Source organism: Novosphingobium clariflavum (assembly GCF_026420865.1).
Lineage (GTDB): Bacteria > Pseudomonadota > Alphaproteobacteria > Sphingomonadales > Sphingomonadaceae > Novosphingobium > Novosphingobium clariflavum.
The window spans coordinates 57,672-98,271 of sequence record NZ_JAPCWC010000014.1; the positions used below are offsets into that span (position 1 = coordinate 57,672).

Below are 40,600 nucleotides of genomic sequence, written 5' to 3' on the forward strand. Positions count from 1 at the left end.
GAGACGCTCGATCGCTTCTACCAAGAGGTCGGGCGCGGCGGGCGCGACGGCAAGGCTGCGCTTTCGCTGATTGTGCCGACAGACAACGACATGGGGATCGCCGAGCGCATTAACGCCCAGCAAGTCATCAGCATTGATCGCGGCTACCATCGCTGGTCTGCGATGTTCGCGCGAAAGGCCAGCCTTGGGAACGGACGCTTCGCCGTGCGGATCGACGGCCGACCCGGCACCGATGAACGCGACATCGACATGTTCGGCGATGCCAATACCGACTGGAACTTGCGCACGGTCGCCCTGATGGCGCGTGCCGGCATTCTGCGACTGCTCGGCACACCCTATCCGCGGATCGAACAGGAGGGCGACTGGCTCGAGATCGAGATCATCGACGATCATCATCTCGACCTAGCGCTATGGCAGTCGCGCGTCGAACCCGTGCGCCGGGTCGGCTGGCTTGCCGCCAAGCGCAATCTCGACCTTATGCGCGAATATCTGCGCAACGATCGCTGTCCGGCCGCGATCCTTGAAGATTTGTACGGTGCGAACCGGGTCGGACGGACGTGCAGCCGCTGCAGCCGGTGCCGATCTGACGAGGCTTGCCGCCTCAACAGCGTAGCAGTTGGCGAACCGCGCGGCCCATGGACCGAGCCGCTCGATCCGCTGGTCGCCAATCTTTTCGACCGCGATCTCCGGCTTTTGGTCAGCTATGATCCCGGTGACCTCGCACGCAACGCGTCGCGCCGGCTTGGTGACACGCTGCAGCGCCTAGCGCAGGCCCGTCTCGCCAAGTTGATCACACTCGGCCCGCAGCCGTTCGACATGGGCCGGGTTCTCAAGTTTGCGGAAAAGTTGGCATTCTTCGTCAGCGACCTGTCCTCGCTTGCCTTATCGCGCCTTCCGCGTGGCCCCGAACTTGTCATGGTCGGCGACCGGCAAACACTCGAGCCGCAGAACCTCGCGCCGCGGCCTGATAATCCTCGGATCTTCCTGGCCCCAATTGATCAGCCCGCCCCAGATGGACGCAGATTGAAAGATGTATTTGGCGGTCGGACGCTGACGCTCGACGAGTTTAATGCAAGAGTAGCCCAATGAGTATAGTTACAACTGCCCAAGCTGTTCCGAGTCGATTGTTCGCGATCTATGCCGCCTTGTTCGACAGCGAAAATGGTGAAGTCAAAGACCGGATCGAGGCCTGGGCCACTCCGCCGTCACTCAGTGGACGCGGCGGCGATGATGATGGCGAGTCGACCACGACGTTGTTCAGCAACACGCTTGCCGAAGCACGGCGCATCGGTCTGGTCGAAGAGGTTGAAGACAAGTTGCGTCTGACCGCCGACGCACGCGGCGGCGGCAAAAAAGGCAAGGGCAGCGAGACGTTCTTCTTGGCTTTCCTGCGGCGCACCTTGTTCGATCCGACGCGCGCAGCCGAAACACAGCAGGCCGGCTTCATGGTCGCCCTGTCCTGGTTTCTGAGTTCTAGCCCGCTGCGGCCGATGAATTTCTCCGAGGCGCCGCAAAACAATCTAAAAGCGCAGATCGGGGATCACGCGTCGAAGACCGAATTGACCTCGCTCAATCGCTATCAGAACTTCCTGTATTGGGCGCGTTATCTCGGCTTCGCCACCATCGTCGGCGGTGGCAGCGATGCCGAGGACGTCACCTCGCGCCGGGTGATCCCCGATCCGGTTAAGGCAATCGAAAGCGCGCTCCCCGCCATCTTCTCCGAGGGCAACGACCTACCGATCGAGCAATTCATGATGCGGTTGGCAGCGATCTTTCCGGTCTTTGAGACCGGCAGTGTTCGCCAGGACTATGAAGCCATGCGGCTCACCCCGCTGGCGGACGGCGACAAGCGTCTCTCGATCACCACCAGTCTTGCGCTGCAGCGGCTTGCCGACCGCCAGCGTCTGACTATGGCGACCGTCGCCGACGCACCCGGCCGTATTCTCGATTTCGGCTCGCGCGAAGGTCGCGTGAGCCGTATCGCGCTGCGAGAGGCGGCATGATGCGCAATTTTCTCTGCTGGGATCCCGGTGCCGTCCGCCAGGTGATCAATCCATTCGCCGAGCATATCAGCGATAGCCTTTTCCGCGCGGTGCACAGCGACTGGGACCTCAAGGTCAGCCCGCAGGTCGGCAAGTCGTTCCAAGAGATCGGCGAGGCCTCGTGGGCGGACATGACGCCGCCGGCCTTTCTCGCGGATTTTCTGCGTGAGGACCGACCGCATGCACTGGCGGCCATCCTCGGCGAAACGGGCTCGGGTAAGTCGCATCTCGTTCACTGGATGCGGCTCAACATCAAGCCGACCAGGGAGAGGGTCGTCCTGGTGGTGCGCAAGTCGGGCACGTCGCTGCGCAACATCGTCAAGATGATCATCGCCGAATTGCCCGCCGAGCAGCAGGCGAGTTTCCTCGAAACGCTGCAATCGGCGGGCGATGGAACGCAAAGCCGGGCAGACCAGAAGCAGCAATTGCTCAACGATCTCGCGCAGGTGATCCGCGAGGAGGTCCTGCCGACGGACGCCGACGAGATCGAGGAGGGGCTTGCGAGCAGCCTGCCCGATCTGTTCCAAGATCCGCATATGCGCAAAGCGCATTTCCTCGGCGACAACACCGTCATCGCCGAAATCGTCGACCACATCTTTGCGCCGTCCAACGCGAAGGATCGTCCCGATCAACGCCGCGTCTTCGTCGAGAGTGACTTGCCGCTTGGCGGCATGGACTTCGCACATGCCTCGCGCCTTGCACGAGACGCCATCGACCTCATCGAACTCGACCCCGCAGTACACCTTCCGCTCGCGATCCGGATCATCAACCGCAATCTTGATCGCGCCGTAGCGCGAACCTTGAGTTTCTCTGGAGACCGGGTCGAGGAACTGATGACCCGTTTGCGCACCTACCTCAAGTCGCAGGGCCAGGAACTCGTCCTTCTCGTGGAGGAATTCGCGCGCCTTCAAGGCATCGACCGCGCGCTACTGCAGGCAATCACTTCACAGGGCGACGAGCGCCAGTGCAAGATGCGAACAGCGATCGCGGTCACCACGGGCTTTTTCCAGAGCGTGGCCGAGACTGCCTATATGCGTACGACCCATATAGTCGATATGGATCGGTCCGCTGGCCGGGCCGAGGGTCGGTCGGTCACTAAGGCTTCGCTCAGCCAGTTCACCGCGCGCTATCTCAACGCCGTACGGCTTGGCCGGGACGGCATCACCCAGTGGAGCGACGCCGCGGCACCTGGCGAAAGCCCGCGCTCCAAGTGCGACATGTGCATCCATCAGACCGAATGCCACGCCGTATTCGGTGAGGTCGACGGCTATGGCCTCTATCCATTTACCCCCGACGCCTTGTGGAACGCCGCGTCGCGTGCCGATGCTTCGATGCCGGAACGGCTCAACCCTCGCGTCCTTCAGAACGACCTGCTCGTCGAGGTGCTCGACAATTTCGGCCCCGAAATCGCGACCGGCACATTTCCGCCGTTCAAGCTTCTCGAGAAGCTCGGCGGCATCACGGCCCTCCCTGCCGTCGCTCAAGCCGAACTGCGCAATCGCAATCCGCAGAATTACCAGCGCTGGGCATCCTTTCTCGAACTCTATGATGGCACCGGCACGATCGCCAATCTCGACGAGCGCCTTCGCGCAGCGTTCGAGGTTCCCGAGATTCCGGGCGCCGACGCGGCGAAGCCGAACCAGCCAACGGCCGATACGCCGACGCTTGAAGCGCCGCAGCGTAACGTTGCCAGCAAGGAAGACCTGCTTATCGAGCAATGGATCGGCGGGCAGGGGCTGGACCAATCCATTGCAAACAATCTCAGATTGCTGGTCTATTCGGCCGTCTCCAATGCCATAGATTGGGACATGGTCGGGCTGGCCAAGGCGAGTTTCGTCGGTCGAACCGGTAAGGCGTTCCAAACAGCGAGCATCAGCTTCGATCGCCAAACGACGCAGGTGCGCACCGACCTGCAGGTCAAGCTCGTTATCCCGGGTACTCTTGTGCAGCCCGAAACGGCGGCAGCGGCCCTCCAGGGGGTGTTGCGCGCCAGCAAGGATCAGTTCCGATGGGAGTTCCCCAACGGCGAAAAGATGCTCGGCGCCTTCCTCGATTGCGTGGAGATCTGGGCGAAGGATGTCGAGGCGCAATTGCGCGACATCTGCCAGCCTACGCCGCAGTGGAACCAGGCGGCGGCGGCGGTCGAACTCCTCTGCATCGGCGCGGCGATCGGCGGCAAGATCAAGCCCGACGCGAAGATCGCCGACATGATCGACGCAGCGTTCAGCGCACAATGGGCAAGCGAGTGCGCGAGCACGGCACCCGAGATGAAGGCGCTGTACGACAAGCTGACAAGACAACGCGAAAAGCTGGTGGGAATCGCGCAATCCCAAATGTCGAGCATGAAGGGCGGCCGAGCCGGTGCAATGCTCAATCCAGGCCGTATCCTCGGGCCCATCCGTGAATTTCGTCAGGCCAAATGGCAGTTGCGTCTTCAGCCCCCCGATGGTGAGACACAAGAGCCCGCCAAACTCTATCGTGAGACGAGGGACGCGCTCCCCACGGCAGCGAACTCCGAGATGGCGGTCCGCAAATCCTGGCTCAATGCGATGCAAGACGCGTTCGGCGCGACTGCTACGCGCGCATCTATCGTAACGGCGCTCGATGCAGCGCAGCAGGCCGTGGCTGAGGCCGGTATCGGCACCAGCACCACGGGACGCGTTTTGACCGACGCGCTCGACCGCTTCAGGACCGTATATTTCGATGACTCGATGGCAGCCGCACGGGCACTTGGCAGCGAAGGCGATGCGGTTGCCGCGCTTCCTCATTTTGGTCGAGGCCGGCGCGGCGCGGTCGATGCGGGGACCGCTCTAGTCGCCGCGGCGCAGGCCTTTCTCGATACCGTTGACGACAATATCGGAGCGACCAGCCAGAGTCTCGACGCCAAGCACGGCGCAGTGGCGGCCAGTCTCAATCAGATCGATACAGCGCTTACCGCGATCGAAGCCGATTTGATCGCGATGGCGACGATTGACGGGGAGCAAGCCGATGCTGCTTGACCGCGCCGCCACGCTCGCAACCAAGATCAACACCTACCAGAAGCTCAAGAATAGCGCCGCCGAAGCCGAACAGTTCGGTACGCGCGCGAAGCAGTTCGAGACCGCTTCGCTGCTTATGGCGAGGCTTCGCGAGACGCTGACCGCCCTTGCGGATGCCGGTGTTCGGGTCGATTTTCAGCCAAGCGACGGCCTCGGCTATGCCGCCAAGGCACGCACGTTGCGCGAAGCGATCAAGGAGGATCCAGCAAAGGTCAACGACCCGCCGTTCGACATCAAGCACGCCTTTACTGACCGTCTCAACAGTATCGCCAGCGCGGGGCATAAGGCGGCGAGTGCTGCGTGGAAAACCTATGTCGATAAGCGTGCCGCCTTTGGCGCCGATGACGTCTTGAGTGCGCTCGGCCAGGTGCCGCAATTTCGGGTGAGCGTCGCCAAGATACGGCAGATCCGAAGCGAGGTAGCGACCTTTGGTGCCAGCCTGCCTGCTGACCCCAAGGCGGCGATCGCCAGTCTCGACACGCTCGTCAGCCAGCACGAGGCGGCATGGAACACTCTTGCGGCGTCCGATATCCCATCAGGCGTCGTCGCCTTCATTCGCGCCGCAGCCAATAGCGAGGCCCTTTTAAGCGCTTATACGTCCGAAGTGCAGACGTGGCTCGAAAGCCGCAACTTGCTCGGCGCGTTCCGCATCAAGCTGAGGTAGGCGCAATCATGCCTGTGTCTAACCATGCCCTCGCGGTGCTCGACCGCATTGAAGCCATTGAGATGCGCTCCCTCGAATGGGGGTTCACCGATGGCGCTCTGAGCGAGGATGAAGCCTTCGATCTCGGCGATCTGGTCTGCGCGGCGGCAGGAGTAAGTGGCACTGACGGGCAGGATCTCGTCGAGGAACTGATCGATGCCAAGCTAATCTTTGAGATGGCGAGCGTCGGCGGCGACGTCCGTATCCGGTCGCGCTTTGCCGAGATGATGCGGCTGCTGGCTGCCAACCGGCAACTCTTCCCCAACAAGCCCTGGCAGGGTGCGCCGTCGCTCGTCGCCGACTTTCGGGTGGATTGCCGGCCGCGACGCTTTCCCGAGCGACGGCGTTTGCCCGCCGATATCCTCGCCGAGCATGCATCAGTGCTGGGCGGGTCACAACTGCGTGAGGACCTCTGGCGGACGCTGACCTCGCGCGACGGAATGAAGCTTGCCGGCTTTCAGGAGCGCGCGGCGCTGCGTCTGTCGGCCGCGACGGACGATGGCGGCACAATCGTCACCGCTGGCACCGGCAGTGGCAAGACCATCGCCTTCTACCTGCCCGGAATGATCCGCATTGGTGAAGCGATCGATGCCGATCATTGGGTCAAAGCGATCGCGATCTACCCGCGAATTGAGCTGCTCAAGGACCAGTTTGCCGAAGCGTTTCGCATGGCGCGGACGATTGATCAGACGCTTGCCGCGCACGGGCGCCGGCCGCTGATCATCGGTGCCTTGTTCGGCAAGACACCGACCCGTGCGACCCGGCAGGAACTGATCGATAAGAGTTGGGTTCGGCGCGGCGAGGACTTTGTCTGCCCCTGGATGCGCTGTCCGCGCTGCGACGACGAGCTCGTCTGGCGCGGCGTTGATATCGCCGCGACCACCGAGCGGCTGGCCTGTGTTCAACCCGCCTGCGGCCAAATGATCGGCGACGACCAGATCGTGCTGACCCGGACCCGGTTGCAGCGCATTCCGCCCGACATCCTGTTCACCACGACCGAGATTCTGAACCAGCGCCTGTCCGATCACTGGATGCGCGGTCTGTTCGGCGTCGGTCTCCCGCTCGGGCGCAAGCCATTGCTGGCCCTGCTCGACGAAGTGCACACCTATGAGGGTGGAACCGGCGCGCAGGCCGCGCTGACGCTCCGGCGATGGCGGCATTTGCTGGCGGCACCGATCTCCTGGGTCGGTCTCTCCGCCACGCTAGGCGATGCGGCGCGCTTCTTTTCTGATCTGACCGGCGCGGCCTTGGACGACGTGGTCGAGATCACGCCGACGCTCGAAGAGTTCGAGGAACAGGGCGCCGAATATCAAATCCTGCTACGTGGCGACCCGGCGTCGCGCGCGTCGCTGCTCTCGACGACGATCCAGACCTCGATGCTGCTGCCCCGGCTGCTCGATCCGCCCGGCGCGACCAACGTGTCAGGCACCTTTGGCCGGCGCGCCTTTCTTTTCACCGATGACCTCGACGTCACCAATCGCCTCTACGACGATCTGCGCGACGCCGAGGCATTCACGATTTTCGGTCGACCCGATGCGGCGCGGATGCCCCTTGCGAACATCCGCCGGGCCGGTCCCGATGCCGCGGTTCGCGATGTCGAGGGCCAGCGCTGGCGGATCTGCGAGGACATCGGCCATCCGCTCGATCGCCGCCTGGTCGTCGGGCGGACCACCTCACAGGACGCCGGAGTCAATCAATCGGCCAATATCGTGGTTGCGACTGCTGCGCTTGAGGTCGGGTTCAACGACCCGCTCGTCGGCGCGGTCATCCAGCACAAGGCGCCGCGCAGCATGGCGTCGTTCCTGCAGCGCAAGGGACGCGCCGGCCGCGATCGCGCGATGCGCCCGATCACGCTCACTGTCCTGTCGGACTATGGCCGCGACCGCGCTTTCTACCAAGCGTTCGAGCATCTGTTCGATCCCTCGCTCGAGCCGCAATATCTCCCGATCCGCAATCCGTATGTGATGAAGATTCAGGCTGTCTTCGCGTTGTTCGATTGGCTGGCAGCGACCACCGTGGGCTATGAGAAGGCCTGGCAGTGGAACCTCCTCAGCCGCCCGCTGCCGCAGGCGAGCCCCGCCGAGCGTGCCGTTCTCGATCGCACCCGCGCTAAGCTGACCCAGTTGGTGCAAGGCGACGCCGCCACCATCGACGATCTGCGCAGCTATCTGATGGGAGCGCTCGGGATCGACCGACCGGCGGCCGAAACATTGCTCTGGGAAGCGCCGCGCTCGCTTCTGCTCGAGGCGGTGCCGACGTTGGTCCGGCGGCTGTTCCGTGGCTGGCAACTCGCGATCCCAAATGCCGGCGCGACGCTTGATCTGCAGGTCGATCACCATCCGCTGCCCGATTTCGTCCCGCGCAACCTGTTCAGCGACCTGAGCTTGCCGGAAGTGCGGGTCATCATCCCGCCCGCGACGGTCAATCACGAGGAACGAGTCGAACAGATGCCGATCCTCCAGGCGCTGAATCAATTCGTACCGGGACGCGTGACCCGCCGCTTCGCACATGAGCGCGGCGCACTGTCGCACTGGATTCCGGTCGATCCAGCGTTTCCCGAGCAGGATCGCCGGATCAGCGACTACGCGCCCGAACATGAGTTCGTCGGCAGCTTTACCGGCAGCCTCAATGATCATGTCGGCGGAGCGCCGCTCCTGGTCTTCCGACCATGGACCGTGCGCCTCGAACGTGCCGCCCGCACCGAGGCGCTGCCGAGCAGCAACGCCCAACTCGTCTGGCAATCTGACATCGTCGCCAATGGCGATGCCCTCGGCGTGCCGGTCCCGACGCGGTCGGAATGGCGCCACCATGTCCGCGCCATCGACTTCCATCTGCACCGGTTCCGCTCGAGTGTCAGTGTCCGGCGCTTCGCCGGGACGGCGCGGGCGAATGTCCGAACGTTACAGGACGATTTTCCCGTCACGCTGACCTTCACCAGCAATGACGATCGACCCGCCGCGGTCGGCTTCGAACTTGAGGTCGACGGATTCCGGCTCGATCTCGCCTTGCCGCATGCCGACATGCTGAACGGTGATCGCTTGCCGCCCGATGTCTTCGCCGCAAGCAAACTCGCCTATGTTCGCGACCTGATCCGGCTGGACCCGGAACTGCCCGACGACCTAAACCAGTTTCAGCGCGAATGGTTGGTCCAGTTCCTGTTGTCGGCATTGCTTGCCGATGCTGCGACCAACAATCGGCCGCTTGCCGAGACGATCGCCGACCTTCTTGACGACGACCGGATCGAAAGCGTGTTCGGTGCTGTCATGGACGATGTGTTCGGCACGATGCCGCCGACGCCGCCCGACAGCGACGATACGCGAGATGGCGATGCCGACGATGATGCCGATGGTAATGGCGGGTATCCCGCTGGCGGATCTTCTGGCGCCGGTGCGGCAGGCGGTGGAGGGCGCTTGCAGCAGGCGCTGCTCCAGCAACTCGGCCGTCCGGTCGTCCGGGACCGGTTGCGCGCGCTTGCCGCGCAACTGGTCGCGGTCGATCCCGCGATGTTCAGCGCCTGGCTTCGTCGCCTGATCCTCGAAACGCTCGGCGAGGCGATGCTCCAAGCGTGTATCGCCGCAGCACCGCGACAGGCCACCATTGACACCCTGCTCGTCGATATCCGCGATGACGCGACGTCCGATGTCGCAAGCGTCTGGATCAGCGAGACGACACTTGGCGGCGCTGGTGTCCTCGAAGCCTTTGCCGACCGTTTTGCCTCCGAGCCGCGCCTGTTCTTCTCGGCGCTCAACGCGGCGCTTGCGCCCAGCGACTTGGAGTTGGTCGATGGCAGCTTGCGTGAGATCCTGACCCTCGCCATCGACGATGCCGAGGTCAGCGAACAGGTTATGCGACTGCGTGCGACGAACTCGCACGGTGAGCGCGCGATCCTGTGGCGGACGCTCTCGCACACGCTCGCGCAGCGCGGTGGAATCGATCTGAGCCATGCGCTCTCGGTTTCGCTCAACAACCGCCTGCTGCGCGCCGGCTCGGGTCCCCAACTCGATCGGTTGCTGCTCGACCTGCAAACGCACTGGGATGCGACGCAGGACCGATTCGGCATTGCCATCGGCTTGCGCGAATATGCCTATATTGCGAGCCGCGACGCCACTCTTTCGAGCGCTGTTCGAGCGTTCCTCGCGGCGACACTGCCGGCGGCCGCCATCGCGCATGTAACGGTCCTGTCGGCAATCACGAGCTTGATCTGGCCGCGCGCGAATGAAGTGCGCCAGCGCGTTCTGCAGTCCTACCATCCGTTCCGCCAGACGCGTTCGACCGACCCCGCTGTTGTCCGCAATCTGCTGCTCAGCCGGGCGGTCGCGACGATCGCCGTCAGCGATCCCGATTGGGAGGCCCTGCTAGCAACCGCGTTTGAAGCTCAGGGTACGGCACGGCTCGTTGCCGATGCGGGCGAAGCCCGGCTGTTCCGCGCCGTCCTCGTTCGCCTCTCGGCGACCCCTGTCAGCGTCGGTGTGCTGCAGTTCTACCCCGCCATCGAGCGGGTCGAACGCGCTGATGGCAGAATCCTCGCGACGCTGACCCTGAGGGAGCAGGTCTGATGCGCTATCCGTCACGCGATCTCCATGGCCCGACACAGTCGCGGGCAGTCCGCGACCTTTTTCAAAGCCTGTTCGTCGCCGAACTCATCCATCCCAGCCCGAAGCTGTGGCTGTTCTTCGCCTGGATCAGCGATGTCGAGATCATCGACAATTCTGCGCGCGAGTTCGCAGCGCTCGAGCCGGATTGGCCGGCGGCGCCGATCCGCTTGTCGCAAGTGCTCCGCGCTTTACTCGCCCGCGGCGTCGAACTTCGGCTGGTGATCCGCGCCGACGGCCACAATGACTATTTCATCGCTCGCCTTCAGACGCTCAAGGCGCGCTACGGCGATCAGATCAAATGGACCGTGGAGAAGAGTTTCCACGCCAAGGGCCTGCTCGGTGCCGACTACTTCTTGAGCGGTTCGATGAATCTCACGCACAATGGCATTTCGATTAACGGCGAACATCTCGTACTGCGGACCGACCCGGCGGCGGTCGCCGAGCAATCGATCGAGCTTGAATCGCGCTGGGAAGGCCAGATGGCATGATCGGCCCGAACTTCGATGCGGCGCGGGCCGTGCTGGCAGATCTCGTCGCGCTCCAGCCATGCGCGAGCGCGAGCAATGAAATTGCCGCATTATGCGCGGATGTGACCCAATCGGTGATCTCCGAGACATTTCCCGGTGCGCTCGTTCCTGTAATTGACAGTGCCGGATCGATGCAGATCGATGTTGCCGTGCCGACCATGTCCGACTGGCGGCGGCTCAAGCCCGTCCTGCTGGCGTTCGCCGGACCGACGCTTACCGGGTTCGACGGCGTGCCAGAGCCGTTCGCCGCTATCGATCCGATCGGCGCCCGCCTCCAACTTGCCGCGCCCGCTGTCACCGCGATCATGCGCTTGCCGGCCGACGATCGCGCGCGCGTTGCGGCCTTGCGCGCTGTCCTGCGCGCGCGCGACACGCTTGCGTGCGCGCCCGAATTGCAGCGCTCGGCCCCAGTCCCGACCTCTTGGCTGCTGGCGCGGTTCCAGGATTATCTCAATGTCGGGGGCCGCGATGCGGCCACCGGCATTCTTGACCGCCTCCGCAGCGAACTCCGTCTCGACGCACTCAACGTCAAATTTCTCGAAGTCCAGCTGCTCGCCGTCTTTGAGGACTGGGCGGCAATCGTTGACCTCCCCGAATTCCCGAGCCTCTGCGTCGCCCGCAGGACGCCTGCGATCACCGCGATCCTCCTGGAAGCACTGTATCAAACCCATATTGCGGGACCTTTCGACGCCGTGAATGTGGCCGAAACGCGTGCTGCGTTCGAGAGCTCGGTCCAGTCCTTTGTCCAGTCGATGAGTATCGCCGCTGCACCGGCAGGGTTGCGGATAGGCGGATGGCGCCTCCTCGGTCTGGAAACACTCTCAGATCCCGATCGCCAAGACCTGTTCGCCATCCTTGCCGACCGGGCGCAGGACCTGGGCTGGATCGCAGACCTGTTGCCGGCGCAAGCGCCGCTCGCGCCTCAAGGGGTCGAGGTTGCTGCCCCGATCGATGCCGCGCGTGAAGCGCTGGTACAAGCTGATGCGGTCGACAGCATAGACCTCCTTGCTGACGCAATGGCAGCGATGGCGCGGCTCAGTCCTGATGAACTGGCGTTGCTGCGTGAGACGATGCCGTTCCGACCGATCGTGCAGGCGACCGATGAGCTGGCGAATATCGCGCCGCCGACATCCTGGATCGCCTGGCTTGATCGCGCCGGGGATCCAGCCTTCGCCAACGCACTCGATATTGCGCGGCGGGGCAAGGATGAGTGGGAGATCGGCGCATCGACGGGTGATCCGGTCGCGGTGCGTGCCCTCGTCGCGGCACTCGAAAAGGTCCAAGGCGATGAGCTTGCCGCTGGTCGCACTACCCAGGCCTTGCCCTATCTGGTCGCCTGGCTGCAGAGAGACGACGAATTCCCAAGGGCTGCTCTGTCGCCGGTCTATGGTGGGTTATTGACCCTCTTTGCGCTCGGGAGTGCGCGCGGAGCAACTATCTACGATTCGAGCCAAGTGTTGGTTGAAGGGCTTCTGGCCTCGGGCCTTGGCCAAAAGGCCTATCGCGACCTGATCGCCGATATCGACGAGATCGCCGGTGACGGCTTTGGCGTCGATATGATCTATTGGGTTCTGGGGCTTGTTGAGAGTTTCATGAACGCCGCCACACCCGATGCGAGTGCCCGCGAGACGTTCCTCCATCGCATTCTTGCCCGCATCGTTCCAATCTATGGCCGCCTTACCCGCATCCAGCAGATCGCGGTCAGATTGTTGTCGAGCGAACTCGGCTGGTCGCCGCCGGGAACACCGGTAACCGATGTCGAGCCCGCGGATGATGGCTTGGCAAGCCGCCTGGCTGGCTTGCGCATTGCCATCTATTCGCTGACCGAATCCTCAAGCCGGCAAGCCAAGGCTGTGCTGGAGGAGATCTCGCCATCCGTCACGGTCGATACAAATGCCGATCACGGTGGTAGCCCTCGGCTGCGCGCACTAGCGGAGAATTCCGATCTCTTCGTGATGACATGGTTATCGGCAAAGCACGCAGCCACAGATTTCATCCGTGAGCATCGCGGCAGTCGAACATTGCTCTATTCGCGAGGGAAGGGATTCTCGAGCATAGTCCGAGCTATTGAGGCCCATTTATCGAAAAAGGCATGACAATTTAAGTCCACTTGTCAGGTATAGCGACTGTGGTTTTGGGCAGAATGCCGGCAACACGCGAGCCCCTCGCGGGAACGTGGAGTGGTACCGCCCGAAGAATCACGTAATCTGATCAAACTGTCGGCTTCCCCGGCCTCGCAAGTCGCGACGAAGCTGGAAGCCGAAGAAGCCAAGCCAAAGTGCAATCTCAACATGGTGGCCATCGGTGCGGACACGTAATGAAAGCTGGCGTCTGACGGGCCTTCAACGAAGGTGCGGCGTCCACCTTGCTTCAAGCTCACGGGTTTCATTTTCCTCGTCCTCTGCGTCCTCATCGATGTAGAGGAGAGTGACCTTGAAGCCATTCGACTGGCAGACTGCCTGTTCAAGGACAGTGGGAAACTTTACATCACGCTGAGGCTGAAGCCATATGCCGCCGTGCCGGCTGGCCCACGACGACGGACTACCCGTGTTCCGGTGTCGGCGCGTCAAGGAAGCCAAAGGAAGTTGCGACCCCTTCCCTACATCGAGTGGCGGAAAATCCTTTGATGCCCGGCTGTAGCGAACCACGTCCTCGCGCGAGAAGATGACGGCGCAGGTTTCGGGCGATAGCTCTACATACCTGTTCGCGACTGCCTCCATGCTTACATCGTAGAGGTCGCTGAGTTGCCGGATATGGCTGGCGTCGATGCCGCCCAGGCTATCAATATCTTTCGTGAACAACGGCTTTGGCATGAGCAGGCCTGCTGAAAACCGGTTTGCCTCGGCCTCCTGCCGCTTATATGCATCGGTGCGGCTGCTTTCCTCCAGGTCCTGCTTGCTGCATTGCCTCTGATAGCCGTGCGACGGAATCAGAAAATGCCCAAGCTCATGCCCTATGGTATAGCGCTTCCGTTTTCTCGGCAGTCCATCCTTGGTAAGGATGATGCCTTGGTTCTTTTCGGGATCGGAAGTTAGTCCGCCTATGAACCCGTCCACTTCCAGGGTTTTGAAACCGATGATGCCAACATCGGAGGCGATATCCTCAAGGGGCACCCGCCTCGGCAGATCGGGATAGTAACCGAAGAGGACCTGCAGGAGCCGCTCTGGAGAGCCGCAATCCGCCAAATCCATCCTCAGATCGACATTCACGACTTCTTCGCTTTCAGTGCTTCCGCCACGCTCCGCAAAGCTTCCCAGTCCTTCTCGGAAAGCTGGCCATCGAAATCACGAAAAAACTGTAGCGCATTGGCTTCGTCGGGCTCGATTGAATCATCGTTAAAATACGCGATTGGCACGCGGAAATGATCGGCAAGGCGCTTCACGATTTCCATGCTGGGATTTTTGCTCGTCCCCTTTTCGAGTTCCCAGACGTGAACCTTGGAAATGCCGACCCCGTCAGCGACCTGCTGGAGCGACTGACGGCTCTGCTCGCGCAGCTTCTTCAACTTCGACGCCAACGACATGCGATGCGGACCAACCTCTGCTTATTCCGTTAGGTCCATCTTACGCTCTGGACGACTGGCTTGACAAGCGCGCCGTCGTTAGTTTAATCTAACGATCGTTCGATGATAGCCGGAAAGGAGGTGATTCTATGTCGGGCAAGAACCAGCATGTCGTGCCGCACGAGGGCGGTTGGGCGGTCAAGGGGGCGGGCAACTCGCGCGCAACCTCGGTCCACGAAACGCAGGCTCAAGCGATCGAGGCGGCGCGCAACATCGCTCGCAACCAAGAAAGCGAGCTACTGATCCACAGGCGCAACGGCCAGATTCGCGAACGCGACAGCTTCGGCAACGATCCGTTCCCGCCGGAGGGCTAACAGGGGGCTCCCTAACGGGAGCCTCCTCTCACATTCGATCAAGGAGGAAGTAATGGCGGTTTACGTCGTCACGTGGAATCTCAACAAGGAAGGTGCGGCCTACACCGCCGCTCGCGCAACCTTCCTCAAGCATCTGGCCAAGTATGATAACACGCAGGATTCCGGCCTGGAAACCGTGCGCTGGATTTCAACGAATGAAAGCGCCCAGCAGGTTTCCGACTATCTCCGTCAGAAACTCGATGACAATGACCGGCTGTTCGTCTCGAAAGTCGTTTCCGGCACCCATGCGGGGTGGCTCGAAAAGTCTGTCTGGACGTGGATCAACGCCCGCCTTTAACCGGTTGTTTTATGCTCTGATGCCGGGGCGTCGATCCGTATGGCGTTTGTCACGGCCGCTTAAGTTTAGGCAACGCCGATTGGTCTTAGCGATCTATCTGTCCGACATTGCTGCCATCCTGGACGCGGCCAGGCTGATTACATCAGCATTCGGCTTCAGGTTGCGGAAACGGGACATCGTAGCATCCCGCTCGATTCGCGGCGAATCTATGGTGTGGTGAGCACCGACGGGCTTCGAGCAGGCGCTATGGGCATCGGCGCGAATGATCGGGGGAAGCGAACCGTCAGTATCTGTGTTCACCGGCAAGCTGTGGCCAGGGCGGGTGCCCTCCGGCTGCTGGAGACCGACCCCTCCTTGTCGCCTGCATGCGATCCTCGGCCGCCTAATGCCGTCAACCCCGCGAGGGGGTTCCCCTCCGCTTGCGCTGCGGTGACGTCGGCAACCGGGCTCTCCTTTGGGCGCCATCGGGGATGATCCCCGAGCAACCGAAGGAGTTTTTGTCATGGCCACTATCGCTAACCTCACCGTGAAGAACGACGGCAGCCTCGAAGGCACGCTCGCCACCCTCACTGTTTCGGCACCGATCGCCATCATCCCCAACGCCCGCAAGGCCAAGGAATCCGAGCCCGATTATCGTATCATCAGCCGCAAGAACGGCTTCGAGCTGGGCGCTGGCTGGAACCGCTTCTCGCAGAATACGGGCGCCGAATATGTCTCGGTCTCGCTGTCCGCGCCCGAGTTCGGCACCATCTACGGCAATATCGCCAACGCGCCCGGCGACGACCCGACGAAGAAGGTCATCATCTGGAACCCGCCCGCCTGATCCGGCTCCGGCCCCGCCCGCGGGCGGGGCCAATCCCCTTTCCCCACGATCAGCAATGCCGGGACAGGCCGAGCCTGTCCCGGCATTGCTGTGCCTAGCCGTTGAGCTTGTCCTTCACCGCCTTGGCGGGCGCAAAGGTCAGCTTCTTCGACGCAGCGATCTGGATGGTTTCGCCGGTCGAAGGATTGCGGCCTTCACGCGCCGGACTGTCCTTTACCCGGAACTTGCCAAAGCCGTTCAGCGCGATTTCCTCGCCCTTCGCCGCCGCGTCCGCGATGGCGGTGAAGACACCATCGACATATTTGCGGGCGTCGGACTTAGTAATGCCGTTCGAGGCGGCAAGGGCGTCGGCAAGATCGCTGTTGTTCACGAATATCACTCCACTTTTCAAAACTGTCCGCCGGACACGAATCACATCGTTGCAGGCGGTTCGGCACCCTAAGCAGCAGTCGCTTCGCGGTCATCTTCCATCGCACGTCATGCCGGTCAGTAGCATCGGGCTCGCACTCGTTGCGGCCGCAGGAAGTTCATCTCAGTCGATGTGAGTTTCCAGCCGAACGACGAGGCGGCAGCGGTGAGTCTTGGTCCCGTCCGGCAAACGGAGACCATCCCCGCTCGGGTGAGGCGCTGATCCCTGTGGCCGAAATCCGGCCTCCTTCAATCAACCCGTAAAGGGTCCGCTACGCGTGCGCGTGCGGCCGCTTGGGCAAGCCGGCGCGGTGATTGCGGCCAGACCCCGGCCGCCGGGGCACCTGTCGAGCGGGGATGGTCTCCGCTTACCGGACAGGAGTTCGCGTGATGCCGCTTTCCACCGCCCAGTCGCTCGCCTGGAACCTCGCAAAGACGCTGATGACGGTCGTCGTTCTTATCAGGACCGACCACGGCTACGCGGTGATGCCCTGGAACGAATTCGACGGCAATCCGGCGCAAGTGGTGCATGAATATGACCCATTCCCATCCTGATCGGGGGACCAACTCGGCTCCCGGCCGAAGGCAGTTTTCCGTTTCGGCTGGCGCTTCCTCGCGCTATGCTCGCAGTCGCAACATAGCGCTGTGGAGGTGGTGGCAAGCGCGTCCGACGATTCACGTTTCGAAAGGACGCTCTTCATGACCATCTTTCTCGTTCTCGGCCTATTCGCCGGCCTTTACCTCCTCTGGCTGCTCTTCAGGCTCGCTGTTTATGCGCTGCCGGTCGCCACTGGTATCAGCCTCGCATTCTGGATACGCGATCACGACTATGGCTATCTCGCCGCCATTCTTGGCGGCTTCGCGGCGGGTGTCGCGGTGCTGGTCGTCGGTCAGCTTCTCTTCACGGTCATTCGCTCGCCAATCGTCAGGCTGGCCATTGCGTTGCTGTTCGCCATCCCCGCCGGCATTGCCGGCTATCACGCCGTCCAGGGCGTGATCGGGTTTGCGATTGATCCGGGAATGATGCTCTCGACGCTGAGCTGGATCGGCGGTGTCACCATCGCGGTCACCGCATGGATCCGGCTCGCCAGCTTGGAGATTTCACAGCCGGCGCAGGCCGCCGCAGGCGCTCCCACAACAACTGCGCGGTAACGATCTGGATATCCGCCGCCCGACCAAAGCCGGGTTTGTTCCCTGCATGGCTGTTTCCGTGCGGAGCGGTTCCAGACCAGATCATGCCTCCCGGCTGCTATGGCGCTGATGGGGAGGAAGCCGATCGCCGGTTTGCGCTGACGAGCGGTCAATAGACTGACGTCTTCCTGGCACTTGGAATCGACACGCCGACCCCAGATCGGTGGCGGGCACCCGATGCGATGCCTTGCGCGACAGTACCGGCCCAGGCCCGAGGTGATCCTCCAGCACCCGTTCACCCGAATCCCTGATGTCCGGGTTTTGGACAATGCTGTTTCCTTGGTCCCGCATCGCGCCATGCACGGCCTCGTGTCGATGCGCTCTTTGCCGTCAGGCCGCTGACGCTCGCCCGTCTTGCCGCAACGGCTCTGCCCAGACTTTCTTCCCCCGGCGTGCCGCCGTTCCTCGCGGGACCAAGAAAGTCCGGTCCAAGCCGTCCTCCGCTTCGCTGCGGGCCTCCGGCTGCGGCGCCGTTCGTCTGCCGGCTCGTCCAGCGCATCGAGGCCGCGATTGGCGCGGGTTCGAAGTGAAAGGAACACACATCATGGCAAAGATCGGCAGCTTCAAGAAGGTTTCGGGTGAACTCCGGGGCCAGATCGTCACTCTCTCGGTTCAGGCCAAGTCGGTGCGCATCGTCGCGGACGAACAGGCCAGCGGCAATGCGCCCAGCCACCGGGTCTATGTCGGCGATGCGGAGGTCGGTGCGGCCTGGAGCAAGCGGACCAGCGACGACCGGCCCTATCTCTCTGTCAAGCTCGATGATCCCAGCTTCGTCGCTCCCATCTTCGCGCAGCTCTTCGCAGGCGATGATGGCGAACATGACTTGGTCTGGAACCGGCCCGCCCGCCGCGAGCGCGACTGACGCCCGGTAAGGTCCGCCGGCTCTCACCGAGCCGGCGGACATCCCCATAAATGGGGATTCGACTCCCCAGTTGTTGGAATGGCCCGCAAAAACATCAAACGACAGCCTGCGCTCCTGCTTTCGGGAGAGCGCGCATGTCCTGTAAAAAGCCAAGCGACGGCGATCGACGCCTTCTCGACAAGTCCGGATTTGCACAGGAGTTTCTGCGGCGCAATCCCCGCTATCGGTCCGACTATCAGAAGGTCATGCGCGCGAGGCGGGGCTCCACCGAGGAGCAGGAGGTGATGGCCCGGCGCTGGGGCCTCGCCTTTCCCTTGCGCGCCTGGCTCGTTCGCGGCTGACGAACCCGCGCTCTGGCAGGCGTCGCTCGCGCCGACGACGGTCATCCTCGATACGGCGCCGCCCGGCTTTGCCGAAGCCGCGCCGTTAGATCTCGACGCCTGGCCGATCATCCTGGCCGACCGCACACTCTCGACCGGCCGTCATGTCGTCCTCGGCGACATCGACGGGCCGCACCGCCTTTGGGTCCGCGATCCGCTCAAAGGCAGCGCGCTTGCCTATGTCGTCGTGCGCGACGAGGCGGTGGATCTGCGCCACGCGGCAGCGCAGCGGCTCGATCGGCGCCTGGCAGGCGCCCCGCCCATGCGCGTGCCGCCTGGCTTCGCGCCGACACCGTTCCAGCGGCGGCGTCTTGGCATGCTTCTCGACATTCTCGATGCCGTTCTGGGCCGTGAGCGAACCGGGATCACGACCCACGAGATCGCCCGCCGCCATGTCTATCCCGCCATGACCATCGGCCGCGGCAATGAATGGAAATCCTCCGCCGAGCGCCGCCGCACCCAGCGCCTGATCGACGAGGCGCTCGCGCTCATGAACGGGGGATACCGCGCCTTGCTGCGGGGCTGATCCCGCCGGTGCGACAAAAACGCATGGGCCAAAACAACCGCTCCATCCCGACGCTCATGCTCCGCCACTTTCCTCCAGTCCGGTCGATCGCCGCCGTGCGTGATCCCGGCTTCGATGGAGGAACATCATGGAGCAAGCAGCACCGCGCGCGCCGCAATTTCTCAAGACACCCGATGCCGCAGCGCGGCTCGGTCTTTCCCCGCGTACCCTCGAAAAGCATCGCTGTTATGGGACCGGCCCCAATTTCCACAAGCTGGGCGGACGCGTCGTCTATTCGATCGAGGCGCTCGACGCCTGGGCGGAACTTGGCCGGCGGCGTTCGACCTCCGATCCGGGCACCGGCGTCTGCCTTCCCGCCAAGCGGTTCGAAGCGCAGCCGGAGCGCTGAGGCCGTGCCACGCCGCCCATCATCCTCTACCGTGACACGGCTCGAACGCACGCAGCTCGACCTGTTCCGGTCGGTGCCGGCCAATCCGGCGCCGCGCGACGCGCAGGATCTCATGTCCTGGCCCTTCTTCAGCCTCGCCAAATCGCGGCGCGTCGCACCGATCGATTTCCGCATGGGCGAGACCTGGATCTCGGTAGAAGCCGTGCCCGAACATGGTATGGCGACCATCTGGGACGCCGACATACTGATCTGGGCGGCGAGCCAGCTCGTCGAGGCGCGCGATGCCGGGCGGCCGACCTCGCGGCTCATGGCGACGACCCCGCATGAGATACTGACCTATATTCGGCGCGGCACGGGCCGCGACAATTATGATCGGCTGAAGGCTGCGCTGGACCGGCTCCAGTCAACGACCGTCGCCACGTCGATCCGCCAGCAGCATCAGCGCCGCCGCCATCGTTTCTCGTGGATCAACGAGTGGCAGGAGCGGCTCGACGCGCAAGGGCGGCCGCTCGGGATCGAGCTGATCCTGCCCGACTGGTTTTATGCAGGCGTGCTCGACCGCGCGCTCGTGCTGACGATCGACCGGGCTTATTTCGATCTGACCGGCGGCCTTGAACGCTGGCTCTACCGGATCGTGCGCAAGCATGGCGGCCGCCAGGCGGCGGGCTGGAGCTTCGACTTCGAGCATCTGCACATGAAGTCGGGCGCGCTCTCGCCATTGAAGCGCTTCGCCTTCGAATTGCGCGCGATCGTGCAGCGCCAGCCGCTCCCCGGCTACACGCTCAGGATCGAACATGCCCTGGGCAAGGAGCGTCTCAATTTCGCGCCGGTTCCGGTCGATCCGCTCGATGCAGCGATGCGCCGGCTCAAGCTCCCGGCCTGTGGATAAGGCCCGTGCGAGTCGTCCTATCAGGAACCGCCGGAGTCGTCCCATCGGGAACCCGAGAGTCGTCCTATCGGGAACCGTGGAGGTTCGGAAACCCGCAGAAATCCGCGCAAAATCAGCGCCCCTCTAACCATCCTAATAGAGAAGAATATTTCATATTCTTCCTAACCCGGCGCCGGGCTGTGGATTTCGCGCAGCGCGCGCCGACGCCCGCATTGCCGCCACACTACCGCTCGGTGGCGGGCGGGCTGCACTTCATTCCCATTCCCGGAGAAGCCCCATGAACCACCCGCTTGCCTGCGGGCGCGGCGCCGCGCGTACCGCATCGCCGCTTCGCAAGGACTGCACCGAGATCGAACTGATCTGGCTCGAGAAGCGGCTCGAGCACTGGATCCGTTTCGGCCGGATCGCGTCGGAGCGCATCGTCAGCCGCAAGACGCGCATCGTCGCCTTCCGGCCCGATGCTGTCGTCGCGTTCGTGCGCTGGTCGGCCAACGACTTCGGCACTGTCCATTCGCGCATCGACATCCTGCGCGCGGTGCGTCCGGGCGAGGCCTATACGACCGCGCCCTTCGTGCGGCCGGGCGGCGAGTTGCTGCTCTCGATCCAGGGCTGGCCGAAGGTCCACAAGGTGCTCGAGACCATCGACAGCATCGAGGCCGAAGGGCTCGATCCCTGCGACGTCGCGCCCGAGCACTGGCGGCATGTCCATAACCGGCTGAGCGCAGGCGAACCGGCGCGCGCCTATACCGTGGAACGCCATCAGGCATGGCTCAAACGCAAGGTGCTCGGTCAATGAGCCGCCGTCCGCTCTCCCACTTCGTGCCGCACATCGCTGGCGCCGTAATTGGTGTCACGCTGGTCGCGGCAGTTCTGCCGCTGCCCAAGCTGCTGCTCTGGAACGCCAGCGCCAGTGCGCCCATCGGCCTTTATCGCGTCAATCCGTTTGCCCGGCCGGCGGTCGGCGACATGGTCGCCGTCGCGCCGCCGCCCGCGCTCGCCCGGTTCATGGCCGAGCGCCATTATCTGCCCGTCGGCGTGCCGTTGCTCAAGCATGTCGCCGCGCGTCCGGGCGCGCTGATCTGCCGCCGCGGTGCGACGGTGACGATCGACGCGCGCACCGTCGCGGTCGCGCGCGTGTCCGACAGCCATGGCCGAACGTTGCCGGTCTGGTGCGGCTGCCGCGTCCTCAGGACCGACGAACTGTTCCTGCTCAACGCTGCGCCCGACAGCCTCGACGGGCGCTATTTCGGGCCGATTCCAGCCTCCGGCCTGATCGGCCGCGCCACCCCGATCCTCACCCGCGACACACCGAATGCGCCGCTGCGCTGGCGCTCCGGCTGCGCGCAGGGTGCCCCTCTCACCAGCGAAGAAGGAGACATCTTATGCAGATAGGTTGCTTCACCCAAGACGGCGACGGGTTCGTCGGCCGTCTGCGCACGCTCACGCTCGATGTCGCGCTGCGGCTCGTGCCGACCGGCCTCACCGGGCACGGCCGCGCGCCGGACTGGCGCGCCCATCTCGACGACGACAGCACACCTGAAGGCATTGGTCCCGAGGTCGGATCGGGCTGGAACCATGACGGCAAGGCCGGTGCCTTCGTCGCGGTCCAGCTCGATTGTCCGGGTTTCGCCCGTCCGATCCGCGCCAATCTCCTGCGCTCCAATCGCGGCGATGACGGCCATGTCCTGCTCTGGTCGCCGCGCCTGCGGCGTCCGAAAGCGGAGTGAACCGTGCGCATCCGCTTCGCGTCGCGCTGCCGGTCCTGCGCCGTTCGCCTCGCTGGCGCATCGGCCTTGACCGGCACACTCGTCTCCCTCTTTCCGGCCACGCCAGTGCTGGCCACCGTGCCTGCCGCTGCCGCGACGGAGCATCTCTACGCCGCCCATGTGACCGAAGCCGCACAGCGCTTCGGTATTCCCGAGGCGTGGATCTGGGCGGTGATGCGCGCCGAGAGCAACGGCGATCCGGCGGCGGTTTCGCGCGCCGGCGCCATGGGGCTCATGCAGATCATGCCCGGCACCTGGGGTCAGCTTACCGTGCGCTACGGGCTCGGCGACAATCCGTGGGACGTGCGCGCGAACGTTCACGCTGGCGCGGCATACCTGCGCGAGATGGTCGATCGGTATCGCGATCTGCCCACCGCGCTCGCCGCCTATAATGCGGGTCCGGGCCGCGTTGATGATTGGCGCCGGCGCGGCCGCCCGCTTCCCGCCGAGACGATCGCCTATGTCGCGAAGGTCGCGCCCTACTTCGGCACTTCCGGCGTCGCTTCGCCTACCGTCGTGCCCGCAATTCCGCGCGCACCGGCTCCGCCATCCTGGCGCGACGCGGCGCTCTTCGTGCAGCGCGGCAACGGCACTTCGGACGGCGGCGAAGCCGCCGCCGATCCCCCATACATCGCGCAGCCGGCCGACATCGCGTCCGCGCATCTCCCGTCGCCTTCCGGCCACCCGGCTCTGCCTTCCTCGCCCGGCTCACATGGCCTCTTCGTCCCGCTTTCCGGGCGGAACGAACAATGAGCGGTCATGGCGTCCGCTGGTGTTGGCAGGCGTGGAATCTACTGCGTCGGAAAAGAGAACAACGCATTGGAATCGAAGGGGAAAGTCGATGGCGAGATAAAAGGGCCGCCACCTGTGGGGCGTCATGTGGTTGTAAGTCGGGGAGATTTTCGGGTGGCACCGGATTTGGCCCGGTGGCTCGATTTTTCGATTATCGCGGGAAGTCAGCTTGTTGGCGGGTGGCAGCACGGATTTCGGGGCCGTGATGACCACCGGCGACGATGATTTCCGGGTTCGGCCGGGTAGGAGCCGCGATGCGGGCAAGGGCTCTGGCCGCAAGGTCCAGAGCCTCGCGGCACAGGTTCGCCGGGCAGCGGCCAAGGCAGGGTACAGCCGTCGGGGGCCGTCACGCGGCAAGGGCACGGGGCGCCATGGCCAAGGTCGCATCGCGCGTCTACGCACCCGCGCTCCAGCCAATGCCCGACGCGTCGTCATCAAGGCCCGTGTGGTCAGGCACAAGGGCTCGAAGTTTCGCGCGGCGCCGCTCGCCCGGCATATCGCCTATCTGAAACGCGATGGCGTGACGCGCGATGGTCGCGAAGCCAGCCTGTTCGACGCCCGCTCCGATTCTGCGGATGGCGACACCTTCGCCGAACGCTGCGAGGACGACCGGCATCATTTTCGTTTCATCGTCTCGCCCGAGGACGCAGGTCAGATGGCCGACCTCAAGGCGTTCACCCGTGAACTGATGGACGACTTGGGGGCCGATCTCGGCACCCGGCTCGACTGGGTGGCGGTCGATCATTGGAACACCGACAATCCCCATATCCATGTCCTCGTGCGCGGCGTCGACGAAACCGGTGCCGATCTCGTCATCGACCGCGACTATATCCGCGAAGGCATGCGCGCCCGCGCGGAGGAGCGCGTCACGATGGAACTCGGACCGCGCACTCAGCAGGAGATCCGCGCCGCCCTGGAGCGGGAAGTTGATGCAGATCGATGGACGAGCCTCGATCGCCGTCTGCAGCGCATGGCTGATGAGATGATCGGCATGGTCGATCTGCGCCCGGGTGGCGGCGACGATCCCGAAATGCGCCGCCTGCTGATCGGCCGTGCCGGCAAGCTCGAACGGTTGGGCCTTGCCTACGGGCAAGGACCGGCGGTCTGGTCGCTGAGGCCCGGCGCGGAAAAGACGCTACGCGACCTCTCCATCCGCACCGACATCATCAAGACCATGCACCGGGCGATGAGCGACGGCGGCCGCGTGCCCGATACCGGCAGTTTCGCTCTCCATGGTGAAGCTCCGGCCGATCCCATCATCGGCCGCCTGGTCGAGCGCGGTCTGCACGATGAGTTGGCGGGCACGGCCTATGCGGTGATCGACGGCGCCGACGGGCGAACGCATCATCTGCGCTTCGACGATATGGAGATGACCGGCGATGCCAGACCCGGGGCGATTGTCGAGACGCGGAGCTGGCAGGACGCCAGGGGCAATACGCGCTTGTCGCTGGCGACCCGCTCCGACCTGACGCTGGCCGAACAGGTGAACGCGCCCGGCGCCACCTGGCTCGATCGCCAGCTCATCGCCCGCGAACCGGTAGCGGCCAGCGCCGGGTTCGGACTCGAGATCCGCGAGGCGATGGAAGCGCGCGCCCTCCATCTCGAAGGCGCCGGGCTCGCACAGCGGCGCGGCGCGGGCTTCCTCTTCGCGCGCGACCTGATCGCGACTCTCAAAGACAATGAGCTCAGCCAGGAGATCAACGCCATCGCCCAGCGCACGGGTCTCGCTCACCAACCGTCTGCTGCCGGCGACTATGTGAGCGGTGTCTATCGTGAGCGCGTGACGCTCGCCTCGGGCCGGTTCGCGATGATCGACGATGGGCTTGGCTTTCAGCTCGTGCCCTGGCGGCCGGCACTCGACCAGCATCTAGGCAAGCACATCAGCGGCACGATGACGCCTGGTGGCGGCGTCGACTGGTCGCTCGGCCGCGGCCGGGGGCTTGGCCTGTGATCCTCGACATCTTCATCAGCAGGAGCTTCATCCCATGAACGCGACCCGTATCCTCTGGGGCCAGGTCATCGCCGTCTTCTGCGTGACGCTGACCGGCATCTGGGCGGCAACCCAATGGACCGCGCACGCACTCGCCTATCAACCCGAACTGGGTGAGCCCTGGTTCTCGCTGGGGTCATGGCCGATCTATCCGCCGCCAGCTTTCTTCTGGTGGTGGTTCGCCTTCGATGCCTATGCACCGAAGATCTTCGAGACCGGCGCGTTGATCGCCGTGTCGGGCGCGATGGCCGGCATCGTCATCGCGATCGGCATGTCGGTGTGGCGCGCCCGTGAGGCGAAGACGGCCGAAACCTATGGTTCGGCGCGCTGGGCCAGCGAGCGCGAAGTCAAAAAAGTGAAGATGCTCGGCGACGATGGCGTCGTTCTTGGCCACTTCGCGCAGCGCTATCTGCGCCACGATGGTCCCGAGCATGTCCTGTGCTTCGCGCCGACCCGGTCGGGCAAGGGCGTCGGCCTCGTCATACCCTCGCTCCTCACCTGGCCGGGAAGCTGCATCGTCCACGACATCAAGGGCGAGAACTGGCAGCTCACTTCGGGCTTTCGGTCACGGCACGGCCGCGTGCTGCTGTTCGATCCCACCAATCCGGCCAGCGCCGCCTATAATCCGTTGCTGGAAGTCCGGAAGGGCGAGTGGGAAGTGCGCGATGTCCAGAATGTCGCCGACGTGCTGGTCGATCCCGAAGGCAGCCTCGAGAAGCGCAACCATTGGGAGAAGACATCCCACGCGCTGCTGGTCGGCGCCATCCTCCATGTTCTCTATGCGGAGGAAGACAAGACGCTGGCCGGGGTCGCCGCCTTCCTCTCCGATCCGCGCCGCCCGATCGAGACCACGCTGCGGGCGATGATGACCACCCCGCATCTGGGTGAGGCCGGCGTTCATCCCGTCGTGGCCTCGGCCGCGCGCGAGCTGCTCAACAAATCGGAGAACGAACGCTCGGGCGTGCTCAGCACCGCCATGTCGTTCCTGGGGCTCTATCGCGATCCGATCGTGGCGAGGGTGACGCGGGCCTGCGACTGGCGCATCGCCGATCTCGTCGACGGGGCCGTGCCCACTTCGCTCTATCTGGTGGTGCCGCCCTCCGACATCAGCCGCACCAAGCCGCTCATTCGCCTGATCCTCAACCAGGTCGGCCGGCGCCTGACCGAGGAACTGAACCCCAAAGGCCGTCCGCACCGGCTGCTGCTGATGCTCGACGAGTTTCCGGCGCTCGGGCGGCTCGACTTCTTTGAAAGCGCGCTCGCCTTCATGGCGGGCTATGGGATCAAGGCGTTCCTCATCGCCCAGAGCCTCAACCAGATCGAGAAGGCCTATGGGCAGAACAATGCCATCCTCGACAATTGCCATGTCCGCGTCGCCTTCGCGACCAATGACGAGCGCACCGCCAAGCGGATCTCGGATGCGCTCGGCACCGCCACCGAAATGCGGGCGATGAAAAACTATGCCGGGCACAGGCTCTCGCCCTGGCTCGGACATTTGATGGTCTCGCGAACCGAGACGGCGCGACCCTTGCTCACGCCTGGCGAGATCATACAGCTGTCCCCGGAGGAGGAGATTGTCATGGTGGGGGGCGTACCGCCAATCCGGGCTATGAAGGCACGCTACTTCACCGATCCGCGCTTTACCGTGCGGTTGCTGCCGCCACCGACACCCAAACCACTCGATCCGAAGCGACGGCCCAAGGATGACTGGTCCACTCTCATACCGGTGAATGCGCCGCCAGCCCCATCCTCCAATCTGCCCGCGGCTGACGACGGGGACGGGAAGGCGGAAGCCGACGATGCGGAGCCGCAGGGTAGCGATCAGGCTGACGCCGTCGACGCAGCCAATGCCGGCATCCGCCGCGAGCCCGATCTTGGCGAGCATGAGGAAATCGTTCCTCCCGCGAAGGAAATGTCTGGGCAAGAAACGCCCGATGAGGACAATCAGGATGAGGATGCCGCCCGGGCGAAACGCGAGGCAGAGCGGACCATGCGCCGCAATGCCCGTAATGCGTCGCTCGACCCGGATGACGGGATCGTGCTGTGAGTGGAGGCCAGGTCAAGCGCAGCATCCGGCTACGGGCTGATCTGGTGCGCCGTCTCGCCGATCATGCCGCCGCGCGCAGCACCAGCCAGGCCGCGATCATCGAGGCTGCGCTGGAATCCTTCCTGTCGCCCGACGCCGCCGAGCGACTTGAAGCAGCACTTGCCCGCCGGCTCGACCGGTTGACCCGTGATCTCGGCCGCCTCGAATGGCATGTCGAACTGTCGAACGAGACTCTCGCGCTGTTTGTGCGAAACTGGCTCAATGCGGCGCCATCGCTCCCGGATGGCGCTACGCAGGCCGCGAGGGCGCAGGGCCGCGAGCGATGGGAGCGGTTTGTAGACATGCTGAACCGGCGCATGGAGTTGGGGCCGCGGTTCAGGAACGAGATCGCGGAAGATGTAACGAGGTCGACTCGGTCGGATCAGGATACGGGCAGCACCAGTGAATAGCTGGTGCTGCGCCCACCGGCCGGCTCCTTCTCAAGGATGCCGCGCCGGAGCAAATCGTTGATGTCGCGCAAGGCGGTATCGGACGATGCCTTGGTGATCGCCGCCCATTTGGCATTGGTCAACTTGCCCTCGAAGCCGTCCAGCAGGCGGTTGACGACCTTGCGCTGGCGTTCGTTCAAGGGCTGGCCCGCGATGGACTCCCAAAACCGCGCCTTGCGCATGACGCTGGCGAGGATGGTTTCAGCGCCATCAAAGGCGCGGTCCAGGCAGCCGATGAACCACAACAGCCAGGGCGTAATGTCGAGGTCACCCTTCTGCGCCCGCTCCAGCATGTCGTAATAAGCTTTGCGCTCGGTGCGGATTTGCGCGGACATGCTGTAGAAGCGCTGCGCGCTTCCCTCGGCGCGCGCCAGCGCGAGGTCGGCGATGGCGCGGGCAATTCGTCCGTTGCCGTCATCGAAGGGGTGGATGGTGACGAACCATAGGTGCGCGATCCCGGCTTTCAGGACCGGATCCGGCGCGGCTGTCTCGAACCAGTCGAGAAAGCGGGACATGTCCGCGTCGAGCCGCTCCGATGCGGGGGCTTCATAGTGGACGCGCTCGCGGCCAATCGGCCCCGACACAACCTGCATCGGGCCGGCTTCGGCGGTGCGCCATGCGCCCACGGTGATGCGGCTCATACCGCTGCGTCCGGTGGGGAACAGCGCCGCGTGCCAGCCGAACAGCCGTTCGGCAGTCAGCGGCCGCGCATAATTCTGCGTGGCATCGAGCATCATTTCGACAACGCCCTCGACGTTGCGATCCGCTTCCACCAAACCGCCGATGTCCATGCCGAGACGGCGGGCGATGGAGGAGCGCACCTGCTCCCTGTCCAGCACTTCGCCCTCGATTTCGCTGGATTTGATAACGTCTTCGGTGAGCGCTTGAAGCACGGCTTCTTCGCGCAGCGGGAAGCCAAGCGCCTCCATATGCCCGATCAACCGCCCCTGTCGGTGGCGCACGGCGGCGAGCGGCTGGGCAAGCTGCTCGTCGCTCCAGCGCAGGTTCGGCCAGTCCGGCAGTTCGTGGATATAGGTCATATTCACCGCACTTTCTGCGGCGAATATAGCAATTATTCACCGCGAAGGGCAAGGATATTCACCGCATGTCATGCGGCGAATAAGGCGGCTATTCCCCGCATCTATGAGACAGGCGGTTTACGAAACGGTCCAAACGTACAGCCGCACTTAGCATTTCGGCGAATCCCTAAACCACCGGTCAGCGGCGACCAACCGATCCGGCGGTTCATAACGCCGAAGGCGTCCTCAAGTGCGATGGCGCGCTGCTTATCCTCGATGCGGCGTTTCAGGTCGCGGCAGCCTACGCCATTTCCTGTATTACTTCGCCAGCCTGCTATGATCGCAAATCCTTGTTGAATCCGCAGTTTTTCTGCGTCTCTTAATCATCCCCGTCGCGCGGACATTCCTGATCCGCGCCGGAAACGGGGATCATGATGGCATCGAGCTGGACCGATACAGAAGCGAGATCGCGTGGTGCGCGGATGCTGCGCACCGCGATCGGCCCGATGGTCGGACACTGGCTGACCGATCCCCTGGTCGTCGAAGTCATGCTCAACCCCGACGGTTGCCTGTGGGTGGACCGGCTGGGCACCGGCCTTGCCGATACCGGAAGGCGGCTGGCTCCTGCCGATGCGGAACGGATCATCCGTCTGGTCGCGCATCATGTCGGCGTCGAGGTTCATGCCCGCAGTCCCCGGGTCTCGGCCGAACTGCCGGAAACAGGGGAACGGTTCGAAGGGCTGCTGCCGCCGGTCGTGACCGCACCGGCCTTTGCCATCCGCAAGCCTGCCGTCGCGGTGTTTACGCTGGCGGACTATGTGGCGGCGGGCATCATGTCCCAGCCCCAAGCCGATGCGCTGCGTACCAGCGTTGCGGATCGGCTGAACATCCTCGTCGCCGGCGGAACCGGCACGGGCAAGACGACACTCACCAACGCGCTACTGGCCGAAGTGGCACAGACCAACGATCGCGTGGTCCTGATCGAGGACACACGCGAGCTGCAATGCGCCGCGCCCAACCTCGTCGCGATGCGGACGAAGGACGGTGTCGCCTCGCTCTCCGATCTCGTTCGCTCATCGCTCCGCCTGCGCCCTGATCGCATCCCCATCGGCGAAGTGCGCGGCGCGGAAGCGCTCGATCTCCTCAAAGCCTGGGGCACCGGCCATCCCGGCGGCATCGGCACTATCCACGCCGGCAGCGCGCTGGGTGCGCTGCGCCGGATGGAGCAGCTCATTCAGGAAGCGGTGGTCACCGTGCCACGCGCACTCATCGCGGAGACCATCAACCTCGTCGCCGTGCTGGTCCGCGACGGACATGGCCGTCGCCTCGCTGAACTGGCCCGTGTCGATGGGCTCGACCCCGCCTCGGGCGACTATCGCCTCATCGCCCATTCAGCCCCCCAAGGAGAAACCCTATGACCCATGCCGTCCGGCGCGGCGCCCGTCGCGCCGCGTTCACCGCTTCTGCAATCTTCGTCACGCTGATGACGGCCGGTCCGGCATATGCCGGCGGCTCGTCGATGCCCTGGGAAGCACCGCTGCAATCGATCCTCGAATCGATCGAAGGCCCCGTGGCCAAGATCGTCGCGGTGATCATCATCATCGTCACGGGCCTCAGCCTCGCCTTCGGCGACACCTCGGGCGGGTTCCGGCGGCTGATCCAGATCGTGTTCGGCCTGTCGATCGCCTTTGCCGCCAGCTCCTTCTTCCTCAGCTTCTTCAGCTTCGGCGGTGGAGCGCTGGTGTGATGAACGGCGCAGACGACATTCCTGGCTACTACGCGCCCGTCCATCGGGCGCTGTCGGAGCCAATCCTGCTCGGCGGTGCGCCGCGCAGCCTTGCCATCGTCAACGGCACGCTCGCCGGCGCCATCGGCCTGGGCTTGCGCCTGTGGATCGCCGGCCTCGCGCTCTGGGCGATCGGCCATGCGCTGTCGGTCTGGGCGGCGCGGCGCGATCCGCAGTTCGTCGATGTCGCCCGCCGCCACCTCAAATATCCGGCCTGGATGCGGCCATGATGAATTTGTCCGAATATCGTTCCAAGGCCGCTTGCCTTGCCGATTTTCTGCCCTGGGTCGCACTGGTGGCGCCGGGGGTGGTGCTGAACAAGGACGGATCGTTCCAGCGCACGGCGCGCTTTCGCGGTCCAGATCTCGACAGCGCCACGCCCGCCGAACTGGTTTCGGTGACCGCGCGACTGAACAATGCGCTGCGCCGTCTCGGTTCCGGCTGGGCCGTGTTCGTGGAGGCACAGCGCGTTCCCGCGCTGGACTATCCGGACAGTGTGTTTCCCGATCCGGTCTCGGCACTCGTCGATATGGAGCGAGCCGAGCAGTTCCGGGAAGCGGGCAGCCATTTCGAGAGCGGCTATTATCTGACCCTTCTCTGGATGCCGCCTGCCGAGGAGGCCGCGCGCGCGGAGAACTGGCTCTATGAAGGCCGTTCGGGCAGCGGCGTCGATCCGCATGAGCAACTGGCGGGCTTCGTCGATCGGACGAACCGGGTGCTCCATCTGGTCGAAGGCTTCATGCCCGAGGTGGGCTGGCTCGATGACGCTGAAACACTGACCTATCTGCATTCATGCGTATCGACCAAGCGCCAGCGCGTGCGAGTGCCCGAGGCGCCCATGTATCTCGATGCGCTGCTCACCGATGAGGGTCTGACCGGCGGGCTCGAGCCGAAGCTGGGCGAGCACCATCTGCGCATGGCTACAGTCACCGGCTTTCCAACGGCGACCTTTCCGGGGCTGCTCGACGAGTTGAATCGCTTAGCCTTCCCCTATCGCTGGTCGACCCGGGCGATCATGCTCGACAAGACCGACGCCACCAAATTGCTGACCAGGATCCGGCGCCAGTGGTTCGCCAAGCGCAAGAGCGTCGCCGCGATCCTGAAAGAGGTGATGACCAACGAGGCGTCGGTGCTGACCGACACCGATGCGTCGAACAAGGCGGCCGATGCGGACCTCGCTTTGCAGGAGCTGGGCGCGGACCATTCGGGCATCGCCTATGTGACCGCGACCGTGACGGTATGGGATCGCGATCCCGCATTGGCGGCCGAGAAGCTGCGGCTGGTCGAGAAGATCCTCCAGGGCCGCGACTTCACGGCGACAATCGAGGGCATGAACGCGATCGAGGCCTGGCTGGGTTCGTTGCCCGGCCATGTATACGCAAATGTTCGCCAGCCTCCGATTTCCACGCTCAATCTCGCCCACCTGATCCCCCTGTCAGCGGTGTGGGCGGGGGCGGAACGGGATGAGCATTTCGGTGACGCCCCCTTGCTTTACGGCAAGACCGAAGGCTCGACCCCGTTCCGTCTTTCGCTTCATGTCGGCGATGTCGGCCATACGCTGATCGTCGGGCCGACGGGCGCCGGCAAGTCGGTGCTGCTGGCGCAGATGGCGATGCAGTTCCGCCGCTATGCCGAGAGCCAGATCTTCGCCTTCGACTTCGGCGGCTCGATCCGGGCGGCAGCGATCGCCTGTGGCGGTGACTGGCAGGATCTTGGCGGCGCGTTGCATGACCGGGACGGTGGTGAGGGCGTGACCCTGCAACCGCTCGCTCGGATCGACGATCCGGGTGAGCGTGCCTGGGCTGCGGAATGGCTCGCTGCCATTCTTGCCAGTGAAGGCGTCACGGTCGATCCCGCCGCCAAGGAGCATCTGTGGACCGCGCTCGGCTCACTCGCCTCGGCGCCGCCGTCCGAACGCACGCTCACAGGGCTGGCGGTGCTTCTGCAAAGCCAGGAACTGAAGCAGGCGCTCGCGCCATATTGTGTCGGCGGTCCCTGGGGGCGGCTGCTCGACGCCGAGACTGAACATCTGGGCGAGGCAAGCTTCCAGGCGTTCGAGACCGAAGGGCTGATCGGCGCGGCCTCTGCCGCCGCGGTGCTCGCCTATCTCTTCCATCGGATCGAAGGCCGGCTCGACGGACGCCCCACGCTCATCATCATCGACGAGGGCTGGCTGGTGCTCGACAGCCCGGCCTTTGCCGCGCAGCTTCGCGAATGGCTGAAGACCCTGCGCAAGAAGAATGCATCGGTCATCTTCGCGACCCAGAGCCTCGCCGACATCGAAACGTCGAGCATTGCGCCCGCCATCATCGAAAGCTGCCCGACGCGCATCTTCCTCCCCAATGAGCGCGCCGCCGAGCCGCAAATCTCACGCGTATATGAGCGGTTCGGGCTCAACGCCCGGCAGATCGAGATATTGAGCCGGGCAACGCCCAAGCGCGATTATTATTGCCAGTCGCGGCGCGGCAACCGGCTGTTCGAGCTGGGCCTGGGCGAGGTCGCGCTCGCCTTCGCGGCCGCATCGTCAAAGTCCGACCAGCTCCGCATCGGCGAGCTCGTCGCCAAGCATGGGACGCACGCCTTCGCCGCCCATTGGCTCAGGCAACGCGGCCTCGACTGGGCTGCCGCCCTGCTGCCCGAACCCGATCCGCTGACAACATCCATCCCGAGCGACGAGCTTTTGCTGCCGCTCGATCCCGAGGAGTTACGCTCATGAAGAAATATCCGCTTAGCCGCGCCTTGCTGGCTGGCGCTATCGCATTGTCCGTCACCGGCACGATGACTGCCGTTCCGGCGCATGCGCAATTCGGTTTCGGCGGCATCGTCTATGACCCGACCAACTATGCGTCGAACGTCCTGCAGGCGGCCCGCGCGCTGCAACAGATCAACAATCAAATCCAGCAGATCCAGAACCAGGCGACCAGCCTCATCAACGAGGCGAAGAATCTCGCCAGCCTGCCGGTCTCGACGCTTTCGACCTTGCAGAACCAGGTCAACCAGACCCGGCAGTTGCTGAGCCAGGCCCAGCGCATCGCCTATGATATGCAGAGCATCCAGCAGGCGTTCGAAGGCCGCTACAAGGGCAATGCGCTCACCGGCGACCATGCCCAGATGGTCGCCAATGCCAATGCGCGCTGGGAGGACAGCGTCGGGGCGCTCGAGGATGCGCTGCGCGTGCAGGCGGGCGTGGTCGGCAATTTGGGCGGCACCCGCGCGTCGATCGACACTCTGGTCGGCGCCAGCCAGTCGGCGAGCGGCGCTTTGCAGGCGGCGCAGGCCGGCAACCAGCTTCTCGCGCTCCAGTCGCAGCAGCTTGCCGACCTCACCGCCGCGGTCGCCGCGCAGGGCCGCGCCCAGGCGCTCGAATCCGCGCGCAACGCTGCGATCGAAGCCGAGGCACGCGAACGGTTCCGCCGCTTCCGGGGCAAGAACTGACATGAGCCGCACGGCGAAGATCGCAGCGGCCGGCGCGCTTGGCGGGCTGTTCATGGCTCTGACGATCGGCATCACGCTCCGCGAGGACCGCCACGTCGAGACAGTCATCGTCCCGGCGGACGAGAGCGCAGCCGATCCACAGACACGCGATCTTCGCCGCTGCCGCACGCTCACCATGCCCGACAGCGGCTGCGAGGCGGCATGGGAAGAAAAGCGCCGCCGCTTCTATCGCAAGGAGGACCGGCCGTGAACGACACCGGCGTTATCGACACCTTCCTCGGCGTCTTCACCGGCTATATCGACAGCGGGTTCGGCCTGCTTGGCGGCGAGGTCGCCTTTCTGTCCTCGACCCTGATCGTAATCGATGTGACCATCGCCGCGCTGTTCTGGGCCTGGGGCGCCGACGAGGATGTGCTTCAGAGGCTGGTGAAGAAGACACTCTATATCGGCGTCTTCGCTTACATCATCGGCAATTTCTCGAGTCTCGCCACGATCCTGTTCGACAGCTTCGCCGGGCTCGGTCTCAAGGCTTCGGGCGGCGGGATGGCGCTCGCCGATTTCATGAAACCCGGCACGGTCGCCGCGACCGGCCTTGATGCCGGCGCGCCGCTGCTCGACGCGACCGAGGATCTGGTCGGGCCGGTCGGCCTCTTCACCAATTTCCCCGAGATCATGATCCTGCTCGTCGCCTGGCTGATCGTGGTGCTGGCCTTCTTCGTGCTCGCCATCCAGGTGTTCGTCACCATCATCGAGTTCAAGCTGGTGACGCTCGCCGGCTTCGTGCTGCTGCCCTTCGCCTTCTTCAATCGCACCGCCTTCATGGCCGAGAAGGTGCTGGGCCATGTCATCTCGTCGGGCGTCAAGGTGCTGGTGCTGGCGGTCATTACCGGCATCGGCACGACGCTGTTCACCCAGTTCACCAATGCCGGTGTCGGCGCCGAACCCGACATCGAACAGGTCATGGCGATCGCGCTCGGCGCATTGACGCTGCTCGGGCTCGGGATCTTCGGCCCCGGGATCGCCAATGGCATCGTCGCCGGGGGTCCGCAGCTCGGCGCCGGCGCTGCTGCCGGAACGGCGCTTGTTGCGGGCGCTTCGCTGGCCGGCGGTGCCGCGGGCGCAAAGCTTGCAGCCGGCGCGGCCGGTTCCGCGGTTGCGGCGGGTGGCAGGGCGACCGCCGCGACCGCCAGCGGTGCCGCCCGTGCCTCCGGCGCCGCGGCTGCCGCCTACAGCATGGGCTCGTTGGGCAAGACCGGCGCCAGCGCCGTTGCCGGTGGGATGGCCGCTACGGGAGAGGCCGCGCTTGCCAGTGCCGGCAGGGCCGCCGTCTCGCCCTTGCGCAAGATGGCCGACAAGGCTGGGCAGGCATTGCGGTCGAACTTTCGTAGCGGCGCGCGCTCCACATTCGGAGTGGCGCCGGAAGGCCCGGCTGCTCCGGCTGCCGCCGCTCCTGCGGGGTCTGGAGCGGGAACGGCGTCTTCATCGAGCGGACCGCCCTCCTGGGCGAAAGCCATGAAGCATCGCCAGGCCATGACGCAGGGCGCGACCATGGCGACGCACACCCTCAAGGGCGGCGACAGCCACGGCGGCGGCAACGGACCCGACGTCTCCGACAAGAGCTGAATTCTCGAAAGGACAACTGCATGTTCCGACGCCCCTCCATCCGCTACGGCCAATCGCCCGAGCCGGTCACGCCCTATCAGCGTGCCGCGCAGGTCTGGGACGATCGGATCGGCTCTGCGCGCGCCGCGGCGAAGAACTGGCGGCTCGCCTTTTTCGGATGCCTCGTGCTTTCGGGCGGATTGTCTGCCGGCCTCGTTTGGCAATCGGCGCGGGGGCATATCACCCCCTGGGTGGTCGAGGTCGACAAGCTGGGTGCGGCGCAGGCCGTTGCGCCCGCCGACGTCGATTATCGCCCGACCGATCCGCAGATCGCGTTCCATCTCGCGCGCTTCATCGAAGAAGTGCGTTCGGTGCCCGCCGATCCGATCGTGCTGCGTCAGAACTGGCTGCGCGCCTATGATTTTACTACCGACAAGGGCGGGCTCGCGCTCAACGATTATGCGCGCAGCAACGATCCTTTCGCACTGGTCGGCAAGATGCAGGTCGCGGTCGATGTGTCGAGCGTGATCCGCGCCTCGAACGATAGCTTCCGGGTCGCCTGGACCGAGCGGCGCTATCAGGATGGTGCGCTTGCCGAGACCTCGCGCTGGTCTGCGATCCTCACCGTCACCGTCCAGACTCCGCGCACGCCCGACGGCCTGCGGAAGAACCCGCTGGGCGTGTTCGTCAATGCCCTCAACTGGTCGAAGGAACTCAGCCAATGAGACAGATTCCATTTTGCAAGGCTGTTCCCGCCTTGCTGATCTCCGCGTCCGCGCTTGGTGCCTGCACAACGACGTCGGCGAAGCCGCGCGCCGTCGTTGTGGAAGCCCCGCGTGAAGTGTTGGCGACCCCGGAACCGGAGCGCGCCGTGCAGGTTGTGGCCATCCCCGAGCCGCTGCCGCTTGCCGGCCAGTTGAAGCCGCTCGGGAACGGCGCGCCGGTATCGGAACCGGAGGATCCGCGCCGCCGTGTGGGCGCCGCCAATGTCGCCGCCCGCGTGGAGCCCAGCCGCGACGGCTATGTGAACGCGATCCAGCAATATCCCTGGGCCGATGGCGCGCTCTATCAGGTCTATGCCGCTCCCGGCCAGGTGACGGACATCGCGCTTCAGGAAGGCGAACAGCTTGTAGGCCCAGGGCCGGTCGCGGCCGGTGACACCGTGCGCTGGATCATCGGCGACACGGTGAGCGGAACTGGTCCGACGGCGCGCGTGCATATCCTCGCGAAGCCCACCCGACCGGACATTGCCACGAATCTGATCATCAATACCGACCGGCGCACCTATCATCTGGAACTGCGTGCGACGCCCTCCACCTGGATGGCCTCGGTGTCGTGGACCTATCCGCAAGATCAGCTCATCGCGCTGCGGACCGCCGAAACCGAGCGGGCGCGCAATACGCCGCTGGCTTCGGGTGTGGACCTCACCGCCCTCAATTTTCGCTATCGGATCGATGGCGACAGGCCCGACTGGCGGCCGGTGCGCGTGTTCGACGATGGCCGGCAGATCTTCATCGAGTTTGCCGAGGGCGTGGAGCGCACGGACATGCCGCCGCTGTTCGTCACCGGCGACACCGGCCCTACCGAGCTGGTCAATTATCGCGTGGTGGGCCGCTATATGATCGTCGACCGGCTCTTTTCCCGTGCCGAACTGCGGCTCGCTTCGGGCAAACGAGAGGCAAAGGTCAGCATCGAGCGCGAAAGCCCGCGCCGTAAGGGCCGGTCATGAGCGGGCCGGGAGGAGAAAGGGCTGAAGCTGGCGAGCCGGTCGTCGGCCTGCCGCAGGATCCCGCAGCGAGGCCGAATGCCGGGGAGGAACCGGAAGCGGCGCCAGCTGCCGCTCCGCCGCCCGTCCATGACGGGCAGGCGTTCCGCTTGCGCGGTGATCCGCCGTCCGTCATGCGCCTTTCTCGTAAGGCACTTGCCTCTGTCGGTGCGGTCGCCTGCCTCAGCATCGGCGGCGCGCTCGTATATGCGCTTCTGCCTGCGCGTCATGCCGACGCACCGAATCTCGTCGAAACCGAGAGCCGGAACAAGGCGGACAATGTGACCGCGGCGCCGGCCAGCTACGACAAGGTTCCCAAGCTCGGTCAGCCGCTCCCGGGCGACCTCGGCCGCCCGATCCTTTCGGCGCAGCAAAATGGTCAGGCCGTTCCCGCGCCGCCCATGGGGACGCCGGCTCCTCAATCGGTGGACCCGCGCATCGCTGCAGCGGAACAGGCTCGCCAGCGCATCATGCAGGAGCGCGACACCGCGCGCACCAGTCGATTGTTCCTCGGCGAGGCAATGAGCGGCGCGCGCGCTTCGGCGGCGTCTGCCGAACAGGCTATGCCGCCCGCTTCAGTTGGCATTGCGGCCAATCCGGCTCCCGCGCCGACTGGCAAGCGGGGCTTCATGGCCGTCGCCGCCGACCGCTCCACCGCCAGCAATGAGCGGATCGCTCCGCCGGTCTCACCTTATATCGTGCAGGCGGGCAGCATCATCCCGGCTGCGTTGATCACCGGCATCCAGTCGGATCTTCCAGGCCAGATCACCGCGCAGGTCACGCAGAATGTCTATGACAGCCCGACGGGACGCATTCTTCTCGTGCCCCAGGGCTCGCGGCTGATCGGCGAATATGACAGCGAAGTCTCGGCGGGCCAAAGCCGCGTTCTGCTCGCCTGGGATCGGCTTATTCTTCCAGGCGGCCGCTCGATCCTGCTGGACCGTCAGCCAGGTGCCGATGCGTCCGGCATGGCAGGGATCCGGGATCGCGTGAACTATCATTGGGGCAGCATGCTCAAGGCCGCGCTGGTCTCGACGTTGCTGGGCGTCGGGACCGAGCTCGCAACCGACAGCGACGACGCACTGGTCGAAGCGCTGCGTTACGGCACGCAGGACACGGTCAATCAGACGGGGCGGCAGGTCGTACAGCGCCAGCTTAGTGTCCCACCGACACTCACCATACGCCCAGGCCATGTCCTTCGCGTCATCGTGACGCGCGATCTCGTACTCGAGCCGCTACGGAGGGAACAGTGATGAGCAAGTTGAAACTGGGTCCGATCGATGATGACAAGCCAGTCAAGCTGACCTTGGAACTGCCTGCGGCCGTCCACCGCGAACTCATTGCCTATGCCAGGGTTCACGCCGCCCAGACCGGCCTTTCCCAGCCGCTCCCCGCCGAGCGCCTGATTGCGCCGATGCTCGAACGGTTCATGGCTACCGATCGCGGCTTTGTCAGGAACAGAAGTCAGTCCGGGTCCAAATCGGATTAAATTCCGGATAGTGGATACACATGCGCCTCCTATCCGCTAGAATAGCGCTACCGCTTGCTTGCGAGCGGGTGACCGGGTGACTGCCGCGTATGTCCAGGCTCAAGCTAAAGGCGTCGGTGCGTGCTCCCAACGCACGTTCTCACTACTCGGTCACATTTCTCGCGTAATGCACCATATCTGCTTAGCAGATGACTTCGATTATAATCGAATTATAATCCGATTATAAAATAGATTGCGGCAACTCGATCTGAAACCCTTTCGCATGCGGCTGTTCGAGTCGCGTGAAGGAAGGAGTGAGACAATGGAACGCACCGAAGTAATCGAGGAGGTCATCGACCTGGGCAAGGCGTCGGTCGAAACCAAGGGCGAGGCGCTGATCGATCAGGATGTCGGCGGCGGCCGGCAGCAGTTCCTCACCGGAATCGCGCAGGACTGACTGGAATAGGGCGTGCGATTTCTTCGCACGCCCTTTCTAGCGGATGCCTGCAATGCACTATGGGACGGCACCCGGCATATTCTACTGCCGCGCGGGGTCACGCGTAATTTTTCTGGACATGAATAGGGATCGCTATTTCCAGTTAGGCGCAGATCTCGAAGCCAGTTTCCTGTCCGTCATCGAAGGACATTCCGCACCAACGCTGGCCGTTTCGGCCCTGACCGAGAGAGGCATCCTGTGTTTGAAAGACGGCTACGAAGTGAGGCAGCAGGTCGAATTGCCTGTGCCGTCACGGGCAGCGGATGCGCTGAAGGGTGAGACAACCCTGGGCGAAACGCTGAGGGCACTCCTTGCCGAAACCCGGATCAGGAAACGGCTCGACCGACAGGGACTGGCGTCGGTCATTTCTTCCCTGCGCAGCGAGAAAGCTAGGGCGGTCACCGCTTCAATCGATCATCCTATGTCGGCCGGAACAATCAGGGCCTTCGAACTGGCGAAGCTCATCAGGACGCCGGCAAACCGATGCCTGTCGCGCTCGATCGCTCTTGTTCAACGGCTCGCCGCACATGGATGTGCAGCTCATCTCGTGATGGGGGTCAGGGTTATTCCGTTCGCCGCGCATAGCTGGGCACAGATTGGCGACGTTGTTCTCAACGATTCGCCCGAGGAGGTCGCGCGCTTTACGCCGATCCTCGTCCTGTGAGCGCCCTTCGCTTTCTCCTGCGCATACGAAAAGGGCGGCAATCCCCGTTGCGGATCAGCCTTGTTCAATCTCCATCCGTTTCTTCCGATGATGAGGCTCTATTATGGTGCAGCGATCCAGCAAGAGTGCTGCACCTCCCGGCCGATCAGGGCGTGATCATCGGCCGCCTGTTCTCCCGCGAGACATTTTCAGCCATTGAGGAGATGACTGCTGCCGAAGCAGCAAGGCTCATCGATTCGGGCGGTGCCGCACTGATCAAGGACTATTGGGGGGCGTATGTTGCCGTCCATCAAAGCGATGCTGTCGGCGGCTATTCAATCACAAGGGCTCCATCGGGCTTTTTGCCATGCTACCAGGTTGAAACGCGCACGCATCACATCTGGGCCTCGGATCTGCATACGCTGTCTGCGGCGGGGATTGCCGTGTCGAAGGTGGATTGGGAACGCCTCTATGAGCATCTCCAATGGCCTGACGTGCGCCGCCGGCATAGTTGCATCGAGGGAGTGTCGGAACTGGCGCCCGGCAGCGCAAGGACAGTATCCGGCGATGCACCCAAAGATCAAATGCTCTGGGAGCCGTGGGTATTCACGCACCCGGACGCGGCGATCGATCCGGATCAGGCCGTCACGCGCCTGCGCGACACCGTCTTTGCATCGGTCAGTGCTCTCGCGTCGGACTATCAAAATATCATCGTGGG

The 40,600-nt window shown here is 64.2% G+C and carries 42 protein-coding genes (1 of these 42 running past the window's edge); 38 read left to right on the forward strand and 4 right to left on the reverse strand.

What is annotated here, in order from left to right; genetic code table 11:
- The 7 genes in view from dpdF to dpdD are tightly spaced (at most 8 nt apart) and all read left to right on the forward strand, a layout consistent with a single transcriptional unit that may run on beyond the window.
- On the forward strand, positions 1-1,089 hold the 3' end of the coding sequence (dpdF, locus tag OKA11_RS16450) for a protein DpdF (protein ID WP_267222251.1). The gene continues 1,407 nt to the left of window position 1, outside the view; only the last 1,089 of its 2,496 coding nucleotides appear in the window; the start codon falls outside the window, past its left edge; its stop codon occupies positions 1,087-1,089.
- Positions 1,086-2,003, forward strand: a complete 918-nt coding sequence (gene dpdG / locus OKA11_RS16455; protein WP_267222252.1) for a protein DpdG — start codon at positions 1,086-1,088, stop codon at positions 2,001-2,003. The genes dpdF and dpdG overlap by 4 nt, the downstream gene beginning before the upstream one ends.
- Positions 2,000-5,041 carry a protein DpdH gene (gene dpdH, locus OKA11_RS16460; protein ID WP_267222254.1) on the forward strand — a complete coding sequence of 1,014 codons (3,042 nt, stop codon included), beginning with the start codon at positions 2,000-2,002 and terminating at the stop codon, positions 5,039-5,041. Before dpdG ends, dpdH begins: the two co-directional genes overlap by 4 nt.
- A complete protein-coding gene (locus tag OKA11_RS16465; protein WP_267222256.1) occupies positions 5,031-5,744 on the forward strand; it encodes a hypothetical protein in 714 nt (237 codons plus the stop codon). The genes dpdH and OKA11_RS16465 overlap by 11 nt, the downstream gene beginning before the upstream one ends.
- Positions 5,745-5,752: 8 nt before the next feature.
- Entirely contained in the window at positions 5,753-10,339 is a 4,587-nt protein-coding gene (dpdJ, locus tag OKA11_RS16470) for a protein DpdJ (RefSeq protein ID WP_267222258.1), read from the forward strand.
- A complete protein-coding gene (dpdK, locus tag OKA11_RS16475; protein ID WP_267222260.1) occupies positions 10,339-10,866 on the forward strand; it encodes a phospholipase D-like domain-containing protein DpdK in 528 nt (175 codons plus the stop codon). Before dpdJ ends, dpdK begins: the two co-directional genes overlap by 1 nt.
- Positions 10,863-13,001: a protein DpdD gene (dpdD, locus tag OKA11_RS16480; protein ID WP_267222262.1), complete on the forward strand. Its 2,139-nt coding sequence runs from the start codon at positions 10,863-10,865 to the stop codon at positions 12,999-13,001. Before dpdK ends, dpdD begins: the two co-directional genes overlap by 4 nt.
- A 246-nt stretch (positions 13,002-13,247) precedes the next feature.
- Here the strand turns inward: dpdD and OKA11_RS16485 are convergent, their stop codons facing one another.
- Positions 13,248-14,114, reverse strand: a complete 867-nt coding sequence (locus tag OKA11_RS16485) for an ImmA/IrrE family metallo-endopeptidase (protein WP_267222264.1) — start codon at positions 14,112-14,114, stop codon at positions 13,248-13,250.
- Complete coding sequence (locus OKA11_RS16490) at positions 14,111-14,410, reverse strand: helix-turn-helix domain-containing protein (RefSeq protein ID WP_267222266.1); 300 nt, start codon at positions 14,408-14,410, stop codon at positions 14,111-14,113. The genes OKA11_RS16485 and OKA11_RS16490 overlap by 4 nt, the downstream gene beginning before the upstream one ends.
- A 146-nt stretch (positions 14,411-14,556) precedes the next feature.
- On the opposite strand from OKA11_RS16490, the gene OKA11_RS16495 reads away from it, so the two are divergent.
- The 3 genes from OKA11_RS16495 (at position 14,557) to OKA11_RS16505 (ending at position 15,941) form a co-directional block, all read left to right on the forward strand.
- Complete coding sequence (locus OKA11_RS16495; protein ID WP_209046416.1) at positions 14,557-14,781, forward strand: DUF2188 domain-containing protein; 225 nt, start codon at positions 14,557-14,559, stop codon at positions 14,779-14,781.
- A 52-nt stretch (positions 14,782-14,833) separates the two neighbouring features.
- Positions 14,834-15,118, forward strand: coding sequence for a hypothetical protein (locus tag OKA11_RS16500; RefSeq protein WP_209046418.1), 285 nt, complete (start codon positions 14,834-14,836; stop codon positions 15,116-15,118).
- A gap of 502 nt (positions 15,119-15,620) precedes the next feature.
- Positions 15,621-15,941 carry a DUF736 domain-containing protein gene (locus OKA11_RS16505; protein WP_011542904.1) on the forward strand — a complete coding sequence of 107 codons (321 nt, stop codon included), beginning with the start codon at positions 15,621-15,623 and terminating at the stop codon, positions 15,939-15,941.
- Positions 15,942-16,035: 94 nt separating this feature from the next.
- Here the strand turns inward: OKA11_RS16505 and OKA11_RS16510 are convergent, their stop codons facing one another.
- Positions 16,036-16,311: an HU family DNA-binding protein gene (locus OKA11_RS16510; protein WP_267222273.1), complete on the reverse strand. Its 276-nt coding sequence runs from the start codon at positions 16,309-16,311 to the stop codon at positions 16,036-16,038.
- Between the two features lie 428 nt (positions 16,312-16,739).
- On the opposite strand from OKA11_RS16510, the gene OKA11_RS16515 reads away from it, so the two are divergent.
- The 14 genes from OKA11_RS16515 (at position 16,740) to OKA11_RS16585 (ending at position 27,629) form a co-directional block, all read left to right on the forward strand.
- Positions 16,740-16,904: a hypothetical protein gene (locus OKA11_RS16515; RefSeq protein WP_173676424.1), complete on the forward strand. Its 165-nt coding sequence runs from the start codon at positions 16,740-16,742 to the stop codon at positions 16,902-16,904.
- A 144-nt stretch (positions 16,905-17,048) separates the two neighbouring features.
- A complete protein-coding gene (locus tag OKA11_RS16520; RefSeq protein ID WP_267222277.1) occupies positions 17,049-17,501 on the forward strand; it encodes a hypothetical protein in 453 nt (150 codons plus the stop codon).
- 583 nt (positions 17,502-18,084) lie between these two features.
- Complete coding sequence (locus OKA11_RS16525) at positions 18,085-18,402, forward strand: DUF736 domain-containing protein (protein WP_267222279.1); 318 nt, start codon at positions 18,085-18,087, stop codon at positions 18,400-18,402.
- A gap of 134 nt (positions 18,403-18,536) precedes the next feature.
- A complete protein-coding gene (locus OKA11_RS16530; RefSeq protein WP_267222281.1) occupies positions 18,537-18,743 on the forward strand; it encodes a transcriptional regulator domain-containing protein in 207 nt (68 codons plus the stop codon).
- A 43-nt stretch (positions 18,744-18,786) separates the two neighbouring features.
- Complete coding sequence (locus OKA11_RS24685; RefSeq protein WP_379489455.1) at positions 18,787-19,308, forward strand: DUF2285 domain-containing protein; 522 nt, start codon at positions 18,787-18,789, stop codon at positions 19,306-19,308.
- Positions 19,309-19,435: 127 nt separating this feature from the next.
- Positions 19,436-19,696, forward strand: a complete 261-nt coding sequence (locus OKA11_RS16545) for a helix-turn-helix transcriptional regulator (protein WP_267222287.1) — start codon at positions 19,436-19,438, stop codon at positions 19,694-19,696.
- A 31-nt stretch (positions 19,697-19,727) separates the two neighbouring features.
- Positions 19,728-20,585, forward strand: coding sequence for a replication initiator protein A (locus OKA11_RS16550; protein ID WP_267222289.1), 858 nt, complete (start codon positions 19,728-19,730; stop codon positions 20,583-20,585).
- 277 nt (positions 20,586-20,862) lie between these two features.
- Entirely contained in the window at positions 20,863-21,381 is a 519-nt protein-coding gene (locus tag OKA11_RS16555) for a DUF2840 domain-containing protein (protein WP_267222291.1), read from the forward strand.
- A complete protein-coding gene (locus OKA11_RS16560; protein ID WP_267222293.1) occupies positions 21,378-21,977 on the forward strand; it encodes a S26 family signal peptidase in 600 nt (199 codons plus the stop codon). Before OKA11_RS16555 ends, OKA11_RS16560 begins: the two co-directional genes overlap by 4 nt.
- On the forward strand, positions 21,968-22,312 hold the full coding sequence (locus tag OKA11_RS16565; RefSeq protein WP_267222295.1) for a DUF736 domain-containing protein: 345 nt from the start codon (positions 21,968-21,970) through the stop codon (positions 22,310-22,312). Before OKA11_RS16560 ends, OKA11_RS16565 begins: the two co-directional genes overlap by 10 nt.
- A gap of 66 nt (positions 22,313-22,378) precedes the next feature.
- Positions 22,379-23,104 (forward strand): lytic transglycosylase domain-containing protein, encoded by a 726-nt coding sequence (locus OKA11_RS16570; protein ID WP_323748327.1) that lies wholly within the window; start codon positions 22,379-22,381, stop codon positions 23,102-23,104.
- 244 nt (positions 23,105-23,348) lie between these two features.
- Positions 23,349-25,094 (forward strand): relaxase/mobilization nuclease domain-containing protein, encoded by a 1,746-nt coding sequence (locus OKA11_RS16575; protein ID WP_267222335.1) that lies wholly within the window; start codon positions 23,349-23,351, stop codon positions 25,092-25,094.
- Positions 25,095-25,128: 34 nt separating this feature from the next.
- Positions 25,129-27,180 (forward strand): conjugal transfer protein TraG, encoded by a 2,052-nt coding sequence (locus OKA11_RS16580; RefSeq protein ID WP_267222297.1) that lies wholly within the window; start codon positions 25,129-25,131, stop codon positions 27,178-27,180.
- Positions 27,177-27,629 carry a CopG family transcriptional regulator gene (locus OKA11_RS16585; protein WP_267222299.1) on the forward strand — a complete coding sequence of 151 codons (453 nt, stop codon included), beginning with the start codon at positions 27,177-27,179 and terminating at the stop codon, positions 27,627-27,629. The genes OKA11_RS16580 and OKA11_RS16585 overlap by 4 nt, the downstream gene beginning before the upstream one ends.
- Here OKA11_RS16585 and OKA11_RS16590 read toward each other — a convergent pair.
- On the reverse strand, positions 27,602-28,708 hold the full coding sequence (locus OKA11_RS16590) for a Fic family protein (protein WP_267222301.1): 1,107 nt from the start codon (positions 28,706-28,708) through the stop codon (positions 27,602-27,604). The genes OKA11_RS16585 and OKA11_RS16590 overlap by 28 nt on opposite strands.
- Before the next feature lie 413 nt (positions 28,709-29,121).
- Between OKA11_RS16590 and trbB the strand changes: the two genes are divergently transcribed.
- The 14 genes from trbB to OKA11_RS16660 form a co-directional block, all read left to right on the forward strand.
- Complete coding sequence (trbB, locus tag OKA11_RS16595) at positions 29,122-30,105, forward strand: P-type conjugative transfer ATPase TrbB (RefSeq protein WP_267222337.1); 984 nt, start codon at positions 29,122-29,124, stop codon at positions 30,103-30,105.
- Entirely contained in the window at positions 30,102-30,434 is a 333-nt protein-coding gene (locus OKA11_RS16600) for a TrbC/VirB2 family protein (protein WP_267222303.1), read from the forward strand. The genes trbB and OKA11_RS16600 overlap by 4 nt, the downstream gene beginning before the upstream one ends.
- Positions 30,434-30,703: a VirB3 family type IV secretion system protein gene (locus OKA11_RS16605; protein WP_267222305.1), complete on the forward strand. Its 270-nt coding sequence runs from the start codon at positions 30,434-30,436 to the stop codon at positions 30,701-30,703. Before OKA11_RS16600 ends, OKA11_RS16605 begins: the two co-directional genes overlap by 1 nt.
- Positions 30,700-33,189, forward strand: coding sequence for a conjugal transfer protein TrbE (gene trbE / locus OKA11_RS16610; protein WP_267222307.1), 2,490 nt, complete (start codon positions 30,700-30,702; stop codon positions 33,187-33,189). The genes OKA11_RS16605 and trbE overlap by 4 nt, the downstream gene beginning before the upstream one ends.
- Entirely contained in the window at positions 33,186-33,908 is a 723-nt protein-coding gene (trbJ, locus tag OKA11_RS16615) for a P-type conjugative transfer protein TrbJ (protein ID WP_267222309.1), read from the forward strand. The genes trbE and trbJ overlap by 4 nt, the downstream gene beginning before the upstream one ends.
- 1 nt (position 33,909) lies before the next feature.
- Positions 33,910-34,158, forward strand: a complete 249-nt coding sequence (trbK-alt, locus tag OKA11_RS16620; protein WP_267222310.1) for a putative entry exclusion protein TrbK-alt — start codon at positions 33,910-33,912, stop codon at positions 34,156-34,158.
- Positions 34,155-35,531 carry a P-type conjugative transfer protein TrbL gene (trbL, locus tag OKA11_RS16625; RefSeq protein ID WP_267222312.1) on the forward strand — a complete coding sequence of 459 codons (1,377 nt, stop codon included), beginning with the start codon at positions 34,155-34,157 and terminating at the stop codon, positions 35,529-35,531. Before trbK-alt ends, trbL begins: the two co-directional genes overlap by 4 nt.
- A 20-nt stretch (positions 35,532-35,551) precedes the next feature.
- A complete protein-coding gene (trbF, locus tag OKA11_RS16630) occupies positions 35,552-36,235 on the forward strand; it encodes a conjugal transfer protein TrbF (RefSeq protein WP_267222314.1) in 684 nt (227 codons plus the stop codon).
- Positions 36,232-37,239 (forward strand): P-type conjugative transfer protein TrbG, encoded by a 1,008-nt coding sequence (gene trbG / locus OKA11_RS16635; RefSeq protein ID WP_267222316.1) that lies wholly within the window; start codon positions 36,232-36,234, stop codon positions 37,237-37,239. The genes trbF and trbG overlap by 4 nt, the downstream gene beginning before the upstream one ends.
- A complete protein-coding gene (locus tag OKA11_RS16640) occupies positions 37,236-38,528 on the forward strand; it encodes a TrbI/VirB10 family protein (protein ID WP_267222317.1) in 1,293 nt (430 codons plus the stop codon). The genes trbG and OKA11_RS16640 overlap by 4 nt, the downstream gene beginning before the upstream one ends.
- Complete coding sequence (locus OKA11_RS16645; protein WP_267222318.1) at positions 38,528-38,764, forward strand: DUF2274 domain-containing protein; 237 nt, start codon at positions 38,528-38,530, stop codon at positions 38,762-38,764. Before OKA11_RS16640 ends, OKA11_RS16645 begins: the two co-directional genes overlap by 1 nt.
- A gap of 301 nt (positions 38,765-39,065) precedes the next feature.
- Complete coding sequence (locus OKA11_RS16650) at positions 39,066-39,200, forward strand: benenodin family lasso peptide (protein ID WP_153802708.1); 135 nt, start codon at positions 39,066-39,068, stop codon at positions 39,198-39,200.
- Positions 39,201-39,252: 52 nt separating this feature from the next.
- Complete coding sequence (locus OKA11_RS16655; protein WP_267222322.1) at positions 39,253-39,903, forward strand: lasso peptide biosynthesis B2 protein; 651 nt, start codon at positions 39,253-39,255, stop codon at positions 39,901-39,903.
- 47 nt (positions 39,904-39,950) lie between these two features.
- Positions 39,951-40,600 (forward strand): asparagine synthetase B family protein (locus OKA11_RS16660; protein WP_267222324.1); only part of this gene is annotated, 650 nt, incomplete at its 3' end.

Excerpts from the sequence above, each read along its gene's own strand:
- dpdG (WP_267222252.1), top strand. The coding sequence starts at position 1,086 with ATGAGTATAGTTACAACTGCCCAAGCTGTTCCGAGTCGATTGTTCGCG.
- dpdH (WP_267222254.1), top strand. The coding sequence starts at position 2,000 with ATGATGCGCAATTTTCTCTGCTGGGATCCCGGTGCCGTCCGCCAGGTG.
- OKA11_RS16465 (WP_267222256.1), top strand. The coding sequence starts at position 5,031 with ATGCTGCTTGACCGCGCCGCCACGCTCGCAACCAAGATCAACACCTAC.
- dpdJ (WP_267222258.1), top strand. The coding sequence starts at position 5,753 with ATGCCTGTGTCTAACCATGCCCTCGCGGTGCTCGACCGCATTGAAGCC.
- dpdK (WP_267222260.1), top strand. The coding sequence starts at position 10,339 with ATGCGCTATCCGTCACGCGATCTCCATGGCCCGACACAGTCGCGGGCA.
- dpdD (WP_267222262.1), top strand. The coding sequence starts at position 10,863 with ATGATCGGCCCGAACTTCGATGCGGCGCGGGCCGTGCTGGCAGATCTC.
- OKA11_RS16495 (WP_209046416.1), top strand. The coding sequence starts at position 14,557 with ATGTCGGGCAAGAACCAGCATGTCGTGCCGCACGAGGGCGGTTGGGCG.
- OKA11_RS16500 (WP_209046418.1), top strand. The coding sequence starts at position 14,834 with ATGGCGGTTTACGTCGTCACGTGGAATCTCAACAAGGAAGGTGCGGCC.
- OKA11_RS16505 (WP_011542904.1), top strand. The coding sequence starts at position 15,621 with ATGGCCACTATCGCTAACCTCACCGTGAAGAACGACGGCAGCCTCGAA.
- OKA11_RS16515 (WP_173676424.1), top strand. The coding sequence starts at position 16,740 with ATGCCGCTTTCCACCGCCCAGTCGCTCGCCTGGAACCTCGCAAAGACG.
- OKA11_RS16520 (WP_267222277.1), top strand. The coding sequence starts at position 17,049 with ATGACCATCTTTCTCGTTCTCGGCCTATTCGCCGGCCTTTACCTCCTC.
- OKA11_RS16525 (WP_267222279.1), top strand. The coding sequence starts at position 18,085 with ATGGCAAAGATCGGCAGCTTCAAGAAGGTTTCGGGTGAACTCCGGGGC.
- OKA11_RS16530 (WP_267222281.1), top strand. The coding sequence starts at position 18,537 with ATGTCCTGTAAAAAGCCAAGCGACGGCGATCGACGCCTTCTCGACAAG.
- OKA11_RS16545 (WP_267222287.1), top strand. The coding sequence starts at position 19,436 with ATGGAGCAAGCAGCACCGCGCGCGCCGCAATTTCTCAAGACACCCGAT.
- OKA11_RS16555 (WP_267222291.1), top strand. The coding sequence starts at position 20,863 with ATGAACCACCCGCTTGCCTGCGGGCGCGGCGCCGCGCGTACCGCATCG.
- OKA11_RS16560 (WP_267222293.1), top strand. The coding sequence starts at position 21,378 with ATGAGCCGCCGTCCGCTCTCCCACTTCGTGCCGCACATCGCTGGCGCC.
- OKA11_RS16565 (WP_267222295.1), top strand. The coding sequence starts at position 21,968 with ATGCAGATAGGTTGCTTCACCCAAGACGGCGACGGGTTCGTCGGCCGT.
- OKA11_RS16575 (WP_267222335.1), top strand. The coding sequence starts at position 23,349 with ATGACCACCGGCGACGATGATTTCCGGGTTCGGCCGGGTAGGAGCCGC.
- OKA11_RS16580 (WP_267222297.1), top strand. The coding sequence starts at position 25,129 with ATGAACGCGACCCGTATCCTCTGGGGCCAGGTCATCGCCGTCTTCTGC.
- OKA11_RS16590 (WP_267222301.1), bottom strand. The coding sequence starts at position 28,708 with ATGACCTATATCCACGAACTGCCGGACTGGCCGAACCTGCGCTGGAGC.
- trbB (WP_267222337.1), top strand. The coding sequence starts at position 29,122 with ATGGCATCGAGCTGGACCGATACAGAAGCGAGATCGCGTGGTGCGCGG.
- OKA11_RS16600 (WP_267222303.1), top strand. The coding sequence starts at position 30,102 with ATGACCCATGCCGTCCGGCGCGGCGCCCGTCGCGCCGCGTTCACCGCT.
- OKA11_RS16605 (WP_267222305.1), top strand. The coding sequence starts at position 30,434 with ATGAACGGCGCAGACGACATTCCTGGCTACTACGCGCCCGTCCATCGG.
- trbE (WP_267222307.1), top strand. The coding sequence starts at position 30,700 with ATGATGAATTTGTCCGAATATCGTTCCAAGGCCGCTTGCCTTGCCGAT.
- trbJ (WP_267222309.1), top strand. The coding sequence starts at position 33,186 with ATGAAGAAATATCCGCTTAGCCGCGCCTTGCTGGCTGGCGCTATCGCA.
- trbK-alt (WP_267222310.1), top strand. The coding sequence starts at position 33,910 with ATGAGCCGCACGGCGAAGATCGCAGCGGCCGGCGCGCTTGGCGGGCTG.
- trbF (WP_267222314.1), top strand. The coding sequence starts at position 35,552 with ATGTTCCGACGCCCCTCCATCCGCTACGGCCAATCGCCCGAGCCGGTC.
- trbG (WP_267222316.1), top strand. The coding sequence starts at position 36,232 with ATGAGACAGATTCCATTTTGCAAGGCTGTTCCCGCCTTGCTGATCTCC.
- OKA11_RS16640 (WP_267222317.1), top strand. The coding sequence starts at position 37,236 with ATGAGCGGGCCGGGAGGAGAAAGGGCTGAAGCTGGCGAGCCGGTCGTC.
- OKA11_RS16645 (WP_267222318.1), top strand. The coding sequence starts at position 38,528 with ATGAGCAAGTTGAAACTGGGTCCGATCGATGATGACAAGCCAGTCAAG.
- OKA11_RS16650 (WP_153802708.1), top strand. The coding sequence starts at position 39,066 with ATGGAACGCACCGAAGTAATCGAGGAGGTCATCGACCTGGGCAAGGCG.
- OKA11_RS16655 (WP_267222322.1), top strand. The coding sequence starts at position 39,253 with ATGCACTATGGGACGGCACCCGGCATATTCTACTGCCGCGCGGGGTCA.